General features: G+C 71.9%; 52 protein-coding genes (1 of these 52 running past the window's edge). 28 read left to right on the forward strand and 24 right to left on the reverse strand.

What is annotated here, in order from left to right; all coding sequences use genetic code 11:
* Positions 1–335: 335 nt before the first annotated feature.
* Positions 336–1,634: a peptidoglycan DD-metalloendopeptidase family protein gene (locus ACIHAD_RS43740; protein ID WP_397360750.1), complete on the reverse strand. Its 1,299-nt coding sequence runs from the start codon at positions 1,632–1,634 to the stop codon at positions 336–338.
* 438 nt (positions 1,635–2,072) lie between these two features.
* A complete protein-coding gene (locus ACIHAD_RS43745) occupies positions 2,073–3,401 on the reverse strand; it encodes an MFS transporter (RefSeq protein WP_397360751.1) in 1,329 nt (442 codons plus the stop codon).
* Positions 3,402–3,715: 314 nt separating this feature from the next.
* On the opposite strand from ACIHAD_RS43745, the gene ACIHAD_RS43750 reads away from it, so the two are divergent.
* The 6 genes from ACIHAD_RS43750 to ACIHAD_RS43775 all read left to right on the forward strand — a co-directional run bounded on the left by ACIHAD_RS43750 (position 3,716) and on the right by ACIHAD_RS43775 (position 9,488).
* On the forward strand, positions 3,716–4,330 hold the full coding sequence (locus tag ACIHAD_RS43750; protein WP_397360752.1) for an ArsR/SmtB family transcription factor: 615 nt from the start codon (positions 3,716–3,718) through the stop codon (positions 4,328–4,330).
* Between the two features lie 242 nt (positions 4,331–4,572).
* On the forward strand, positions 4,573–5,520 hold the full coding sequence (gene rpsB, locus ACIHAD_RS43755; RefSeq protein ID WP_397360753.1) for a 30S ribosomal protein S2: 948 nt from the start codon (positions 4,573–4,575) through the stop codon (positions 5,518–5,520).
* 792 nt (positions 5,521–6,312) lie between these two features.
* Positions 6,313–7,146, forward strand: a complete 834-nt coding sequence (gene tsf, locus ACIHAD_RS43760) for a translation elongation factor Ts (protein WP_397360754.1) — start codon at positions 6,313–6,315, stop codon at positions 7,144–7,146.
* A gap of 145 nt (positions 7,147–7,291) precedes the next feature.
* Complete coding sequence (gene pyrH / locus ACIHAD_RS43765; protein WP_357707145.1) at positions 7,292–7,990, forward strand: UMP kinase; 699 nt, start codon at positions 7,292–7,294, stop codon at positions 7,988–7,990.
* Between the two features lie 43 nt (positions 7,991–8,033).
* Positions 8,034–8,591 (forward strand): ribosome recycling factor, encoded by a 558-nt coding sequence (gene frr / locus ACIHAD_RS43770; RefSeq protein ID WP_352323801.1) that lies wholly within the window; start codon positions 8,034–8,036, stop codon positions 8,589–8,591.
* A 57-nt stretch (positions 8,592–8,648) separates the two neighbouring features.
* Complete coding sequence (locus ACIHAD_RS43775) at positions 8,649–9,488, forward strand: phosphatidate cytidylyltransferase (protein ID WP_397360755.1); 840 nt, start codon at positions 8,649–8,651, stop codon at positions 9,486–9,488.
* Here ACIHAD_RS43775 and ACIHAD_RS43780 read toward each other — a convergent pair.
* Positions 9,468–10,490 carry a suppressor of fused domain protein gene (locus ACIHAD_RS43780; protein ID WP_397360756.1) on the reverse strand — a complete coding sequence of 341 codons (1,023 nt, stop codon included), beginning with the start codon at positions 10,488–10,490 and terminating at the stop codon, positions 9,468–9,470. The genes ACIHAD_RS43775 and ACIHAD_RS43780 overlap by 21 nt on opposite strands.
* A gap of 132 nt (positions 10,491–10,622) precedes the next feature.
* On the opposite strand from ACIHAD_RS43780, the gene rlmN reads away from it, so the two are divergent.
* Entirely contained in the window at positions 10,623–11,723 is a 1,101-nt protein-coding gene (rlmN, locus tag ACIHAD_RS43785; RefSeq protein WP_397360757.1) for a 23S rRNA (adenine(2503)-C(2))-methyltransferase RlmN, read from the forward strand.
* Positions 11,724–11,768: 45 nt separating this feature from the next.
* Here the strand turns inward: rlmN and ACIHAD_RS43790 are convergent, their stop codons facing one another.
* Genes ACIHAD_RS43790 through ACIHAD_RS43800 form a run of 3 tightly spaced genes read right to left on the reverse strand, consistent with a single transcriptional unit; the run spans position 11,769 to position 13,943 of the window.
* Complete coding sequence (locus ACIHAD_RS43790; protein ID WP_397360758.1) at positions 11,769–12,476, reverse strand: SGNH/GDSL hydrolase family protein; 708 nt, start codon at positions 12,474–12,476, stop codon at positions 11,769–11,771.
* Between the two features lie 31 nt (positions 12,477–12,507).
* Complete coding sequence (locus ACIHAD_RS43795) at positions 12,508–13,179, reverse strand: hypothetical protein (protein WP_397360759.1); 672 nt, start codon at positions 13,177–13,179, stop codon at positions 12,508–12,510.
* Positions 13,176–13,943: an ATP-binding cassette domain-containing protein gene (locus ACIHAD_RS43800; RefSeq protein ID WP_397360760.1), complete on the reverse strand. Its 768-nt coding sequence runs from the start codon at positions 13,941–13,943 to the stop codon at positions 13,176–13,178. The genes ACIHAD_RS43795 and ACIHAD_RS43800 overlap by 4 nt, the downstream gene beginning before the upstream one ends.
* 137 nt (positions 13,944–14,080) lie before the next feature.
* Here ACIHAD_RS43800 and ACIHAD_RS43805 point away from each other — a divergent pair, with 137 nt between their 5' ends.
* Entirely contained in the window at positions 14,081–14,581 is a 501-nt protein-coding gene (locus tag ACIHAD_RS43805) for a DivIVA domain-containing protein (protein WP_397360761.1), read from the forward strand.
* Here ACIHAD_RS43805 and ACIHAD_RS43810 read toward each other — a convergent pair.
* Complete coding sequence (locus ACIHAD_RS43810; RefSeq protein WP_397360762.1) at positions 14,578–15,225, reverse strand: HAD-IA family hydrolase; 648 nt, start codon at positions 15,223–15,225, stop codon at positions 14,578–14,580. The two genes, ACIHAD_RS43805 and ACIHAD_RS43810, sit on opposite strands and share 4 nt — an antisense overlap.
* A gap of 17 nt (positions 15,226–15,242) precedes the next feature.
* Entirely contained in the window at positions 15,243–16,781 is a 1,539-nt protein-coding gene (locus tag ACIHAD_RS43815; RefSeq protein ID WP_397360763.1) for an FAD-dependent monooxygenase, read from the reverse strand.
* 96 nt (positions 16,782–16,877) lie between these two features.
* Here ACIHAD_RS43815 and ACIHAD_RS43820 point away from each other — a divergent pair, with 96 nt between their 5' ends.
* Positions 16,878–17,474, forward strand: a complete 597-nt coding sequence (locus ACIHAD_RS43820) for a PadR family transcriptional regulator (RefSeq protein WP_397360764.1) — start codon at positions 16,878–16,880, stop codon at positions 17,472–17,474.
* On the opposite strand, the gene ACIHAD_RS43825 is transcribed toward ACIHAD_RS43820, so the two are convergent.
* The 5 genes from ACIHAD_RS43825 to iolC all read right to left on the reverse strand — a co-directional run bounded on the left by ACIHAD_RS43825 (position 17,455) and on the right by iolC (position 23,029).
* Positions 17,455–18,459 carry an AI-2E family transporter gene (locus ACIHAD_RS43825; protein ID WP_397360765.1) on the reverse strand — a complete coding sequence of 335 codons (1,005 nt, stop codon included), beginning with the start codon at positions 18,457–18,459 and terminating at the stop codon, positions 17,455–17,457. The genes ACIHAD_RS43820 and ACIHAD_RS43825 overlap by 20 nt on opposite strands.
* A gap of 61 nt (positions 18,460–18,520) precedes the next feature.
* Positions 18,521–20,356, reverse strand: a complete 1,836-nt coding sequence (iolD, locus tag ACIHAD_RS43830; RefSeq protein WP_397360766.1) for a 3D-(3,5/4)-trihydroxycyclohexane-1,2-dione acylhydrolase (decyclizing) — start codon at positions 20,354–20,356, stop codon at positions 18,521–18,523.
* On the reverse strand, positions 20,353–21,192 hold the full coding sequence (iolB, locus tag ACIHAD_RS43835) for a 5-deoxy-glucuronate isomerase (RefSeq protein ID WP_397360767.1): 840 nt from the start codon (positions 21,190–21,192) through the stop codon (positions 20,353–20,355). The genes iolD and iolB overlap by 4 nt, the downstream gene beginning before the upstream one ends.
* Entirely contained in the window at positions 21,189–22,094 is a 906-nt protein-coding gene (locus ACIHAD_RS43840) for a deoxyribose-phosphate aldolase (protein ID WP_397360768.1), read from the reverse strand. The genes iolB and ACIHAD_RS43840 overlap by 4 nt, the downstream gene beginning before the upstream one ends.
* A complete protein-coding gene (iolC, locus tag ACIHAD_RS43845; RefSeq protein WP_397360769.1) occupies positions 22,091–23,029 on the reverse strand; it encodes a 5-dehydro-2-deoxygluconokinase in 939 nt (312 codons plus the stop codon). The genes ACIHAD_RS43840 and iolC overlap by 4 nt, the downstream gene beginning before the upstream one ends.
* Before the next feature lie 225 nt (positions 23,030–23,254).
* Here iolC and ACIHAD_RS43850 point away from each other — a divergent pair, with 225 nt between their 5' ends.
* The 6 genes from ACIHAD_RS43850 to ACIHAD_RS43875 all read left to right on the forward strand — a co-directional run bounded on the left by ACIHAD_RS43850 (position 23,255) and on the right by ACIHAD_RS43875 (position 30,022).
* A complete protein-coding gene (locus ACIHAD_RS43850; protein WP_397360770.1) occupies positions 23,255–24,433 on the forward strand; it encodes a CehA/McbA family metallohydrolase in 1,179 nt (392 codons plus the stop codon).
* Positions 24,424–25,323 carry a TIM barrel protein gene (locus ACIHAD_RS43855; protein WP_397360771.1) on the forward strand — a complete coding sequence of 300 codons (900 nt, stop codon included), beginning with the start codon at positions 24,424–24,426 and terminating at the stop codon, positions 25,321–25,323. The genes ACIHAD_RS43850 and ACIHAD_RS43855 overlap by 10 nt, the downstream gene beginning before the upstream one ends.
* Positions 25,320–26,408, forward strand: coding sequence for a Gfo/Idh/MocA family protein (locus ACIHAD_RS43860; protein ID WP_397360772.1), 1,089 nt, complete (start codon positions 25,320–25,322; stop codon positions 26,406–26,408). Before ACIHAD_RS43855 ends, ACIHAD_RS43860 begins: the two co-directional genes overlap by 4 nt.
* Positions 26,399–29,122: an alpha-mannosidase gene (locus ACIHAD_RS43865; RefSeq protein WP_397360773.1), complete on the forward strand. Its 2,724-nt coding sequence runs from the start codon at positions 26,399–26,401 to the stop codon at positions 29,120–29,122. The genes ACIHAD_RS43860 and ACIHAD_RS43865 overlap by 10 nt, the downstream gene beginning before the upstream one ends.
* A 112-nt stretch (positions 29,123–29,234) precedes the next feature.
* Complete coding sequence (locus tag ACIHAD_RS43870; RefSeq protein ID WP_397360774.1) at positions 29,235–29,366, forward strand: hypothetical protein; 132 nt, start codon at positions 29,235–29,237, stop codon at positions 29,364–29,366.
* Positions 29,366–30,022, forward strand: coding sequence for a cyclase family protein (locus tag ACIHAD_RS43875; RefSeq protein ID WP_397360816.1), 657 nt, complete (start codon positions 29,366–29,368; stop codon positions 30,020–30,022). The genes ACIHAD_RS43870 and ACIHAD_RS43875 overlap by 1 nt, the downstream gene beginning before the upstream one ends.
* Here the strand turns inward: ACIHAD_RS43875 and ACIHAD_RS43880 are convergent.
* The gene (locus tag ACIHAD_RS43880) at positions 30,019–30,510 is read right to left on the reverse strand and encodes an Lrp/AsnC family transcriptional regulator (protein ID WP_352322709.1); all 492 of its coding nucleotides are present in this window, start codon (positions 30,508–30,510) and stop codon (positions 30,019–30,021) included. The two genes, ACIHAD_RS43875 and ACIHAD_RS43880, sit on opposite strands and share 4 nt — an antisense overlap.
* 203 nt (positions 30,511–30,713) lie before the next feature.
* On the opposite strand from ACIHAD_RS43880, the gene ACIHAD_RS43885 reads away from it, so the two are divergent.
* The 9 genes from ACIHAD_RS43885 to ACIHAD_RS43925 all read left to right on the forward strand — a co-directional run bounded on the left by ACIHAD_RS43885 (position 30,714) and on the right by ACIHAD_RS43925 (position 41,285).
* Positions 30,714–32,147 carry a gamma-aminobutyraldehyde dehydrogenase gene (locus ACIHAD_RS43885; RefSeq protein WP_397360775.1) on the forward strand — a complete coding sequence of 478 codons (1,434 nt, stop codon included), beginning with the start codon at positions 30,714–30,716 and terminating at the stop codon, positions 32,145–32,147.
* Between the two features lie 15 nt (positions 32,148–32,162).
* Complete coding sequence (locus ACIHAD_RS43890) at positions 32,163–33,230, forward strand: ABC transporter ATP-binding protein (protein ID WP_397360776.1); 1,068 nt, start codon at positions 32,163–32,165, stop codon at positions 33,228–33,230.
* 9 nt (positions 33,231–33,239) lie between these two features.
* Positions 33,240–34,472: a spermidine/putrescine ABC transporter substrate-binding protein gene (locus ACIHAD_RS43895; RefSeq protein WP_397360777.1), complete on the forward strand. Its 1,233-nt coding sequence runs from the start codon at positions 33,240–33,242 to the stop codon at positions 34,470–34,472.
* A 2-nt stretch (positions 34,473–34,474) separates the two neighbouring features.
* Positions 34,475–35,326 (forward strand): ABC transporter permease, encoded by an 852-nt coding sequence (locus tag ACIHAD_RS43900; protein ID WP_397360778.1) that lies wholly within the window; start codon positions 34,475–34,477, stop codon positions 35,324–35,326.
* A 17-nt stretch (positions 35,327–35,343) separates the two neighbouring features.
* Complete coding sequence (locus ACIHAD_RS43905; protein WP_397360779.1) at positions 35,344–36,138, forward strand: ABC transporter permease; 795 nt, start codon at positions 35,344–35,346, stop codon at positions 36,136–36,138.
* Between the two features lie 176 nt (positions 36,139–36,314).
* Entirely contained in the window at positions 36,315–37,709 is a 1,395-nt protein-coding gene (locus ACIHAD_RS43910; protein WP_397360780.1) for an NAD(P)/FAD-dependent oxidoreductase, read from the forward strand.
* 59 nt (positions 37,710–37,768) lie between these two features.
* On the forward strand, positions 37,769–38,662 hold the full coding sequence (locus ACIHAD_RS43915) for an alpha/beta hydrolase (protein ID WP_397360781.1): 894 nt from the start codon (positions 37,769–37,771) through the stop codon (positions 38,660–38,662).
* A gap of 38 nt (positions 38,663–38,700) precedes the next feature.
* Entirely contained in the window at positions 38,701–39,645 is a 945-nt protein-coding gene (locus tag ACIHAD_RS43920) for a zinc-binding alcohol dehydrogenase family protein (protein WP_397360782.1), read from the forward strand.
* A 401-nt stretch (positions 39,646–40,046) separates the two neighbouring features.
* A complete protein-coding gene (locus ACIHAD_RS43925; RefSeq protein ID WP_397360783.1) occupies positions 40,047–41,285 on the forward strand; it encodes an MFS transporter in 1,239 nt (412 codons plus the stop codon).
* Here ACIHAD_RS43925 and ACIHAD_RS43930 read toward each other — a convergent pair.
* The 8 genes from ACIHAD_RS43930 to ACIHAD_RS43965 all read right to left on the reverse strand — a co-directional run bounded on the left by ACIHAD_RS43930 (position 41,254) and on the right by ACIHAD_RS43965 (position 50,654).
* The gene (locus ACIHAD_RS43930; RefSeq protein ID WP_397360784.1) at positions 41,254–42,759 is read right to left on the reverse strand and encodes an MFS transporter; all 1,506 of its coding nucleotides are present in this window, start codon (positions 42,757–42,759) and stop codon (positions 41,254–41,256) included. The genes ACIHAD_RS43925 and ACIHAD_RS43930 overlap by 32 nt on opposite strands.
* A 35-nt stretch (positions 42,760–42,794) precedes the next feature.
* The gene (locus tag ACIHAD_RS43935; protein ID WP_397360785.1) at positions 42,795–45,659 is read right to left on the reverse strand and encodes an AfsR/SARP family transcriptional regulator; all 2,865 of its coding nucleotides are present in this window, start codon (positions 45,657–45,659) and stop codon (positions 42,795–42,797) included.
* Positions 45,660–45,666: 7 nt separating this feature from the next.
* Entirely contained in the window at positions 45,667–46,413 is a 747-nt protein-coding gene (locus tag ACIHAD_RS43940; protein ID WP_397360786.1) for an isocitrate lyase/phosphoenolpyruvate mutase family protein, read from the reverse strand.
* A complete protein-coding gene (locus ACIHAD_RS43945; RefSeq protein ID WP_397360787.1) occupies positions 46,410–47,165 on the reverse strand; it encodes a cytochrome P450 in 756 nt (251 codons plus the stop codon). Before ACIHAD_RS43945 ends, ACIHAD_RS43940 begins: the two co-directional genes overlap by 4 nt.
* A gap of 58 nt (positions 47,166–47,223) precedes the next feature.
* Positions 47,224–47,898 (reverse strand): DUF998 domain-containing protein, encoded by a 675-nt coding sequence (locus ACIHAD_RS43950; RefSeq protein ID WP_397360788.1) that lies wholly within the window; start codon positions 47,896–47,898, stop codon positions 47,224–47,226.
* Positions 47,895–49,106, reverse strand: coding sequence for a glycosyltransferase (locus tag ACIHAD_RS43955; RefSeq protein WP_397360789.1), 1,212 nt, complete (start codon positions 49,104–49,106; stop codon positions 47,895–47,897). Before ACIHAD_RS43955 ends, ACIHAD_RS43950 begins: the two co-directional genes overlap by 4 nt.
* 81 nt (positions 49,107–49,187) lie before the next feature.
* The gene (locus ACIHAD_RS43960; protein WP_397360790.1) at positions 49,188–50,000 is read right to left on the reverse strand and encodes a DMT family transporter; all 813 of its coding nucleotides are present in this window, start codon (positions 49,998–50,000) and stop codon (positions 49,188–49,190) included.
* A gap of 36 nt (positions 50,001–50,036) precedes the next feature.
* Positions 50,037–50,654 carry a DedA family protein gene (locus ACIHAD_RS43965; protein WP_397360791.1) on the reverse strand — a complete coding sequence of 206 codons (618 nt, stop codon included), beginning with the start codon at positions 50,652–50,654 and terminating at the stop codon, positions 50,037–50,039.
* A gap of 392 nt (positions 50,655–51,046) precedes the next feature.
* Between ACIHAD_RS43965 and ACIHAD_RS43970 the strand changes: the two genes are divergently transcribed.
* Positions 51,047–52,222 carry a sensor histidine kinase gene (locus ACIHAD_RS43970; RefSeq protein ID WP_397360792.1) on the forward strand — a complete coding sequence of 392 codons (1,176 nt, stop codon included), beginning with the start codon at positions 51,047–51,049 and terminating at the stop codon, positions 52,220–52,222.
* 16 nt (positions 52,223–52,238) lie between these two features.
* Positions 52,239–53,207 carry a hypothetical protein gene (locus ACIHAD_RS43975; RefSeq protein WP_397360793.1) on the forward strand — a complete coding sequence of 323 codons (969 nt, stop codon included), beginning with the start codon at positions 52,239–52,241 and terminating at the stop codon, positions 53,205–53,207.
* On the opposite strand, the gene ACIHAD_RS43980 is transcribed toward ACIHAD_RS43975, so the two are convergent.
* Both ACIHAD_RS43980 and leuE read right to left on the reverse strand, forming a co-directional pair.
* Positions 53,115–53,756: a VC0807 family protein gene (locus tag ACIHAD_RS43980; RefSeq protein ID WP_397360794.1), complete on the reverse strand. Its 642-nt coding sequence runs from the start codon at positions 53,754–53,756 to the stop codon at positions 53,115–53,117. The genes ACIHAD_RS43975 and ACIHAD_RS43980 overlap by 93 nt on opposite strands.
* A 202-nt stretch (positions 53,757–53,958) precedes the next feature.
* A complete protein-coding gene (gene leuE / locus ACIHAD_RS43985) occupies positions 53,959–54,612 on the reverse strand; it encodes a leucine efflux protein LeuE (protein WP_397360795.1) in 654 nt (217 codons plus the stop codon).
* Between the two features lie 106 nt (positions 54,613–54,718).
* On the opposite strand from leuE, the gene ACIHAD_RS43990 reads away from it, so the two are divergent.
* Complete coding sequence (locus ACIHAD_RS43990; protein WP_397360796.1) at positions 54,719–56,110, forward strand: selenium-binding protein SBP56-related protein; 1,392 nt, start codon at positions 54,719–54,721, stop codon at positions 56,108–56,110.
* 50 nt (positions 56,111–56,160) lie between these two features.
* A protein-coding gene (locus ACIHAD_RS43995; protein ID WP_397360797.1) for a hypothetical protein crosses the window boundary here: on the forward strand, positions 56,161–56,225 show its 5' portion. It continues 535 nt past the right edge of the window; only the first 65 of its 600 coding nucleotides appear in the window; it begins with the start codon at positions 56,161–56,163; its stop codon lies off the right edge, out of view.

The raw sequence follows: 56,225 nt of genomic DNA on the forward strand, positions 1-56,225 counted from the left end.
TTGCTACGAAGGATCACGCGATGGCCGTACTCATTTCACGGCGCCACACCTGTTGACCAGGTCAAACTCGTACACCACTTCCGTGGACGCAACCAAGGAAGCCGCCCGAGAGGTACGGGACTTTGTCTGGTTCAGAGGCTCAAGCGTGCCTCGATGAGGGCTTGCGGGTCGAGTTCGTCGATCCGGGACGAAGCAGCATCTTGGCCGCTCGAGAGGAACCTCTGGGGTTTCTCAGGGTGACTGCTGTGGGCTCTCGTCGTGAGCTTGGGGCTGCATACGGCGCGGCGAGCGTTGCAGCGTTGATGGACCAGCTTCTCTGGTCGGTTTCCGGGATTTCAGGAGGAGCGTTGTGAGGGGGAGCCGGGGCGTCTGTGTGCTCCTTCCGATCTCGGTGGTTTGCGGTGTTGGCCGGTTCTTGGGCTGTGTTGCTTCTTGTGGGGGCGTCGGCGGCGTCGTAGGGCCGTGATGAGGAGGGCGACTCCAAGGAGAGTGCCCAGTCCGATTGCGGGGGCTGCGGGCATGGAAGCCGCATGTGCGAGGAGTTGGACGACGGGTTTGCGGGGTGTGGCCGGGCGTTCGGACGGGTCATGCCGCTGCTCGGGAGTTCTGACCGATTGGGTGCGGATGGGGAGGTTGCTGGAGCGTGTCTCGGGGGGAGAGGGGGTGGCTTCAGGGGTGGTGATCAGGGGCTTGGTATCCGGTATCGCGATGGGGGCAAGCGCCTGTAGGGCCGTGGGGTTGGGGGATGGGAGCGCATTCTGCGCTTTGAAGGGGGAGTCATGGTGCCCGAGAACTGTGAGCAGGGGCGGATGTAGGGGGATGAAGGGCTGGGGCAGGGGCGGGGACGCGCTGGTGGGCAGGTGCAGGGCTGGCGGAGCAGGCAGGTTCGGGCTTGTGAAGGCGGACGGGTTCGGGTGGTAGAGGGCGGCGGACAGGTTGGGTAGCGGGGGAGCGGTGAGTGGGGTTGTGGTGCTGGCTGCAGACCTTTCGGAGGGGGCGAAGGGGAGAGTAAGGGGCGCCTCGGAGAGCGCCTTGGGGGTGAGAGGCAGCAGGGGTGGGGTGATTGGGGGCGTGGTGGTTTCCGGCCAGATGGGGAGGAGGCGGATGGGGGCGTGGCCCAGTAGGAGCAGGGGGTCCAGGTAGCGGGAGTCTTCGATCAGGCCCCAGTGCAGGCATGACTCCTGGCAGTGGCCCTGTGTGGCTTGTACGACTCCCAGACGGGCGCCCATCGTGATCGGCTCGCCTTGCTTCACCGATGCGGTGATCGGCAGGTACGTCGTTCGGAGGCCGCCGGGGTGGTCGACGGTGACGACTCCTCTTCCCCCTACTGAGCCCGCGTAGTGGACGGTGCCTGTGCCCGCGGCCAGGACAGGGGTGTCGGCGGGGGCGGCCAGGTCTATGCCTCGGTGTCCGGCCAGCCATGGGGCGGAGGGTGGGGCGAAGCGGCGCAGGACGCGGGGGCTGCCGTCAAGGGGCCAGCGCCAGGCGGGTGGGGTGGCCCTCGCCAGAGGAACCGGGGTGGTGACGGCCGTGATGGTGATCACCGTTGTGAGCATGGCCAAGGAGGTCAGGGCCTGGCGTGCCTTGCTCTGGAGGCAGGGCCTCGGCGGTGGGGGTGCTGGGTGAGGGGACATGGCGAGGAGTCTTGCCGGGGGCGGCCTCCGAAGGTCGAGGCGAGCGGGGTTCTGTGGATGGAGGGGGCGGTGATGAGTCTCCTGTGGACGGCGGTAGGCGGCCAGTAAGGGTGGCGGCAAGGGAGGGGAGGGGCGAGGCGGAGGACGTTGTGGGGTTGGTGGGAGAGGGCGCACAGGTCGTGGCCCTGGGGCGAAGGCCGCAGGCCACGGGCCGTCAGGGCAGAGGGCACAAATCGCCAGGGGTGGGCCGTGAAGGAGGAGAGCCGCAGGCCGTCAGGGGCGGAGGGCTGTAGGGACGAAGGGCCGCGGGCAGCCAGGGCAGAGGGCCGTGGGAGGAAGGGGGCGGGCCGTCGTGGTGGGGTGTCGAGGCGTTTTGGGCCAGGGTGGGCGGAATGTAGGTCTTGTGTGGGCTGTGGGGGGAATCAGGGGGATCAGGGGCTAGATGAGGGAGTGGCGCTTGGATTCGATGAGGTGGGTCAGTGCGTGGGGGAGGGAGCTCTGAGCGGGCGGGGGCGGGGTGTGGTGGCGCTGCTTGTGAGGGGCGTTGGGGCGTAGGGGGGAGAGCCAGATCCACAGGGTGCTCAGAGCGATGCCCGCCGCGCTGATGAGGATGACCGGGCGCAGGCCGACGAATTCGGCCAGCAGGCCGCCGGTCAGGCCGCCGAGGGCCAGGACGCCCTGCACGGCGAAGGTCATGGTGGCGTTCACGCGGCCCCGGAGGGCGGTGGGAGTGTCGCGGAGGGTGATCACGCCCATGCAGGTGGAGAAGGCGACCACGATGACGCCGGTCAGGACGCCGGTCAGGCCGAGGACGGTGAGCTTCACCCAGAGGGGGCCGGTCACGAGGCCGACGGCGAGGATGTCCAGCGGGAAGAACAGGACCGCGACGAGCAGGATGCGGTTCTCGCCGTAGCGCTTGGCCAGGCGGGAGGTGAGCCAGGCGCCCAGGAGACCGCCCAGGCCGCTCAGGGCCGTGAGGAAGCCGATCAGTCCCTTGGGGATGCCGAGCGTGTTGACCATGTAGAGCATGTGGACGGCGATGTACGCCATGGCGAAGAAGTTGATCGTCACGCCGGCGCCAAGGACGGCTCGGAGCGTGGGGTTGGTGAGGCTGGTTCGCAGGCCCTCGACGATGTCGTGCCACATGCTGGACGAGCGGGTGGGCTCGTTGTGCTCCGGGGTGCGGATCGAGCGGAGCAGGAGGGCGGAGGCGAGGAAGGACAGCGCCTCCGCCAGTACGGCGAACGGCGCGGTGAGCGTCTGGACCAGGATGCCGGCCAGGCCGGGGCCGCTCACGGAGGCCACCGAGTACGAGGCTTGGAAGCCGGCCATCGCCTCGGTGCGCTGCGACGGGCCTACGACCGCGGCTATGTAGGGGAAGTTGGCGGATTTGAACATGACGCCGGCCGTCCCGATGACCAGGGCCATGATGACCAGCCAAGGCACGGTGAGGACGCCGAACAGCCAGGCCAGCGGGACGGTGGCGGCGGCGACGCAGGAGACGAGCTCACAGGCGATCATCAGCGGGCGGTGCCGGGCCAGGCGGTCGGAGATGGCGCCCGACTGGAGGCCGAACAGCAGGGCGGGCAGCGGCGCGGCGGCGGTGAGCAGCCCCATTTCGGCGGGGGAGGCGGTCAGCAGCGTGATGGCGGTCAGGGGGACGGCCAGCTTGGAGACCTCCGAGCCGGTGATCGAGATCGTGCGGGCGCTCCACAGCAGGCGGTAGTCGCGCTGCTTGCGAAGGGGGAGTGGGGCCGTCGTGTCCATGCTCAGGGTCTCCGGGGTGGCGAGTTCGGGCTGGGGGTGGGGTGCAGGCGGGGGTGGTGATGCGGCGACGGGAGCGGGGCCGTGGCGCGGGATGAGGCGGGTGCGGTCTGGGGTGAGGCGGGCCCTGGCGCGGGACGAGGCGGTGCGGTCCGGGGGCGAGGCGGCGGGTGCGGCTCTGCGGCGGGATGGCGACGGGGACGGGGACGAGGACCGGGGGGCGGGTAGATATGAAAGGAAGTCTTCATAAGTATGAAGGGATCCCTTCAGAGTTGTAAAGGGAATGCTTCATATCTCTCTGCGGGTACCTTTGGCGCATGACGCAGGACATGGAGGGGCTCAGCGACCCGAAGATGATGCGGGCGCTGGCTCACCCGGCGAGGCTGATGATCCTCAACCGGCTTGGCGTGGAGGGCAGTGCCACTGCGACCGAGGTGGCGGAGATCGCGGGGATCACACCCAGCGCCGCCAGCTATCACCTGCGCATGCTGGCCAAGTACGGGTTCGTCGAGGACGCCCCGCCCAGAGGTGACGGACGCGAACGGCTGTGGAGATCGACGCACAAGCCGTTCAGTGTGGGCGTGCTGCCGGACGACCAGCCGGAGGTCCGTGACGCCAAGACCTTGTTGATCAAGGCATTCCGCAAGGAGGCCGGCGACGAGGCCGACCGGGCCCTGGCCAGGATCGAGCACGAGACGGACGAGTGGCGCGACGCGACCCGCTTCAGCCGCACCCGCATCAGGGTCGATGCGAGCGAACTTGGACGGCTGAGCGAGGAGATCGAGAAGCTGCTGGAGCCGTACATCGCTCATCGGCGCAGCCCGGAGGACGCGCCGAGCGAGGCCAGGGTCGCCGAGGCGCAGATCAACCTCTTCCCGGTCGCCCCGAGGACGTGGCCGGGGTTGCCCACGGAGGATCACGATGCGGGGTGAGCCGTACCCGGAATGTCGGTTTGACCTCAGACGGTCAGCCTGGGGCGGTGTGGGAGGTAGACTTTTCGATGGCCTGTGGCAACAGGCCGACTTCGCATGCCCCGTTGCGGACCGCACCCTCGGTCCGGGCCCCGGCCCGGCTGGAGCGGTTTTGGGGCATCAGGGCGGTAGACAACGCGCTGCCGCGGCACAACCGAGAACTGCGCCCATCCGCAGGGCGCCCAGACCTGGAGGACCATCACATGGCCCCCGTCGTCACCATGCGACAGCTGCTCGAGAGCGGCGTTCACTTCGGCCACCAGACCCGCCGGTGGAACCCGAAGATGAAGCGCTTCATCTTCACCGAGCGCAACGGCATCTACATCATCGACTTGCAGAAGTCGCTGTCGTACATCGACCGTGCCTACGACTTCGTCAAGGAGACCGTCGCCCACGGCGGCACGATCCTGTTCATCGGCACCAAGAAGCAGGCTCAGGAGGCCATCTCCGAGCAGGCCGCGCGGGTCGGCATGCCGTACGTGAACCAGCGCTGGCTGGGCGGCATGCTCACCAACTTCTCCACCGTGCACAAGAGGCTTCAGCGTCTGAAGGAGCTCGAGGAGCTCGACTTCGACAACGTCGCCGGCTCGGGGCTCACCAAGAAGGAGCTCCTCATGCGCCGTCGCGAGAAGGACAAGCTCGAGCGCACGCTCGGCGGCATCCGTGACATGGGCCGCGTGCCCAGCGCGGTGTGGATCGTGGACACGAAGAAGGAACACATCGCGATCAGCGAGGCCAAGAAGCTTGGCATCCCGGTCGTCGCGATCCTCGACACCAACTGCGACCCCGACGAGGTCGACTACCCGATCCCGGGCAACGACGACGCCATCCGCGCCGTCGGCCTGCTCACCAGGGTCGTCGCCGACGGTGTCGCCGCCGGTCTGATGGCTCGCTCCGGCGCCGCCCGCGGCGACGAGAAGCCGGCCGCAGCCGAGCCGCTGGCCGAGTGGGAGCGCGAGCTCATCGAGCAGGGTCAGGGTCAGGCCGCCGCTGAGGAGGCCGCTCCTGAGGCCGAGGCCGCCGCCGAAGAGGCTCCCGCCGCTGAGGCCCCGGCCGCTGAGGCTCCGGCCGAGGAGGCCCCCGCTGCCGAGGCTCCGGCCGAGGCCGCTCCGGCCGCCGACGCGACCCCCGAGTCCGAGCCGCAGGCCTGAGACACGGCCACCGGGCCCGGGCGTGAGGCCGGGCACGGTACAGGCGCCGGCTCCGCGCCGCAGGTCGTCATCGACCGCGGTGCGGGGCGGGCACTTGGCTGAGCGAGGGTGAGCGGAACCAAGGTCCTGCGAGGGCTGGGGCTCTGAAAGGGCCTCGGGCCTGTGAGGGCTGAGGCTTGGAAGGCAAGGTACGCGTCTCGACTGGGCAAACGGCCGAGCCGGGACGGCAAGCCGGACAGGACGGCACCACGCCGAAGCGGTAGCCAAGGCAGGGTGGCCATCAGGCCGGGCGGTAAGCCAGGGCCGGGGTGGTCGTCGGGAACCGAGGCGGTAAGCCGAGGCGGGATGACCATCGGTCCGGAGCGATAAGCCGAGCCTCGCTGGGCAGTATGCAGCGAGGCGGAGCAGAGCTCCACCGGCGGAGCCCGTCCTGCTGAGCGGAGACCGGGCGGCAGCCAGGCAGACCGGGTGAAAGCCGGGCCGGCCAGGCGGAAGCCGGACCGATCGGGGCGGGTTGGGTGGGAGTTCGGCGCTTGGGCGCAACCCGGCACGACCGTCCGAGCGCAACCGGCATGACCGTCCGACCGTAACCGGGCAGCAACGTCCCAGACCGTAACCGAGCAGCACCGCCCGAGACCGCGCAAGACCGAGGCAGAACGCACCACCCGCGCACGACCCGTGCACGACAAGGCCCTGGTACGGCACGCGCCTGCCGTACCGACCAGGGGAGGGCGCCCCGGGCGTCCACCCCGATCCCACGACGACGACGAAATCCCACAAGGAATAAGAGCAATGGCTTCCGTGAACATGGCCGACGTCAAGCGGCTTCGCGAGATCACCGCTGCCGGCATGATGGACTGCAAGAAGGCGCTTGAGGAGTCCGATGGCGACTTCGACCGCGCCATCGAGCTCCTGCGCCTCAAGGGCGCCAAGGACGTGGGCAAGCGCGAGGCCCGTACGGCCTCCAACGGCCTCGTCGCGCTGCAGCAGGACGGTGACTCCTCCGCCGCCCTGCTCGAGCTCAACTGCGAGACCGACTTCGTGGCCAAGGGCGAGCGCTTCCAGGAGCTGGCCGCCGGTGTGGTCGCGCACATCCTGGAGAGCAAGCCCGCCGACGTGGCGACGCTGCTCGACTCCTCCTTCGACGGCAAGTCCGTCAAGGAGCACCTGGACGAGGCCAACGCCGCGCTGGGCGAGAAGATCGAGATCCGCCGCTTCGCCGTGCTCGAGGGCGGCTACATCGGCGCGTACATGCACAAGACCGACCCGGCGCTGCCGCCGGCGGTCGGTGTGCTCGTGCAGCTCGACAAGCCGAACGCCGAGGTCGCCAAGGACATCGCCCAGCACGCCGCGGCGATGGCCCCGCAGTACCTCAAGGCCGAGTCCGTCCCCGCCGAGGTCGTCGAGAAGGAGCGCAAGCTCTTCGAGGAGATGACCCGCGAGGAGGGCAAGCCCGAGGCCGCCATCGGCAAGATCGTCGAGGGTCGCGTCAACGGCTGGTACAAGGACTTCACCCTGGTCCAGCAGGCCTTCGTGAAGGACAACAAGAAGAGCGTGGGCAAGTACGCCGAGGAGAACGGCGTCGAGGTGCTCGCCTTCGTCCGATTCAAGGTCGGCCAGGCTTAGGCTTGAGCGAACTGCCTGCCCAGAGTTCCACCCAATGAAGGAGGCCGCCGCCGTGCAGGACCACCGGGAGTCAGCCCACGAATCCACACGGACGGCGGCTTCCTCATCACCCAGCCCGCAGAGTCCACTGAGGTGGAAGCGGGTGATGTTGAAGCTGTCAGGCGAGGCGTTCGCCGGAGACGACCCGCTGGGCATCGCCCCGGCCGTCGTCGACCACCTGGCCGACTCGATCACCGAGGCCGTGCGCGAAGGCGTGCAGGTCGCGGTCGTCGTCGGCGGGGGGAACATGTTCCGCGGCGCCACCCTGTCCCAGGGCGGCATCGACCGCGCCAGGGCCGACTACATGGGCATGCTCGGCACGGTGATCAACTGCCTGGCGTTGCAGGACTTCCTGGAGAGGCGGGGCGTCGAGACCCGCGTCCAGACCGCCATCACCATGCAGCAGGTCGCCGAGCCCTTCCTGCCGCGCCGTGCGATCAGGCACCTTGAGAAGGGGCGCGTGGTCATCTTCGGAGCGGGTCTCGGCTCGCCGTACTTCTCCACCGACACCGCGGCGTCCCAGCGGGCCCTGGAGATCGGCGCCGAGGCGCTGCTCAAGGGCACGCAGGTCGACGGGATCTACGACTCCGACCCGCGCAAGAACCCCGACGCGGTCCGGTTCGACCACCTTGACTACGGCGAGGTGCTGCTCCGCGACCTCGCGGTCATGGACGCGACCGCGATCAGCCTGTGCAAGGACAACGATCTGCCGATCGTGGTCTTCGACCTGATGGGCGAGGGCAACATCCTGCGAGCGGTACGCGGTGAGAAAATCGGCACGCTGGTGAGTCCCGCAGGCAAATGAGGGAGCTAGCCCGACACCGCCAGCTAGTAGACAGGGAGCCGCTGTGATCGACGAAACCCTCCTCGAAGCCGAGGAAAAGATGGACAAGGCCGTCTCGGTCGCGAAGGAAGACTTCGCGACCATCCGGACCGGCCGGGTCACCCCCGCGATGTTCAACAAGATCAATGCGGAGTACTACGGCACTCCGACACCGGTCCAGCAGTTGGCCTCGTTCCACCTGCCCGAGGCGCGCATGGTCATCATCCAGCCCTTCGACAAGAGCGCGATGGGCGCGATCGAGAAGGCCATCCGCGATTCCGACCTCGGCGTCAACCCGACCAACACCGGCGACGTGATCCGCGTGACGTTCCCGGAGCTGTCCGAGGAGCGCCGCAAGGAGTACATCAAGGTCGCCAAGAACAAGGGTGAGCACGCCAAGGTGTCGATCCGCAACATCCGTCGTACGGCCAAGGAGGCCCTCGACAAGATGATCAAGGACGGCGACGCGGGCGAGGACGAGGTCCGCCGCGCGGAGAAGGAACTCGACGACCTCACCCAGAAGCACGTCGCCAAGATCGACGAGCTGCTCAAGCACAAGGAAGCCGAGCTGCTCGAAGTCTGAGCGGCACGCCTCGCGGCCCTCGCCGGAAGGCGGGGGCCGTGGCTATGGAGAGTGTCTGTGGAAGAACGTACGGCCGGCACCGGTCCGAACGGCGGCAGCCGTACCGGAAGGAACCTGCCGGCCGCGATCGCGGTGGGTGTGGGGCTGGGGGCGCTGGTCCTCGGTACCCTCTACACGATCAAGGAGCTCTTCCTCCTGGTGATCGTGGTGTGCGTCGGCGTGGGCGTGCTGGAGCTGACCAAGGCGTTCGCCACGCGCGGGATCAAGGTCCCGGCCGTCCCGGTGCTCGCGGGCCTGGTGGCGATGCAGGCGGGGGCGTACTGGGGCGGCCCCTTCTGGCTGCTGGGGACGTTCGCGGTGTTCGCGTTCGTACTGCTGGTGTGGCGGATGTTCAGCGACGGCACCGACGGTTACGTGCGCGACGGCACGGCCTCGGTGTTCACGCTGTTCTACCCGGCGATGCTGGCGGCGTTCGCGGCGTTGCTGCTCGCGCCGCACGACGGCCGCGACCGGGTGCTGATCTTCATCGCGGTGACCGTGGCCAGCGACATCGGCGGCTACGTCGCGGGTGTGCTGTTCGGCAGGCACAAGATGACGGTCATCAGCCCGAAGAAGACCTGGGAGGGTTTCGCCGGGTCGATGATCGCCTGCACGCTGGTCGGCGGCTGGCTGGTGACCTGGCTGCTGGACGGCCCGCTCTGGCTGGGCGCGCTGATCGGGGCGCTGGCGGCGCTGCTGGCGACCGTGGGCGACCTCATCGAGTCGATGATCAAGCGGGACCTCGGCATCAAGGACCTCGGCACGATCCTGCCGGGGCACGGCGGCCTGATGGACCGCCTCGACTCGCTGGTGACCACGCTGGTGCCGGTCTGGCTGCTACTGACGCTGTTCCTCTAACGCCTCCGTCGTCACAGGGGTGAGCCACAACCACCGTACGGCCTCCCCACCGAACGCGAACCCCGACATGTCCGGCATGTCGGGAGGGTCGGCCCGCATGAGGACCCCCGAGTACCGCGACCCCAGCGGGAACGTCGACGGCTCGTGGTACCACTTGGCCGTGTGCCCGTGGCCGAGCCAGGTCACCGAGTGCCACGGGTACTGGGCCAGCCACACCAGCAGCAGCGCCGCGTCCCTGGGGTCGTCGCGGGTGGCCACGGCCAGTTCGATCCGGGCGTAGGCGTCGGGCCGGTCGATCCACTGCTCGACCGTGGGCATGCGCTGGCAGCTCATGCCCACCGTGGACAGCACGGTCAGCTCGCGGCCCTCGTGCGGGGGCCGTTCGGTGATGCCGACGGTCGGCAGGCGCTCGCCGCTGGCGTCCCAGTAGCGGCCCGCCGGGCCCAGCACCCGGTCGAGATGGCCCATGACGAACTGCTGGAACGACGGCCACGACCCCTCGCCGTGCCGCCAGCGCCAGTAGGACGTGGCGTTGGAGATGCGCGGCCGCAGCCCCTCCAACGCCTCCGACAGCGCCCACGCGAACGGCGACTCGCCCACGGCGTCGCGGGCGTACCCGGGCATGCCCCTGTTCATGTCGGCCCAGCCGGGGATGACGGCGAGCAGGTCGTCGTCCTCGTAGAGGGCGACGCCGTCGCCCTCCTCGAACCACAGGGCGGACAGCTGCCCGAGCGGCCTGCGCCCCTCGGGATGCGTCGTGTTGCCCCTGGGCATCAGCGGGGGCAGGCCGGAGTTGATCCGGGCCAGATCGACCACGGCCGGGGCCGGCCGGTGGTTGGCCAGCCAGACCGCTCCATGGACGGCGCCCTCGGGCGAGCACAGGTAAGCTACCGAGGAGTCCTCGTCCCGCTCGACCACGAGCGTGCGGCTGCCGTAGGGGTTACCGGCGGCGAGGACGACCTCGGTCCCACCCTCGCCAGAGGCCGACCGGAAAATCGCCATACGAGATGACTGTAGATCGGGCGGTGACCCTGACGCGAGCCGTACTGTGATCAGGAATTCCGCCCGCGCGGCCGGCGTTCACTAACCTGGCCGGTGAGAAGTCCCGGTAGTCCCCCGAGCAAAGGCAGAAACGTGTCCCAGCAGCCAGGCCAGCTCACCTTCGTCGCGCCGCGACGGGCCAAGCCCGCGCGGCACCTGGCGGACCTGTCGATGGCCGAGCGCCGGGCCGCGGTCACCGAGCTGGGGGAGAAGGCCTTCCGCGCCGACCAGCTCTCGCGCCACTACTTCGAGCGCCACACCACCGACGTCGCCGCGATGACCGACCTGTCCGCGGCGGCCCGCGACAAGCTGTCGGCGCTGCTGCCGACGCTGCTCACGCCGGTCAAGGAGCTGACCACCGACGGCGGCACGACCCGCAAGACACTGTGGCGGCTGTTCGACGGCGCGCTGGTCGAGTCGGTGCTCATGCGCTATCCCGAGCGGGTCACCATGTGCGTGTCCTCGCAGGCCGGCTGCGGCATGAACTGCCCGTTCTGCGCCACCGGCCAGGCGGGCCTGACCCGCAACATGTCCACCGCCGAGATCGTCGAGCAGGTGGTCGCCGGCGCCCGCGCGCTGGCGGCGGGCGAGGTGCCGGGCGGGCCCGGCCGGGTGAGCAACGTCGTCTTCATGGGCATGGGCGAGCCGCTGGCCAACTACAAGCAGGTGATCGGCGCCGTGCGCCGCATGGTCGAGCCCGCGCCGCACGGCCTCGGCATCTCCGCCCGCGGCGTCACGGTCTCGACCGTGGGGCTGGTGCCCGCCATCGGCAAGCTGGCCGAGGAGGGGCTGCCGGTCACGCTCGCGCTGTCCCTGCACGCGCCCGACGACGAGCTGCGTGACACGCTCGTGCCGATCAACACGCGCTGGAAGGTGGCCGAGGTCCTCGACGCGGCCTGGTCGTACGCGGCCAGGACCAAGCGCCGCATCTCCATCGAGTACGCCCTGATCAAGGACGTCAACGACCAGGAGTGGCGGGCCGACCTGCTCGGCAAGCTGGTCAGGAACAAGCTCGTGCACGTCAACCTGATCCCGCTCAACCCCACGCCGGGCTCCAAGTGGACGGCCTCCCGCCCGGAGGACGAGCGGGCGTTCGTGCGCCGGCTGGAGTTCCACGGGGTGCCGGTGACCGTGCGCGACACCCGGGGCCGCGAGATCGACGGCGCCTGCGGGCAGCTCGCCGCCGCCGAATAGAACCGCCCTGCCCGGCGGCCGATCGAGCAGGGCAGGGCGCCCGGCCTACGTCGCGGCGGTCGAGCGGGCCGCGAAGCTCTCGACCAGGTCGGCGATCATGGCGGCGCCCCGGCTGTTGAGGTGCACGGTGTCGGTGGTGAGCCGCAGGCCGCGGCTGGTGGAGATGGCGTCCAGGCTGCGGCCGAGCAGGAAGTGCTGCATCGCGGCGGTCCGCGCCTGATTGCTCTCCGGACGGTAGTGGGTGCGGGGCGAGGTGCCCTCCAGGGCGGCGGTCATGCGCTCGTTGAGCGGCAGGTAGGTCACGCCCTGCTCGGCGGCGACCGTCCTGACGATCTCGGCGAACTCCTGGGTGCGGCGTACCGGGACCGAGTCCAGGTCCTCGCCGATGACCGGTGGGGAGATCAGCGCCACGCGGGCCATGGTCTCGTTCTGCAGGCGGGCGGCGATGGCCGTCAGGTTGGCGGCGTACGCGGCGGGCGTGGGGGTTTCGGCGAGCTTCCAGCGCTTGCGCAGGGCCCTGGCCCGCTTCTCGCTCAGAGTGGCGTTGGCGTCGTTGGTGCCGATGAGCACGGTGACCACGTCCGGATCCTGCCGTACGACGTCGTCGAGACGTTTGAGCAGCTCGGACGACGGCTCGTAGTTGACCCCCGCGTTGATCACCGTCTCGCCGGGCAGCCGGTCCCGCAGCATGGCCACATAGTCGACGCTCACCTGTCCGCGAGTGATGCTGTCACCCAGGCAGATCACCTTCACCGTTGCCTCCTCAGGGGTGAGTGAACGCTTACTAACCTACCCTACGGCGCCTCCAGGCATACAGGGCGAGTCCCGCCAGGCACCACATCAGGGAGATCACCGACAGTTGGGGCAGCCGGTCGAGCAGTTCGCCGGCGGCGGCCGTCCGCATCCAGACCACCAGCGGAACCGTCAGCCAGTACGCCGGGGACGCGCTGAGCAGCAGCATCACCAGGTAGCCGAGCACCAGCGACATGATCGAGACCGCGGGGGAGCGCAGCACGGCCCGGCTGGTCAGCGCCCCGAGCCCGGTCCCGGCGAGCACGGCCAGGACGTGCAGGACGACGGCCGCGCCGAGCACGTCCCCGCCCGGGCGCTCGCTCAGGCCGAGCAGGACGGCCCAGCCGAGCGCGATCGCGGCCAGTCCGGCGCAGGCGGCCAGGCTCGCCACGAGCCCCGCCGCCACCTCCCTGCCGCGCCCGCCCACGGTGATCGCCGACAGCTCGCGCTGCCGGTCGGGCTCGGTGTCCAGGAGGCTTCGCGTGGCCCAGGCCAGGATGGGGATGATCAGCACGGCGCCGTCGGCCAGCACGGCCGCCTCCGTGCCCCTGGGCGCCCGGCTGCCGTAGACGATCGCGAGCATGGCGAGGGTGAGCAGCAGCGCCTGGTGGACGCGGTGCGAACGCACGTACGCGGCCAGGCGGAAGACGGCCAGAGCGATCACCGGGGCTCCTCGGCGGGGTGGGGGAGGGCTTGGGCGTCCTCGATCTCGCGGGTCCGGTAGCCCTTGTCGCGCATCCTGGTGAGGAAGAGCGGCAGCTCGTCGGCGGGCAGGGTGACCGCCACGGTGGCCCGCGGGCGTCGCGGGTCGCGCTCGTGGCCGGTGGCCGCGGGGGCGCCCTCCTTGAGGCGGCCGTCCACGACCGACCAGGAGCGCAGCCCGGGAAGGCCGCGCAGGCCGCCCTGGTGGTCGCTGGCGATGACGATGCCCCCGCGCCCGGCGACCTCGGTGGCGATGGCGGGCAGCGTCTCGCGGGCGTCGGCGTCCAGGCCGGCGAAGGGCTCGTCCAGGATCAGCAGGCCGGGGTCCGGCATCAGGGCCTGGACCAGGCCGACTTTGTGCGCACTGCCCTTCGACAGCTCGCCGAGCGGCAGGCCGAGGAGGTGGCCCATGCCGAGGCGTTCGGCCCAGGGCCGCCACCGCGCGCCGCCGCGTACGGAGGCCATGTGGTTCAGGTAGGCGGTGACCGTGAACGGCTGGGCCGTCGGGAAGCGGTCGGGGGCGAAGCCCACGACGCCGGGACGATCGGTGATGCGGCCCCGCGTCGGCCGGGTGAGCCCCGAGAGGAGCCGCAGCAGGGTGGACTTGCCCGCTCCGTTGACCCCGGTCAGCTCGATCACGTCGCCCGGCGCGAGCTGCGCGTCGGCCTCTTCGAGGACGAAAGGCTGACGTCTTCGGTAGCGGAAAGAGACCTGTAACAGTCGCATGGTGCTGTAACGGTATATGTCAGGGCGCAGGGTGGTGATAAAGGCCCTCACAATGGAGATACCCCCGGCACATCTCAGGAGGAGTGGGCTTGAACCGCTTTCCGCGCGTCATGGGTATGCGTTCAGGCTATGACCCCGTGGAAGTCGACGCCCTGATCGCGCGCATCGAGTCGACGCTGGGCAGGGGCCCGCACACGGTCGAGCCCGTCACCGCGGACGAGGTCCGCGCCGCGACCTTCCGCGCCAAGCGCGGCGGCTACCACGAGACCGCGGTGGACTTCGCGCTGGAGGCGTTCGTCGTGGCGCTGGAGACCCAGGCCAAGCGCCCGGTACGGCTCGCCATGGCCGAGCCGACCGGGGAACTGCTGCGCGAGGAGTGGTTCGAGACCCAGGCCGCCCGCGTCGAACGTGTGGCCTTCCGCCCCGGCCGCATGGGCACCGGCTACAACGAGGACGAGGTCGACGCCTTCCTCGACCGCATCGTCGCCACCCTGCGCGGCACGACCGAGTTCGCGGTGACCGCCAAGGAGGTGCGCGAGGCCCGGTTCTCGACCGTGCTCCTCCGCGCCGGCTACCTGATCGCCGACGTCGACTCCTTCCTCGAAGGCGTCGCCGAGGTCCTGGACAAACCCCGCTAGGCGCGTTCGACGGCGGCGAGCAGGCCGCGGAGGTCGGGCAGGACCACCCGGACGACCTCCGGGTCGGCGGGCCGCTCGCCGTGCCGGTTGATCCACACCCGGCGGATGCCGAGGCGCTGGGCCGGGACCATGTCGTGGAAGTGGCTCTGCGCCACGTGCACCCACTCCGCCGGCTCGTACGTCCGCCTGAAGTGCTCGAAGTGCGCCTCGTCCGGCTTGTAGGCCCCGACGTCCTCGGCGGTCACCACCGCGTCGAACGGCACGGGCAGCCGCCGCAGCGTCTGGGCGATCAGGTCGCGGTCGCAGTTGGTCAGCAGCGCCAGCCGCCGGCCCGCCGCGCGCAGGGCCGACAGCTCCGCCCCGACCTCGCCGAACACCGGCCAGTAGGGCAGTGTGGCGGCCAGCACCCAGGCGTCGTCGTCGTTCGGCGGGACCTCGGCGCCGGCGCAGGCGCGGCGCAGTGCCTCGGCCATGACGTCGCGGTAGCGCGCCCGCGGCGTCTCGGTCTCGACCGCGCTCTCGTGCCGCAGGTACGCCTCCAGCAGTTCCTCCCCCCTGCCGGGCGCGATCAGCTCAAGGCTGGTGCCGATGCCGTGCCGCCAGTCGACGAGGGTGCCGAAACAGTCGAACGTGATCCATCGCATGACTCACCATATGACGGTCATGCGCCGGAGCCGAGCACCTGGGCGAGCACCCGGCCGACCTCGCCCTCGACCGCCGGTCCGCCGGTCCGCCAGGCCACGTAGCCGTCCGGGCGGACGAGGACGGCGGTGGCGTCGCCGTAGCGCCCGGCCCAGGCGTCCTCGACGTCGAGCACGTCACCGCCCACCTGGTGGACCCGTACGCCGGGTCCCGCGGCGCGTGCCCAGTCCGCGCCGTCCGGGCCGCACAGCAGGACGAAGGCGTCGTGGAACAGGTCGTGGACGCCGATGCGCACGCCGTCCCGGTCGAGCCAGAGGTGCGGGGCGCGGGTGCCGGGACGGGCGCCCTGGGCCACCGAGTCGCCGAACACCGTCTCGTGCACGGCCCCGACCATGGCCGACGACCGGTAGCGCTGCCCGAGGATCGCCAGGACGTGGTCCAGCGGGTCGTCGTCGGGGTCAGGGCCGAACCTGGCCGCCTGGCTGCGTACGGTCAGGTCGGCCAGCTCCAGGGCCACCGGGCGGCGTTCGGCCTCGTAGGTGTCGAGCAGCGCGTCGGAGGCCCGGCCGTCGAGCACGGCGGCCAGCTTCCAGGCCAGGTTGTGCGTGTCCTGGACGGCCGAGTTGGCGCCCAGCCCACCGGCCGGCGGCCAGACGTGCGCCGCGTCGCCGACCAGGAAGACCCGCCCCTCGCGGTAGCGCGTGGCGACGCCCACCGCCTCCTCCCACCCGGCCCTGCTGACGATCTCCACGGGCAGGTCGCGGCCGATCAGCTCCTTGGCCGAGGCGATCAGCCGCTCGTCGGTGAAGTCGGCCGGCGACTCGGAGGCGGGGTCGTACGTCAGGGCCATGCCCCAATGGCCGGGCAGCGCGTGGGAGACCATCGCGCCCGAGGCCGTCCCGCCGGGCGCGCCGAGGATCCAGAACAGCGCCCGCTTGGTCACCAGCTCCGACAGGTCGGCCCTGAAGACGAAGGACAGGTAGCTGCGCAGGACGCCGAGCCCTTCGCGGGCGATGCCCAGGTGCTCCCTGATCATGCCGCGGTAGCCGTCGGCGGCGATCAGGTAGCGGGCGCGCAGGGTCCGGCGCTCGCCGGTGCGGGCGTCCTCGGTCACCACCGTGACGCCCTCCGCGTCGGGCTCGATCGACCTGCACGTGGTGTCGAAGCGCAGGTCGGCGCCCCGCGCGCGGGCGGCCTCGGCGAGGATCGGCTCGACCGTGCTCTGGTCGGCCATGCCGTACTCGGCCGCGGTCAGCTCGGGCATCGCCCGGGAGGAGCCGGCCTCGAAGATCCACTGCCATTCGTCGGCCAGCGTCGCGCAGCGGGCCACGCCCCCCTCCTCGTCGAAGGGCCGCCCGGCCTCCTTGACGGCCTGCTCCAGGCCGAGCGGCCGGTAGATCTCCATCGTGCGCGGGGTGATGCCGCGCGCCCTGCCCAGGAGCGACACGCCGGGGTGGCGGTCGACGAGCACGCAGGGCACCCCGTGGTGCGACAGGAACAGGGCGGAGGTGAGCCCGGCGTAGCCGCCGCCGACGATCAGCACGGGAATCTCGGTCATGACGCCCACTGGGCGGTCTGCTGTGGTCATGGGCTCAATAGTTGCATTGCAACTAGTCTCAAGTCAACTAGTTGTCGTGAGGGTACGATGAGGGCCATGGCTCTCGACCGCGGCTCGCCGCTCGCCCTGACCGTGCTGGCCCTGCTGCGGTCCCGGCCCCTGCACGCGTACGGCATGCAGCGCCTGCTCAAGCAGTGGGGCAAGGATCAGGTGGTCAACGTGGGCCAGCGGGCCGGGCTCTACCGCACGATCGACCGGCTGGGCGAGGCCGGGCTGCTCAGGGTCCGGGAGACCGAGCGCGACCAGCAGTACCCGGAGCGCACGGTCTACGAGCTCACCGACGCCGGCCGCGAACGGCTGGTCGAATGGCTGGACGACATGCTCAGCCGTCCCAAGCAGGAGTTCCCCCAGTTCCCCGCCGCGCTGTCCAACGCGATGCTGCTCCCGCCCGGCGTGCTGGCCGACGCGCTGGAACGGCGGGCGGCGGCCGTGGAGCGCACGCTCGCCGAGCTGGAGTCGAGCCTGTCGGCCGAGGAGGACCTGCCGCGCATCACGATGCTGGAGTCCGAATACCTGCGCGAGGTCACGGCGGCCGAGGCCCGCTGGCTCCGCGCCGTCATCGCCGACCTGCGGGACGGCCGGATCGAGTGGTCGCGCGAACAGCTCGAGGAGGTCAGCGCGGCCCGGGAGTGATCAGATGGGCCGTGGGCCGCCGCAGCAGCGCGACGAGCACCGAGGTCACCGGGGCCGCCAGGAACGCCCCGGTGATGCCCGCGATCACGCTGCCCACCGTGATCGCGACCAGGATGACCGCCCCCGGCAGGTCGAGCGCCTTGCCGTAGATCTGCGGCGCCAGCACGTGCCCTTCGAGCTGCTGCACCGCCACGGTCACCGCGACCACGATCAGCGCCACCAGCCACCCCTTGGCCACGAGCGCCACCACCGCCGCCAGCAGCCCGGCCATGAACGCCCCCACCACCGGCAGGAACGCCCCCACGAACGTCAGCACGGCCAGCGGCAGCGCGATGGGCACGCCGAGGATCCACAGTGCGAGCCCGATGAAGAACCCGTCGACCACGCCCACGATCGCCACCCCGCGGATGTAGCGCCCGATCACGCTGAAGATCAGCACGCCGGTGTCGCGGCAGCGCGCCTTGGCCCCGTCGGGCACGAGATCGACGATCCAGGCGAACAGCCGCTCGCCGCCGTGCACGAAGTACACCGACAGGATGACCGCGAGCACCGCGCCGACGACGATCTCGCCGGCCGTCCTGACCCCGGCGAGGGCGCCGCTGGTGATCTGTTTGCCCTGCTTGGACACGTAGTCCCTGGCCTGGGCGAGGAGCCGCTGGTCGTCGAGCCCGAACCGGGCGGCCAGGCCGTGCAGGTCGTCGAGCGCCTTGCCCAGGCTGGTGCGCATCTCGCTCAGGCTGTCGACCGTGGGCGGCACCAGCAGCGCGATCAGCGCGCCGGCCAGCACCAGGCCGCCGACGAAGACGACCGTGGTGGCCAGCGCCGGGCCGAGCCCGCGGGAGGTGAGCCAGCGGGCCGGCGGGTGCAGCAGCGCCGTGAGGAAGACGCCGATGATGACGGACATGACCACCGTGCGCAGGTGATAGAGGCAGAACAAGGCCACCGCGATGATCGCGATCCACCCCAGCGCCCGCCACGGCCTCATGCCCAACCCCCGATCGTGCCTGGTCAGAGCCTTTCCCGGAGGTGATCGAGGGCAACCCTGGTCAGGACGGCGGGCTCAGGTGCGGACGTTGCGACCGCTTGGCCTCCTCGTACGCCGCCCGCTCGGCCGCCGCGCCCACCGCGGCCACGGGCACGTCCCACCACGCCTGCGAGGAGGGGGCGTCGTCGGCCATGGGGTCGGTGCGCACGTACACGACGGTCGTCTCGGTGGACGAGCGGGCCGCCTCCAGGGCCTTGCGCAGGTCGGCCGGCGACTCCGGACGCAGCACGGCCGCGCCCAGGCTGGCGGCGTTGGCGGCCAGGTCGACCGGCAGCGGGCCGCCCGTACGGGAGCGGTAGGACGTGCCCAGTCGGCGCGCGCCGACGCTCTCCGACAGCCGCCCGATGGAGGCGAAGCCCGAGTTGTCCACCAGGACGACGACCAGCTTCACGCCCTCGGCGACCGCGGTCACCAGCTCCTGCGCCATCATCAGGTACGACCCGTCGCCCACCAGGACGAACACCTCGCGCTCCGGCGCGGCCATCTTGACCCCCACGCCACCCGCGATCTCGTAGCCCATGCAGGAGTTGCCGTACTCGACGTGGTAGCCGCCGGGGCCGCTCGGCCGCCACAGCTTGTGCAGGTCGCCCGGCATGGACCCGGCCGCGCACACCACGACGCCGTCCGCGCCCGCCGCCGCGTTCACCGCGCCGATGATCGCCGCCTGCGACAGCGGGGAGCTGTCCAGCGCGTACGCGCGGTCCACGCTCGCGTCCCAGTCGCGGGACAGCTCGGCGGCCCTGGCCCTGTAGGCGTCGTCGGAGCGGCGTCCGGCGCAGGCCGCGGCCAGGTCGGTCAGGCACTCCCGGGCGTCGGCGACCAGGTGCAGCCCCGACAGCTTGGCGGCGTCGAAGGCGGTGATGTTGACGTTCACGAATTTGGCGTCCGCCGCGAAGAGCGATCTGGAGGCCGTGGTGAAGTCGCTGTAGCGGGTGCCGATCCCGATGATCACGTCGGCCTCGCGGGCCAGCGCGTTGGCGGCGGTGGTGCCGGTCGCGCCCACCGCGCCCATCGCCAGCGGATGGCCGTGCGGCAGCGACCCCTTGCCCGCCTGGGTCTCGGCGACCGGGATGCCGTGCGCCTCGGCGAAGGCGGCCAGCTCGGCGGTGGCCTCGCTGTAGATCGTCCCACCGCCCGCGATGATCAGCGGGCGCGCCGCCGACCTGATCAGCTCGGCCGCCCTGGCCAGCGCCGCGCGTTCCGGCCTCGGGCGTGGCACGTGCCACACCCGGCGGGCGAACAGCTCCTCGGGCCAGTCGTACGCCTCGGCCTGCACGTCCTGCGGCAGCGCCAGCGTCACCGCGCCGGTCTCCACCGGGTCCGTGAGCACCCGCACGGCCGCCGTCAGCGCGGACGGAAGCTGTTCAGGACGGTTGATCCGGTCCCAGTACCGGGAGACCGGCCTGAAGCAGTCGTTGACCGAGACGTCGTACGAACGCGGGTCCTCCAGCTCCTGGAGCACCGGGTTGGCGGCGCGGGTGGAGAAGACGTCGCCGGGCAGCAGCAGCACGGGCAGCCGGTTGACGGTCGCGCCGGCCGCTCCCGTGATCATGTTCGTCGCGCCGGGGCCGATCGAGGTCGTGCAGGCCAGCGTGGCCAGCCGGTTGGCGGTACGGGCGTAGGCGGCGGCGGTGTGCACCATGGCCTGTTCGTTGCGGGCCAGGTAGTAGGGCAGGTCGTCGCCGCCGGTGGCCAGCGCCTGGCCGAGCCCGGCGACGTTGCCGTGGCCGAAGATGCCGAAGCAGCCGCCGAAGAAGCGGCGCTCCACGCCGTCCCGCTCGCTCCACTGGGCGGCCAGGAAGCGTACGACGGCCTGCGCGACGGTCAACCGGGTCATGCCCGCCCCCCGAACGGCAGTCTCGGGTCGATGTCCTGGCCCGTCCAGGACGAGCGGATCCAGGCGTGGCGGGGATCGTCGCAGAACGCCATCGAACGCTCCTCCGCCGGGCCCGCCAGCACGTTGAGGTAGTACAGGTCGTAGCCGGGGGCGGCCATGGAGGGCCCGTGGTAGCCGTAGGGGACCAGGACGACGTCGCCGGAGGAGACCTCGGCCAGCGTGTCGACGTGCCCCCGCTCGGAGGAGTAGACGCGCTGGTAGCCGGGTCCGTCGCCGGCGACCTCGAAGTAGTAGACCTCCTCCAGCACGGCCTCGCCGGGGTTGGGGGTGTCGTGCTTGTGCGGGGGATAGGACGACCAGTTGCCGCCCGGCGTCAGCACCTCGACGGCCATGAGCTTGTCGCAGTCGAACACGCCGGGCGCGCAGAAGTTGTTCACCTGCCGGCTGGCCTGCCCCGCGCCCCTGATCTCCACCGGCACCCGGGAGGCGGGCACGTGGCGCGGCGGCAGCGCCCTGGTCGCGCGGGCCGACGGCAGCGCGACGCGTCCCGCGCCGCTCAACGTGGCCCGGACGCCGATCGGCAGGTACGCGAAGTCGCTCGGCCCCTCGAACACCGATCCGCGCCCGGCCAGCACGAACGTCTCCCCGGCGACCTCGACCGTGCACGACCCCGCCAGCGGGAGGACGATCATCTCCTCCGCGCCGGTGTCGAACGCCAGCGGCGGGCCGGTCAGGTCCACCACACGCAGCCCGGAGTAGGTCCAGCCGGCCAGCGACGGGGTGATCTCCACCGACCAGGGGCCGCTCGCGGCCTTGCCGTAGGGCAGATACGTCATGCGTGTGCCTCTCGTACCAGGGCGGCGGCGCCGTCCACCGCCGTCGCCACGTCGTCGTCCGATGGGTAGAGCAGGGCGCGGCCGACGACCAGGCCGCGCACGCCGGGCAGGGCCAGCGCGCGGTGCCAGTCGGCGTAGGCCGTGCCGATGTCGGGCGGGTCACCGCCGAGGAGCAGGGTGGGCAGCGTGGTCGCGGCCATCACCCGGTCCATCTCGGCCACCACGGGGATCTTCAGCCAGGTGTGGGCCGAGGTGGCGCCGAGCGCCTGGGCGACGCTGATCGAGCGGATCACGGCGTCGGGGGACAGGTCGTTGCGCAGCACGCCGGACTCCGAGCGGGCCGCCCAGAACGGCTCCACCATGGCCACCAGCCGCCTGCGGGCCAGCCCGGTCACCGCGTGCGCGCACGACTCCAGGGTGGCGGCCGTCGCGTGGTCGCCGGGGTCGATGCGGCACAACATCTTGCCGCCGTCGAGGCGCATCGCCTCGACGGCCTCGGGGTCGAAGCCGGTGAAGCGGTCGTCCAGCTCGAACACCGAGCCCTGCAGGCCGCCCCGGTTCATCGAGCCGAAGGCCAGCCTGCCCTCCAGCGCGCCCAGCAGGAGCAGGTCCTCCAGGACGTCGGGGGAGGCGAGGATGCCGTCCACCCCCGGCCGGGCCAGGGCCGTCTGGAGCCGGTCGAGCAGGTCGTGGCGGCTGCCCATGGCCATCGGGCGGTCGCGCACGGCCAGGGCGCCCCTGGCCGGATGGTCGGCGGCGATGATCAGCAGCCGCTCGTCCGCCTCGGGCATCCTGCGGCGCCGCCGGCGGGCGGCGGCCTCGGCGATCTCCTCGGGACGGGTCGCGCGGATCCGCGTCAGCCATTCGTAGCGGGTGGTCCTGGGCAGCGTGAGGTCGCTCACGTGGGCACCTCGTTCAGCAGTTCGTGCACCTCGTCGGTGGTGGGCATGGCGTCGGCGCAGGCCAGGCGGGCGGCCACGAAGGCCCCGGCGGCGCCCGCGAAGCGGATCGTGCGCTCCAGCGGCCAGCCACGCAGCAGCCCGAGGCAGACCGCGCCGCCGAACGCGTCCCCGGCCCCGATGCCGTTGACCACCTTCACCTCGACCGGCTCGGCCACGACGGTCTCGGTGGCCGTGCGGGCGAAGACCCCGGCCGGGCCCATCTTGACGATCGCCACCTCGACCCCGGCGTCGAGCAGCGCCCGCGCCGCCGCCTCGGGGTCGCGCACGCCCACCGCGGTCTCCACCTCGTCCAGGTTGCCGACCGCCACGTTCGCGTGCGGCAGCGCCTCGCGCACCGCCGCGCGGGCGGCCTCGCGCGACTCCCACAGCGCCGGCCGGTAGTCGAGGTCGAACACGGTCCAGCCGGCGGTGCGGGCCGACAGGGCGGCGGCGTGCGCGGCTCGGCTCGGCTCCTTGCTCAGGCCGGTGAGCGAGAACCAGAACAGGCCGGTCGCGCGGATGGCGTCGAGGTCGAGGTGGCCGGGGGTGAGGCGCAGGTCGGGCGGGTGCTCGCCGCGGTAGAAGTAGATGGGGAAGTGGTCGGGCGGGAAGATCTCGCAGAACGTGACCGGGGTGGCCGGGCCCTCGATGACGCTGACGTGGGCGTCGTCCACGCCGAAGTCGCGGATGGCCCGTCGTACGTACGCGCCGAAGGGGTCGGCGCCCACCGCGGTGATCACCGCGGAGCGCAGCCCGTGGCGTGCCGCCGCGACGGCGACGTTGGTCGGGCTGCCGCCGAGGAACTTGCCGAAGGTCTCGACGTCGGCCAGCCCGACGCCGGTCTGCAGCGGATAGACGTCGACGCCGCAGCGGCCGATCGTGATCAGGTCGTACAACGCACCTCCAGAGGACGCACCTTACCTCGACACTATGGCATATTGTCATGACATAAGGATGTCCGCTATGTTGTTGATGATCGTTCAGACCGAGCCCCCGTCACCTCACTTCTGTAGTGTCGGACGGTGAGGAGGTTCGCTCATGTTCGTCCCCAACGGCGTCCACCACGAACAGCACACCACCAAGCTCTCCTTCCGCCCCGCCTCAGGCAAGGGCGGACCGGCGTGAAAGGCCACTGGAGCCTCGACGACCGGCTGGAACGGACGTTGCGCGAGCTGCCCTTCGAGGTGCCCGCCGGGTCCGAGGCGGTCACCGTGCGGCTCGACCACGACCGCTCCCAGGGCGTGCTCGACCTCGGCTGCGGCTCGCCCGGCGGCTTCCGCGGCTGGTCGGGAGGGGCGCGCACCGAGTTCACGATCACCCGTGAATGGGCCACCCCCGGCTACCTGCCCGGCGCCCCCGAGCCGGGCACCTGGCACGTGTGGCTCGGGCTGCACCGCGTGCCGCCGCAGGGGCTCGACTTCACGCTGGAGGTCTCGGCCCTGCGCACGGCCCCGCCCGAGCCGGTCGTCGCCGAGCCGCCACCCGGCGAACGGCCGCCGCGCAGGGACGTGCCCGACGTCGGCGGGCTGCGCTGGTTCGCCGGTGACTTCCACGCGCACACCGTCCACAGCGACGGCGCGCTCACCGTCGCCGGGCTGGCCGAGCTGGCCCGCGGCCGGGGCCTGGACTTCCTGGCCGTCACCGACCACAACACCGTCAGCCACCACCCCTGGCTGCGCGCGACCGACCGCGGCGTCACGCTCATCCCCGGCCAGGAGGTCACCACCGACCGCGGCCACGCCAACGTGTTCGGCGAGGTCGGCTGGGTGGACTTCCGGCGGCCCGCCGACTTCTGGGCCGAGCACGCCGCGCGCGCGGGCGGCCTGATCTCGATCAACCATCCGCTGGGCGGCGACTGCGCCTGGCTGCTGCCGGTCGCCGAACGCCCGAGGGTGGCCGAGGTGTGGAGCTCCGGATGGTGGGACCGCCGCTGGGGCGCGCCGCTGGCCTGGGCCGAGGCCTGGCGCGACGACGTGGTGGCGATCGGCGGCAGCGACTTCCACCGCCACGGCAGCGACGGGCTCCCGGGCGCGCCGACCACGTGGGTGCTGGCCGAGGAGCCGGGCGCGGTGCTCGACGGCGTACGCGCCGGGCGCACCGCGGTCTCGGCCGGGCCGGACGCGCCGCTGCTGCTCCGGCTGGGCGACGAACTGCTCGCGCTCGACGCCGACGGCCTGGTGCTGGTCCGCCCCGGCGGCGCCCGCCAGGCCGTCCGCGGCCAGCGGGTGCTGCTGCCGGCCGCCGAGGGGCGCCACCGCCTGGAGACCTACGAGAACGAGGTGATCGCCCTATGCGAGTGAGGAGAGTCGCGAACGCGCCGGTGAGCTTCGGCGTGTTCGAGCTCAGCGACGCGCCGCCGCCCCTGGGCCCGGACGAGATGGTCCGCGCGCTGGCGGAGGCCGGTTACGAGGGCATCGACTCCGGGCCCATCGGCTTTCTCGGCACCGGCCCCGACCTGGCCGCCCGGCTGGCGGCGCACGACATGCTGCTCGCCGGCGGCTGGGTGGACCTGCGTTACGGCGACGCCGAGGCGTACCGGCGGGGGCTGCCCGCGCTGGAGGCCGCGCTCGACGTGTTCGCCGCCGCGCCCGAGGCGCCCGCGCTCTTCGCGCCCCGGCCCACGCTGGCCTGCTCGGGCTCGCCCGAGAGGTTCGCCAGGCCGGGCGGGAGCGTCCCCGGGCTGCCGGCCTCCGACTGGCCCGGGTACGCCGCCCGCGTCCAGGAGGCCGCCGACCGCTGCCGCGAACGCGGCCTGGAACCCGCCTTCCACCACCACCTCGGCACCTACGTCGAGACCCCCGGCGACGTCGAGCGCCTCCTGGAGCTGACCGACGTCCAGCTCTGCCTGGACACCGGGCACCTGCTGCTGGCCGGCGGGGACCCGGTGGCGGCGCTGCGCGCCTGGGCCGGCCGGATCGGGCACGTGCACGTCAAGGACGGCGACACCGAGATCCTCGCCCAGGCTCTCGACGACGGCGCCGACCTGCGCGAGCTGATGGGCAGGGGCGGCTTCACCCGCCTGGGCGCGGGCGGGCTCGACCTGCCCGCGGTCGTGGCGGCGCTCGACGCCATCGGCTACGAGGGCTGGATCGTGGTCGAGCAGGACACGATGCCGGGCCGCCGTCCGGTCGGGCGGAACGTCGCCGACCAGGCGGCCAACCGCGAGCGGCTGAGGGAGCTGGGCCTGTGAGGATCGCGCTGGTCGGGTGCGGGGCCGTCACCCAGGCGGTCTACGTGCCGCTGCTGTCCAGGCGGCGGGACCTGTTCGAGGTGAGCGCCGTCTGCGACCTGTCGCGCACGCTGGCCGGCGTCGTCGGCGACCGGCTGGGCGTGGCCCGGCGGCACACCGACCTGGCGGAGATGTTGTCCGGCGGCGGTTTCGAGGCCGTGGTCGTGCTGGCCTCCGGCTCCCACGGCGAGACCGTGCGCCGGGCGCTGGCCGCCGGGTACGCCGTGCTGTGCGAGAAGCCGCTCGCGCTGACCAGGGCCGAGGTGGCGGCGCTGCCCGAGGGGCGGCTGATGGTCGGCTACATGAAGCAGTACGACCCGGCCGTACGCCGGGCCGTCGCGCTGCTGGACGAGCTGGGCGGGCCGGCGGCCGTCCGGTCGGTCGAGGTGACCGTGCTGCATCCGAGCGGGGAGTCGCAGCTCGCGTTCGCGAACCTGACGCGGGCCGGCGACGTCGATCCCGGCGTGCTGGGCTCGTTGCGCGATGCCGAGGACGCGCTCGTCTCGCGGGCGCTGGGCCAGGCCGCCCCGGAGTCGCTGCGCAACGTGTACGCGGTCTCCCTGGGGTCGATCTGCCACGACCTGTCGCTGCTCAGGTGCTTCACCGGGTCGCCCGAGGAGATCTCGTACGTGGAGAGCTGGGGGCCGGCGCCCGGTTCCGTGGAGATCTCCGGGCCGCTGCCCGTGGCGGGCCGGTTCCACATCCGCTGGCACTACCTGGACGGCTACCCCGCCTACCGCGAGACCGTCGCGATCCACCACGACGGGGGCACTCTGGAGCTGGTCTTCCCCACGCCCTACCTGATGAACGCGCCCACCACCCTCGCCGTGGTCTCCGGGGCCGAGACCCGCGCCGAACACCGTCAGGTGACCGAGGCGTTCGAGGTACAACTGACGGCCTTCCATGCTTATGTGAACGATGGCAGCCCGCCGATCACCGACGCGGGCGGCGCACTGGAGGACATCGTGACGGCTCAGCGGATCGCCGCCCGCTACGCCGTCCAGCATCGGCTGCCCATCGGAGGGGAGGCGGCGGCATGGACATAGTGGTCGTTCCGCACACGCACTGGGACAGAGAGTGGTACGAGCCCTTCCAGCGCTTCAGGCTGCGGCTGGTGGACCTGCTCGACGAGGTGCTCGACACCATGGAGAGCGAGCCCGCCTACCACTTCACCCTCGACGGCCAGCTCGCCTGCGTGGACGACTACCTGGAGGTCCGCCCGGAGAACCGGGACCGCGTCGCCGCGCTCGTCGCGTCCGGGCGGCTGGCGGTGGGGCCGTGGCAGATCCTGCTGGACGAGTTCCTGTGCTCGGGCGAGAACATCGTCCGCAACCTCGAACTCGGGCTGGCCGGGGCGGACGAGCTCGGCGGCGCGATGCGGGTGGGCTACCTGCCGGACATGTTCGGTCATACCGCCCAGATGCCGCAGATCCTGCGGCGGGCCGGGCTGGAGCACGCCTGCGTCTACCGCGGGGTGCCGTCGTCGGTGACGACCGACGCCTTCGCCTGGGTGGCCCCCGACGGCACGGCGATCCGCACCCAGTACCTGCCCGAGGGCGGCTACGGCAACGGCGCCCACATGTTCGCCGACGTCAAGGGGCTGGAGGAGCGGGCGGCGGAGTTCGTCGCGTCGATGCGGGCCTGGCACGGCCCCGAGGGCGAGCTGCTGGCCATGTACGGCACCGACCATTCGGCCCCCGTGCGCGGGCTGCCGGAGATGGTGGCGGCCATCGGCGCCCGCATGGACACCTTGTCCGGCTATATCGGGAAATTCTCGGGTGACACCGCGGGGCTGCCCCGGGTCACCGGCGAGCTGCGCTCGCACGCCCGCGCCAACATCCTGCCCGGCGTCATCTCCGTCCGGGCCGCCGTCAAGCAGGCCATGGGCCGGGCCGAGCGCATGGTCGAGCGCTACGCCGAGCCCCTGGCCACGCTCTGGGGCGGCCCGTGGCCCGGCCGGTTCCTCGACATGGCCTGGCGGCGGCTGGTGGAGGCCAGTGGCCACGACTCGGTCACCGGCTGCGGCGTGGACGAGACCGCCCAGCAGGTCGCCGCCCGCATCGCCGAGGCCGAGCAGCTCGGGCAGGCCGTCCGCGACATGGTGACCGCCCGGCTGGCGGCGGCGGTGCCGGCCGACGGCGTGCTCGTCGTCAACCCGACGCCGACCGCCCGCGGCGGCGTGGTGATCGTCGACGTGCCCGGCCTGGAGGTGCTGGTGGACCCCTCCGGCCTCCCGGTGCCCGCCCACACCATGCGGTACGCGCCGACGCTCCTGCTGGACGAGAAGATCGACCCGGCCACCGTGCTGACCTACGTGCACGGCACCGAGCTGTACGGCCAGCACATCGTCGCCTGGCAGGTCCAGGACGACACGCTCGTCCTCACCGTGGCCCGCGAGCCGCGCGGTCCGTTCGACCAGGCCGAGCTGCGCGGCGTGCTCGACGGCGTGTGCTACGTCCGCGTCGAGGCCGAGCCCCGGCGCACGGTCGCGGCCTTCGTCGAGGTGCCCGCCCTGGGCCATACGAACCTGCGGTCCGGCCCGGTCGGCGCCACGTACCCCTCTCCGCCGGTGAAATTCCGCAAGGCCCTCCGACACCAGGACTGCTGGTTCTGCTCCGACACCGGGGTCCTGCCCGTCAAGGCCGACACCAAAGTGCTGGACAACGGGCTGCTGCGGGTCGAGATCGAGCCGGACGGCACCATCGGCATGTTCGGCAAGGACGGCCGGACGATCACCGGCGTGGGCCGCATCGAGGACGGCGGCGACGCCGGCGACACCTACAACCACGCGCCCCCCGCGGACGACCTGGTCGTGTCCGAGCCGATCTCGATCGACACGGAGCTCATCAGCACGGGCCCGCTCGTGGGCATCGTGGAGGTGACCCGGCTCTACCTGTGGCCGGCGACAGGGGAGAACGTCGCGCACACGCCGGAGCTCCCGCCGCCCGCGCGTACCGGCACGACCGAGGACGTCATGGTCACCATGCGGGTCGAGCTGCGGGCGGGCGAGCCGTTCGTACGGCTGCGGGTGTCGTTCGACAACCGGTGCGAGGACCATCGGGTGCGGCTGCACGTGCCGCTGCCGAGGCAGGCCGACCATTCGCTGGCCGAGGGGCAGTTCGCGGTGGTGAGACGGGGGCTGGAGAGCGAGGGCGGCTGCGGCGAGACCCCGCTGCCGACCTTCCCCGCCTCCGGCTGGGTGGCCGCCGGCGGCGTGGCCGCGCTGCTGGAGCACGTCACCGAGTACGAGCTGCTGGACGACGGCTACGAGCTGGCGCTCACGCTGCTCCGCTCGGTCGGCTACCTGTCGCGCAACCACAACGCGTTGCGCCCCGAGCCGGCCGGTCCGCAGCTCCCGACCCCGGCCGCGCAGTCACGCGGGCCGTACACCGTGTCGCTGGCGCTGATGCCGTACATGGACTGGCGGGAGGTGCCGCCGGAGGCGGAGAGGTTCCGGCACGACCTGCTGGTCGTGCCCGGCACGGGTGATCGCGACCTGCCGCAGCCCCCGGCGGAGGCCGGGCTGTCGGTGTCCGGCCAGGGCGTGACGATGACCTCGCTGCGCCGCCGCGACGACTGGCACGAGCTGCGCCTGGTGGCGCTCACCGCGTCGGACACCGAGGCCGTGGTGCGGGGTGCCTTCACCAGGGCCAGGCGGGCCGGGCTGACCGGCAGCCCCGGCGAGCCGCTGGAGACGGAGGAGGGCACGCTCAGGCTGCCGCTGAAGGCATGGGAGATCGCCACCGTCCAGCTCCGCTGAACCGGGGGCTCAGCACAGGCCGAGCCGGCGGGCGGCCCGCACGGCCAGCCAGACCTCAGCGAACGCCGCGCTGGACGACATCTCGCTGCCGCTGGGCCTCGCGGTCGCCGCCGTGCTGTACCTGACGCTGCTCGCGCTCTTCCCCGAACCGCGCGAGGTGTACGGCCCGCGGGGCCCGCGCCTGGTGCGCTCGGCCGACACGCCGATCCTGCCCATCGTGGACGCGGCAGAATCGATGGCGTGATGGAACTCGTCGACCTGTCGGTGCCCGTCGAGACCGGGATGCCCGTCTACCCGGGCGATCCCGAGGTCTCGGCCGCCCCCGCGCTCACCGTCGCCCGCGACGGCGTCAACGTGCTGGGCCTGCACCTCGGCTCACAGTCGGGCACCCACGTCGACGCGCCCTTCCACATCGACGACGCGCTGCCGGCGCTCGGCGAGCTGCCGCTGTCCCGCTTCGCCGGGCCCGCCGTGGTGGCGGACGCCAGGGGGCTCGCGCCCCGGTCCCCGATCGGGGCCGGGCTCCTCGACGGCCTGGCCTGGCCCCCCGGCGGGGACGCGCCGATCGTGCTGGTCGCCACCGGCTGGTCGGCCCACTGGGGCAGCGAGTCCTACCTGGGCCACCCCTACCTCACCGAGGAGGCCGCCGCGCTGCTGGCCGGGCGGGGCGTGCGCACGGTCGGCATCGACGCGCTGAGCGTCGACCCGACGCCGGCCGACGACTTCCCCGCCCACCGCGTCCTGTGCGGGGCGCACGCCGTGATCGCGGAGAACCTGACCGGCCTCGACCGGCTGCTCGACGCCCAGGCCGGGGGAAGGCCGATCGAGGTCTGGATGATGCCGCTGCGCCTCGACGGCGCCGACGGCGCGCCCGTACGGGCCGTGGCGCGGATCGGTTAGCGCGTGCCCCAGGAGTACGACTGCTTGCGCAGCTTCAGGTACACGAACGACTCCGTGGCCCGGACGGCGGGGATGGCGCGGATCTTGCTGAGGATCTCCAGCAGGTGCCCGTCGCCCTCGCAGACCACCTCGACGATCACATCGAAGGAGCCCGCCGTGAGCACCACGTAGTCGATCTCCTCGATGGCCGACAGCTCGTCGGCCACCGACTCCAGGTCGCCCTCGCAGTTGACGCCGATCATCGCCTGGCGGGGGAACCCGAGGGTGAGGGGGTCGGTGACCGCGACGATCTGCATCACCCCGGCGTCCTGCAACCGCTGGACGCGCTGACGGACCGCGGCCTCGGAGAGCCCGACGGCCTTGCCGATCGCGGCGTACGGCATGCGCCCGTCGGACTGGAGCTGCTCGATGATCTGCTTGGAGAGATCGTCGAGCACGACGGGCCCGGAACTGGCGTTGTTTCGTCGTACGCGGGGCGGCGTCGTCATGTCAGAGGAATCCTCCTAGCGGTCCGGCGTTACGGGGGCGTTCCCGCTCGATTGCCGTCCTGGTGCGACATGTTGTCAGTTCTTGGCGGTGTGTCAAGCGAATTCGTAGCAATTTGATATCTTCACCACGAAATCCCTTGTCCAGATGCATCTGCTCTGTAAGAGTCGCGGCATCTCAGCCACCTCAACGAGGAGGTCGTGCATTGACCACCCGTCTGCAGAACTTCATCAACGGTGAGTTCGTGGACGCCCAGAGCGGCCGGTTCTCCGACATCATCGACCCGTGCACGGGAGAGGCCTACCTCCAGGCCCCTGTCTCCGGCGTCGAGGACGTCGACGCGGCGTACGCCGCGGCGGCCGCCGCGTTCGAGTCCTGGGGTCGGACCACCCCCGGTGAGCGGGCGAACCTGCTGCTCAAGGTCGCCGACGCGATCGACGCGCGGGCCGACGAGATCAACGAGGCCGAGTGCCTCAACACCGGCAAGCCGCGCGCCCGCATGGCCGAGGACGAGACTCCGGTCGCCTCGGACCACTTCCGCTTCTTCGCCGGCGCCGCGCGCACGCTGGAGGGGCCCACGGCCGGGGAGTTCCTCGCCGAGCACACCAGCGTCATCAGGCACGAGCCCATCGGCGTCGTCGGCCAGGTCACCCCCTGGAACTACCCGATGATGATGGCCGTGTGGAAGATCGCCCCGGCGCTGGCCGCCGGGAACACGATCGTGCTCAAGCCGTCGGACACCACCCCGGCCTCCACGCTCAAGCTGGCCGAGATCGTCGGCTCGGTGCTGCCGCCCGGCGTCTTCAACGTCGTCACCGGCGACCGCGAGACCGGCGCCCTCGTCGTGGGCCACCCGACCGCCGCCATGGTGGCGATCACCGGGTCGGTCGGCGCGGGCATGGCGGTGGCCAAGAGCGCCGCCGACGACCTCAAGCGGGTGCACCTGGAGCTCGGCGGCAAGGCGCCGGTCGTGGTCTTCGAGGACGTCAAGGACCTCGCCAAGGCCGCCGCCGACATCGCCACCGCCGGTCTCTACAACGCCGGCCAGGACTGCACCGCGGCCTGCCGCGTGCTCGTCCAGGAGAGCGTGCACGACGAGTTCGTGGCCGCGCTGAGCGAGGCCGCCGCCGCCACCGTGACCGGCGACCTGGCCAACGAGGAAGCGCTCTACGGCCCGCTCAACAACGAGAACCAGCTCGCCAGGGTCCAGGGCTTCATGGACCGGGTCCCCGGCCACGCCAAGGTGCTCACCGGCGGTCACCGTGTCGGCGACAAGGGGTACTTCTTCGCCCCGACCGTCGTGGACGGCCTGCGCCAGGACGACGAGATGGTGCAGAACGAGGTCTTCGGCCCCGTCATCACCGTCCAGACGTTCACCGACGAGGCCGACGCGCTGGCCAAGGCCAACGACGTCAGATACGGCCTGTCCAGCTCGGTGTGGACCTCCGACCACGGCCGCGCCATGCGCATGTCGAACCGCCTCGACTTCGGCGTGGTCTGGGTCAACACGCACATCCCGTTCGTCTCGGAGATGCCGCACGGCGGCTTCAAGCACTCCGGGTACGGCAAGGACCTGTCGGTGTTCGGTCTGCACGACTACACCAGGGTCAAGCACGTCATGCACTACATCGGCGAATAAGGACGAGCCCTGGACATGACCGAGCTATCCGCGATTCAGCTTGAGGACGTCGTCAAGGAGTACCTCTCGCACGGCGAGGTCGTCCAGGCGGTCAAAGGTGTGTCGCTGGACATCGCCGAGGGGGAGTTCTTCTCCCTCCTCGGCCCGTCCGGATGCGGCAAGACCACGACCATGAGGATGATCGCCGGCTTCGAGGAGCCCACCAAAGGGCTCGTGAGGCTGCACGGCAAGGACGTCACGAACGTCCCGCCGAACAAGCGCGACGTCAACATGGTCTTCCAGTCCTACGCCCTGTTCCCGCACATGAGCGTGTGGGACAACGTGGCGTTCGGCCTGAAGCAGCGCAAGACGCCGCAGGAGGAGATCCGGCGCCGGGTCGGCGAGATGCTGGAGATCGTCGACCTGGCGGGCCGGGAGAAGCGCCGGCCGCGGGAGATGTCCGGCGGCCAGCAGCAGCGGGTGGCGCTGGCCCGCGCGCTGGTCAACCGGCCGCGGGCGCTCCTGCTCGACGAGCCGCTGGGCGCGCTCGACCTCAAGCTGCGCCAGGCCATGCAGATCGAGCTCAAGCGCATCCAGCGCGAGGTCGGCATCACGTTCGTGTACGTGACGCACGACCAGAACGAGGCGCTGACCATGAGCGACAGGATCGCCGTGATGAACGACGGGCTGGTCGAGCAGCTCGCGAGCCCGCGGGAGATCTACGAACGGCCGGGCACCGCGTTCGTGGCGGGGTTCATCGGCACCTCCAACCTGATCACCGGGACGGTGACCGGCGGGGTGCTGGAGATCGGCGGCGGCCGGGTGCTGGTGCCGGGACGCGAGGGCGACGTGACGGTGACCGTCCGCCCCGAGAAGATCACGATCTGCGCGGACGAGCCGGGGCGCGGGCTGAGCGCCGTCCCCGGGACCGTCACGGAGATGGTCTACCTGGGCACCTCCAACAGCTACGCGGTGCAGCTCGCCGACGGGGCCGAGATGACCGTATTTGAGCAGAACGCGCATGACGCGACGGCGACCGCGGAGCGGGGCGACTCCGTGTGGCTGTCGTGGGAGGCGCAGCACTCTTACGTGATTGGAAGTTGATAGCACCCCATGAACCCCCCCCAGATCACCCCCGCCCTCCTCAGGGGCATGACCCAGCCCCGCACCCGCCGAGACTTCTTCCGCGTCACCGGCCTGTCCGCCGCCGGCCTCGCGCTCGCCGCCTGTGGCGTCCAGGGCAAGAAGGCCGCCCCTCCGAAGGCCGACGCCGTCCAGGACTACTGGTCCAAGCAGAGCAAGCACGGCAAGCTCGTCTTCGCCAACTGGCCCGAGTACATGCCCGAGGACCAGGCCCCGCTGAAGAAGTTCACCCAGACCACCGGGATCTCCGTGGAGTACAAGGAGGTCATCCAGGAGAACGCGGAGTTCTTCGGCAAGGCCGACCCCGTGCTCCGCGCCGGCCAGCCGCTCGGTTACGACATCATCGTGATGACCAACGGCGTCCAGCTCCAGCACATGGTCGAGCTCGGCTACATCGTCCCGCTCGACCACAGCCGGATGCCGAACTTCCTGGCCAACGCCGGTGACAAGTACAAGGAACGCGCCTACGACCAGGGCAACCAGTACACGATGCCCTACTCCTCGGGCGTGACCGGCATCGCGTACAACACCAAGTACGTCAAGGACGACATCACCAGCATCGAGGCCCTGTTCGACCCCAAGTACAAGGGGCGGGTCGGGATGATGGCCGACGCGCAGGAGATCGGCAACTTCGGCATGTTCGCGCTGGGCGTCGATCCGGAGAAGTCGACCGAGGCCGACTGGAAGAAGGCCGGGGAGAAGCTCAAGCAGCAGCGCGACGCGGGAATCGTCCGGAAATATTACGACCAGAGCTACATCGACGCGGTCTCCAAGGGCGACGTGTGGCTGACCATGGCGTGGTCGGGCGACATCTTCCAGCGGCAGCTCGCCGGCGAGCCGGTCAAGTTCGTGGTGCCCGAGGAGGGTGGCACGATCTGGACCGACAACATGCTCATCCCCAAGGGCGCGGCCAACCCCGTGGACGCCCTCACGCTCATGGACTACCTGTACCAGCCCGCGGTGGCCGCCGAACTGGATGAGTTCATCCAGTTCGTCACCCCGGTCCCGGCCGTCCAGGACCTGCTGCGCGAGAAGGCCGCGACGGCCAAGGGCGAGGACAAGAAGGCCCTGGAGGACATGGTGGACAGCCCGCTCATGTTCCCCTCGGCGGCCGACTACGCCAAGCTGCGCACGTACACCACCCTGACCACGCAGCAGGAGCAGGTGTTCAACTCCATCTTCCAGTCGATCACCCAGGCATAGCCATGAAACGGCTCACCCCCTACCTGCTCGCCCTGCCGAGCTGGCTGTGGCTGGCGATCTTCCTGGTCGTGCCCATGGTGGCGATGGCGTCGGTCTCGCTCCAGACGGGCAATGCCATCGACGGCTATGCGATGACGTTCAGCTTCTCCAACTACGGCGACGCGCTCGGCAGGTACAGCGACCAGTTGCTGCGCTCGCTCCTGTACGGCGGCCTGGCCACCGTGGCGATGCTGGTGATCGGCTACCCGGTGGCGTACTGGATCGCCTTCAGAGGCGGCAGCCGCAAGTCGGTGTACCTCTTCCTGCTGCTGCTGCCCTTCTTCGTGTCGTTCGTGCTGCGGACGATCTCGTGGAACTTCCTGCTCGCCGACAACGGCATCCTGTTCGGGACGCTGAAGGGCTGGGGGGTGCTGCCCGAGGGCTTCCACGTGCTGGCCACGACCGTGGCCGTGGTGGGCGGGCTCACGTACAACTTCCTGCCGTTCATGATCCTGCCGATCTACGTGGCCCTGGAACGGGTCGATCCGCGGGTGGTCGAGGCGGCCCAGGACCTGTACGCCACCCGCGCCGGGGCCTTCCGCCGGGTGGTGCTGCCGCTGTCGCTGCCGGGCGTCTTCGCCGGGGTGCTGATGACGTTCGTGCCCGCGACGGCCGACCCGGTCAACGCGCAGATCCTCGGCGGCACGGCCAACACCATGATCGGCAACATCATCCAGACCGAGTACCTGACCAACCTCGACTACCCGACCGCCTCGGCGCTGTCGTTCACGCTGATGGCGATCCTGCTGGTGGGCATCTTCATCTACGCCCGCGCGCTCGGCACCGAGAACGTCCTTGAGGCGGCGGCCCGATGAGCAGCGGTGAGCGAGCGATGAACAGGGGCGCGCGGGGCAGGTTCGGCGACCGCCTGCTGCACGTCTACACCTGGCTCGTCATCCTGTGGCTGTCGTCGCCGATCGCCGTCATGATCCTGTTCGGCTTCAACGACAAGAAGAGCAAGTCGAACACGAGCTGGCAGGGCTTCACCCTCAAGTGGTACGGCGAGCTCTTCGAGATCTCCGACCTGACCACGGCGCTGCGCAACTCGATCGTGATCGCGCTGGTCAGCACCGTGATCACGGTAGTCATCGGGACGATGCTGGGCCTGGCCGTCGGCCGCCACCGCTTCCGCGGCCTCGGCGCCACGAACTTCCTGGTCTTCGCCGCCATCTCCACGCCGGAGCTGGTGATGGGGGCCTCGCTGCTGTCGCTGTTCGTCTCGGGCAACGTGCCGCGCGACGGCAACACGATCATCGTCGCGCACGTGCTGTTCTCGCTCTCCTTCGTGGTGGTGACGGTCAGGGCGCGGGTCATCACGCTCGACCCGTCGCTGGAGGAGGCGGCCAAGGACCTCGGCGCGACCGCCTGGGGCACGTTCCGGCAGGTGACCCTGCCCTCGATCATGCCGGGCGTGCTCGCGGGCGCGATGCTCTCCTTCGCGCTGTCGATCGACGACTACGTGGTGACGAGCTTCGTCAACGGCTCGACCGTCACGTTCCCGCTGTGGATCGTGGGCGCGGTGAAGACCGGCATTCCGCCGCAGGTCAACGTGATGGGTACGCTCATCTTCGGGATCGGTGTCCTGATCGCCGTGGCGAACGCGGTGGCCGCCAGACGCCGCGCCTAGGATCTGCTCCAACAGGCTCTCCCCCCGCGATCCGGCGGGGGGATCGGTGTATTCCGACCAAGAACAGGGAGGCGAGATCGGATTTCGGCGGGGGGAACCCGCGCGTGATCACATCATGCTTTTGGATCCCGCAATCATCAAAGAACATCTAAGACTTTCGTAGGGAAGTGGGATTTGTGGATCCGCTGAAGGCGCTGGCTGACGCGGAGCGCAAGCCGTACTGGCTGGACAGCCCGGCCAGACCCGAGCCGCGCGCGCGGCTCATCGGAAACACCGACGCCGACCTGGTCGTCGTCGGCGGAGGCTTCTCGGGGCTGTGGACGGCCCTGATGGCCAAGGAACGTGACCCTTCGCTGGACGTGGTCCTGCTCGAAGGGCGCAGGATCGGCTGGGCGGCGACCGGCCGCAACGGCGGGTTCTGCATGGCGACGCTCACCCATGGCCTGGCCAACGGCCTGGAACGGTGGCCGGAGGACATCGGCCGCCTCGAACGCATGGGCGTGGACAACCTCGACGAGATCGAGCGCACGCTGGAGCGGCACGGCATCGACTGCTCCTTCGAGCGCACCGGCGAGCTGCACGTGGCCACCGAGCCGTGGCAGCTCGACTCGCTGAGCGAACACCTGGACCTGATCTCCGAACTTGGGCTCGACTACGTGCCGATGGACGAGCGGCAGGTGCGGGCCGAGGTCAACTCGCCGACCTACCTGGGCGGCCTCTGGGAACGCAGCGGCTGCGCCATGCTGGACCCGGCGCGGCTGGCCTGGGGGTTGCGCGAGGCGTGCCTGCGGCTCGGCGTACGGGTCTTCGAGCGCAGCCCGGTGCGTTCGCTGCGCGACGACGGCACGACGATCACCCTGCGGACCCCGTACGGGTCGGTGACGGGGCGCCGGGTGGCGCTGGGCACGGGGGTCTTCCCGCCCCTGCTGCGCAGGCTCAAGCACTTCGTCGTCCCGGTGTACGACTACGCCCTGATGACCGAGCCGCTGACCGCGGCCCAGCTCGCCGAGGTGGGCTGGCACAACCGGCAGGGCGTCGGCGACTCGGGCAACCAGTTCCACTACTACCGGCTGACGGACGACAACCGCATCCTGTGGGGCGGCTACGACGCGGTCTACTACAACGGCGGCCTGGTCAAGCCGGAGTACGAGCAGCGCGACGAGACCTTCGTCAAGCTCGCCGAGCACTTCGCCACCACCTTCCCGCAGCTCTCCCAGGTGCGCTTCACGCACCGCTGGGGCGGCGTGATCGACACCTGCAGCCGCTTCAGCGCCTTCTACGGCACGGCGCACGGCGGCCGGCTGGCCTACGCCGTGGGCTACACCGGCATGGGCGTCGGGGCCACCAGGTTCGGCGCGAACGTGATGCTGGACCTGCTGTCGGGAGAGGCCACCGAGCGGACCGAGCTGCGGATGGTCAAGGAGAAGCCGATGCCGTTCCCGCCCGAGCCGGTCCGGTCGGGGGTGATCCAGTTCACCCGGTGGTCGATCGCGCAGGCCGACCAGCATCAGGGCAGGCGCAACCTGTGGCTGCGCACGCTCGACAGGATGGGCCTCGGGTTCGACTCCTGATCCGGTGTTCCGAGGGGCGCCGGGCCCGCCTGCCGCGGGCCTGGCGCACACTTGTGACCATGAGGATCGAGTTCGCCGCCGACGGCGTTCCCCTGGCCGGTGACCTGCGGCTGCCCGAGGGCACGGGCCCCTGGCCGGGGCTGGTGCTCACCGGGCCGTTCACCGGGGTGCGCGACCAGGTCACGGGCCTGTACGCCGAGCGCCTGACCCGGCGCGGCTACGTGACGCTGGCCTTCGACCACCGCAACTGGGGCGAGTCCGGCGGCGAGCCGCGCGGCCACGAGGATCCGCAGGCCAAGCTGCACGACCTGCGGGCGGCGGTGTCGCTGCTGCGCACGCGCCCCGAGGTGGACGGCGACCTGATCGGGGCGGTCGGCATCTGCCTGGGCGCCGGGTACGCGTTGAGGTTCGCCGCCTTCGACCCGCGCGTACGGGTGTTCGCGGGCATCGCCGGGGCGTACAACAACCCGTACACGATGCGGTCGGGCATGGACTACCAGGAGGCGCTGGCCGGGTTCGCCGCCGTGCTGGAACGGCAGGACCGCGGCGGCCCGGTCGAATACCTGCCCGCCGTGGCCGAGGACGGCGAGGCCGCGATGCCGGGCGACGAGCCGTACGCCTACTACGGCACCGAGCGCGGGGCCGCCTCCTCCTGGCGGAACGCGGTGACCCGGGCGGGGCTGCGCGAGCTGATCACCATGGACAACATGATGGGCGCCGACTTCCTGTCGCCGAAGCCCGCCCTGATCGTGCACGGCGTGATCGACCGGTTCTGCCCGCCGGAAGGGGCCGAGGAGGCGTTCAAGCGGCTCGACCAGCCCAAGAAGCTCGTCTGGGTGGACGCCAAGCAGCACATCGACCTCTACGACCGCGAGCCGTACGTGTCGCAGGCCGTGGACGCGGCCGCGGACTTCCTCGCCGAGCACCTCCGGCCGGGCGGCCCCGGCGCCTGACGTTACGCTGGGTGGTATCGCAGGGAATGGGGGAATTCATGCGTGCCATCCAGTTCGCCCGCTACGGCGGGCCCGAGGTGCTCGAAGAGGCCGAGGTGCCCGACCCGGTCGTGGGGCCGGGCCAGGTGCTGGTCGACGTCGAGGCGTCGGGGCTGAACTTCGCCGACGTGCGGCAGATCTCCGGCCACTACTCCACCCCGGACCGCCTGCCGCACATCCCCGGCAGCGAGGTCGTCGGGCGCGACCCCCGGGGGCGGCGGGTGATGGGCTTCACCGCCAACGGCTACGCCTCCAAGGCCGTCCTGGACGAGGGCGACGTCGTGGTCGTGCCCGACTCGCTGCGGGCCGGTGAGGCGCTGGCGCTGCTCGTCCAGGGGCTCACCGCCTGGCACCTGCTGCGCTCGTCGGCGCGGCTCAGGGAGGGCGAGAGCGTGGTCGTCCACTCCGGCGCGGGCGGCGTGGGCAGCCTGGCCGTGCAGCTCGCCAAGGTGTTCGGCGCCGGACGCGTGATCGCCACCGCCTCCAGCCAGGACAAGCGGTCGCTCGCCCTCGACCTGGGCGCGGACGCCGCCGTGGACGGCGCGGCCGACGGCTACGCCGAGCGCGTCATCGAGGCCAACGGCGACCGGCCGGTGGACGTCGTGCTCGACGCCGTCGGCGGGGCGGTCTTCGACGCGGCGCTGACCGTCCTGGCCCCCTTCGGGCGGCTGGTGAGCTACGGGTCGTCGTCGGGCGAGCAGCCCCGGCCGGTCGATCCCGGACGGCTGACCGCGGGCAACCTCGCCGTCCTCGGGTTCTGGCTGCGTCCGCTGCGGGGGCGGCGGGAGATGGTCGGGCCCCCGCTGGGCGAGCTGCTCGCGCTGACCGCGGCCGGCCGCCTCCGGCCGCTGGTGGGTGGCGAGTACCCGCTGGCGGAGGCGGGCCGGGCGGTGGCCGACCTGGCCGGACGGCGAACTGTCGGAAAAGTGGTGCTCCTGCCCTGACGGGCAGGGTGTGACCAATGCCGCCGCTGGGCAGAAGGTGATCAAAACCCCAGAGACGTGACGATCACAGGGGTTTGGCACGTGTGGTGAGGATGCCGAGGTTGGCGGCCTTGCCACCCACCAGCGCGAGCATCGAGCCGTCGATGTCAGGAAATTTCAGGATCGCCCACATGTCACTGCCTCCAGGCTTCCGACGGTAAATCTCAACGCCGTTGAAGTCAACGACAAATGAATTAAGTCGCCTGATTCCTGCAATAGGATCGGCTCTCGTCGCGTTTGACTGATGTGAACTGATTGACCGCTCGGCGGCCGGCGCACGCCGGTATCTACCCCGGTCGAAGCCCACCTCCGACGGTGTGCTCCCCCGGGGGAGGGCTCCGTCATGATCTGGACGGAGACCCTTGAAGTCCTATCTCGACGTGCTGGCCACCCCCGGAGCCTGGCGGTTCCTGGTGCCCGCGCTGCTGGCCCGCGTGCCGTTCGCGATGACCCAGATGGGCATCCTGCTGCTGGTCCAGTGGTCCACCGGCTCCTACGGCGCGGCCGGGATCGCCTCGGCCGCCGCCGCCGTCCTCCAGGCCCTCATCGGCCCCCAGACGGGCCGCCTGGCCGACCGGTACGGCCAGGCCCGGGTGCTTCTGCCGCAGGTGGCGCTGCACGCCCTGGCCATGGGCGGCCTGCTGGCCCTGGCCGCCGCGCACGCCCACCTCGCGCTGCTGGTCGCCGTGGCGGCCGCCGTCGGCGCGTCCGGACCGCAGGTCGGCTCGATGGTCCGGGCCCGCTGGGCGCACCGGCTGGGCGGCACCGGCAGGCTGAACACGGCGTTCGCGGTCGAGTCGATCACCGACGAGCTGACGTTCACGCTGGCCCCGGTGCTGCTGGTGGGGCTGTCCACGGCGTACTCGCCGGTGGTCGCGCTGCTCGGCGGGCTCGTGCTGATCCTGGTCGGCACGGTGGTCTTCGCCGCCGTCCGGACGGGCGCGCCCGAGCCGGTGCCGGTCAGGATCGCCGCCTCCAAGGGCGTGCTGCGGGGGCGCGGCGTGGCGCTGCTCGCGACCGCCTTCCTGGCCATGGGGTCGGTCTTCGGCAGCCTCCAGGTCGGCGTCACCTCGCTCACCAGCGCCCTGCACGCGCCCGCGTCCGCCGGTCCCGTCTACGGCGTCTTCTCCGCCGCCAGCATGCTCGGCGGCCTGCTGTACGGCGCGGTCCGCTGGCGGCTGCCGGCCCGCGTCCGGCTGGTCGCCGGGCTGGCCCTGCTCGCGGTCGCGACCAGCGCGTTCACGCTCGCCGGCGCGGTCCCCCACCTGTACGTCGCCGCCGCCCTGGCCGGCCTGGTGATCGCCCCCGTGGTGATCACCGGCTACACCCTGGTCGAGGGCCTGGTCGCGGCGGAGGTCCGCACCGAGGCGTTCACCTGGCTGAACGGCGGCATCGCCCTCGGCATCGCGGCCGGGTCGTCGGTCGCCGGACAGCTCGTGGACCACTTCGGCGCCTCCCTGGCGTTCGTGGTCGCGCCGGTGGCCACCGGGGTGGCCGCGCTGCTCGTGCTGGCCCGGGCCGGCAGCCTGCGCCCGCTTCCCGGCGGGCCCGCGGCGGAAGTCCCCGCGCTCAGTGAGGGACCGGCGACTCTTCCTGGATGACCTTCGGCACACCGCGCAGCCCGGTCAACGCGAGCACCGCGACCACGGCCAGCAGGACCGCCGTGACCAGCGTCGTCACCTGCATCCCGGCCACGAACGCCGTCCGCGCCGCGCGCATCAGTTCCCCGGCCGCCTGCGGGGGGAGGGCCGCGGCCGTGGCGGTGGCCCCGGCGATCGACTCCCGCGCCGCCTCGCCGGGCACCCCGGCGGGCAACAGCAGGTTCGCGCGGTAGACGCTGTTGAGCACGGTGCCGAGGACCGCGATGCCCAGCGCGCCGCCCAGCTCGAACGCCGTCTCCGACACCGCGGCCGCCGCCCCCGCCCGCTCCTTGGGGGCCGTGGCCAGGATGTTGTCGTTGTTCACGGTGAACGTGAGCCCGACCCCCAGCCCGCCGATCATCATCACGGGCAGCAGGGTGAGATAGTCCACCTCGGTGCCGAGCATGCCGTACCGGACGAACGCGCCGGCGTTCAGCGCCAGGCCGAGCGCGACCACGCCGTTCCTGCCGAGCCGGCCGATCAGGCGGGCCGCGAGCACCCCGCCCACCGCGCCGCTCAGCCCGCCGGGGATCTGCGCCAGCCCGGCCTGCAGCGGTGACCAGCCCAGGACGAGCTGCAGGTACCAGGCGAACAGCAGGCTCATGGCCGACAACGCGAAGATGGCCAGCAGGTTCGTGCCCACGGACGCGCTGAACGCCCGACGCCGGAACAGTCGTACGTCGATCAGCGGCGTGGTCAGCGTCTTCTGCCGCCGTACGAACAGCACCAGGCACACCGCGCCCGCCACGGCCGCCCCCAGGACGTCGGCGTGCGCCAGGCCCTGGTGGGCGGCCTCCTTGACCGCGTAGACGGCCGTCACGACACCGGCGAACGACAGCGCCACGCTGAGCCCGTCGATCCGTCCGGCGGCGGGGTTGCGCGACTCCGGCAGCAGCAGGAAGCCGCAGACCAGCACCAGCACCATGATCGGCACGTTGAGCAGGAACACCGACCCCCACCAGAAGTGGTCCAGCAGCACGCCCCCGACGACCGGCCCCAGCGCGAACCCGGCCGCGCTCATCCCGCTCCAGATCCCGATGGCCGCGGTCCGCTCGCGCGGGTCGGCGAAGACGTTCCTGACGATCGAGAGCGTGGACGGCATGATCATCGCGCCCGCCACGCCCAGCAGCGTCCTGGCGGCGATCAGCAGCTCGGGGTTCGGGGCGTAGGCGGTCACCATCGAGGCCGCGCCGAACCCGGCCACGCCGATCAGCAGCAGCCGCTTGCGGCCCACGCGGTCGCCGAGGTTGCCCATGGTGACGAGGAGGCCGGCCAGGGCGAAGCCGTAGATGTCGCCGATCCAGAGCAGTTGCGTCGAGCTCGCGCCGAGGTCGGCGACCAGCCGGGGGAGCGCCAGGTGCAGCACGGTGAGATCGACCGAGAGCAGCAGTGTCGCCAGGCAGGCTATGGCCAGGCAGGCCCATTTGCGCGTCATGCCGTCCACGGTGGCCGGGGCGGCTGACGGCCCGCCTACCGTCCGCTGACCGCCCTGTCGAGGGCGGCGTCGATGCGGTTGCGGATCTCCTCGGTGCTGTACCAGTCGTCGGGGCACTCCGCGCGGGCCTGGGCCAGCAGGGACAGCGCGAGGCCACGCTCGCCGGCGGACAGCGCCACCTCGGCCAGCCCGAGGTCCGCCCAGGCCAGCACGTCCATGGAACCCACCCGGCGGGCCAGCTCGGCCGCCTCCTCGTAGTCGGCCCGCCCGCCCAGCGGCTCGCCCATGCCGAGCAGCGCGTCGCCGCGCCGGCACAGGGCCTCGGCCATCTCCGCCCGCGCGTCGAGCTCGCGGGCCAGCGTCAGCGCCTCGTCCGACAGCGCGTACGAGGCCGCGTAGTCCCCCTGCTCGGAGGCCAGCGCGCCGAGCCCCGACAGCACCAGGACCGTCCCCCAGCGCTCGCCGATAGCGCGGAAGGCGGCCAGGGCGCGCCGGAAGGCGGCCAGCGACTCCTCGGCCCGGCCCAGGATCTGTAGCACGAACCCCGAGCCGCTGAACGACAACGCCCGCTGCCAGGGCGGCAGGCCCTCGGTGAAGGCCAGCAGTTCGTGGTAGATCTCCTCGACGTCGCCCGGCGGCCCGGTGAACATCGACCGCATCATCATCAGGAACTCCACCCGCTCCGGCAGGTGGGTGATCGGCAGCAGCTCGCGCACCTCGGCCAGCCGCTCGCGCAGGTCGTCGTCGGCCACGCCCGTCCAGGCCGTGACGAGCACGCACATGACGTACTCCTCCTCCATGCCGGCGGGGCGGGCGTCGCCGATCGCGGCCAGCAGCCCGGCGGCCAGCCCGGCGATGGCGCCGCGGTGGCCGCGCATCCACCAGTAGCAGGCGCTGTGCGCCAGCAGCCGCAGGCCGGTCTCCAGCTGTCCGGACTCGGTCGCCCAGCGCACGGCGGCTTCGAGGTCGTCGCCCTCCTCGTCCAGGCGGGCCAGCCAGTCGAGCTGGTCGGCGGTGCGCAGCAGCGGGTCGGCGGTCAGGACCAGGTCGAGGTAGTAGGCGGTGTGGGCGTCCCTGATCGCGGCGGTCTCGCCGGACTCGGCCAGGCGTTCGGCGCAGAACGCCCTGATCGTGTCGAGCATGCGGTAACGGCCGCCGACGTAGGCCACCAGCGACTTCTCCGCCAGCGAGAACAGCACCTCCTCCGGCAGCCCGCACACCCGCTCGGCGGCCTCGGGCGTGGCGCCGCCCACGAACACGCTCAGGCGGCCGGCCAGGCGCTGTTCGGCGTCGTCCAGCAGGTCCCAGCTCCACGCGACGACCGCGCGGAGCGTCTGGTGCCGGGGCAGCGCCGTACGGCTGCCGCGGGTCAGCAGCCGGAACCGGTCGTCCAGGCGGGCCGCCACGTCGGCGACCGGCAGCGTGCGGAGGCGGGCCGCGGCCAGCTCGATGGCCAGCGGCAGCCCGTCGAGCGCCCGGCAGATGCGCACCACGTCCGCGGCGTTGCCGGCGTCCACGGCGAACCCGGGGCGCACGGCGGCGGCGCGGTCGGCGAACAGCCGGACGGCGGCGTACTCCAGCGGGTCGTCCGGCTCGGGCGGCGGCAGGCGCAGGGGGGACACCGGCACGATCGACTCCCCGGTGATGCCCAGAGCCTCGCGGCTGGTGGTCAGCACCCGCAGCCCGGGGCAGGAGGCCAGCAGCCCGTCGGCGAGCTCGGCCACGGCGGCGACCAGATGCTCGCAGTTGTCCAGGACGAGCAGCAGGTCGCGCTCGGCCAGCGCGGTGATCAGCCGGGTGACGGGGTCGAGCGCGGGACGCTGGGGCGTGTGCAGCAGGGCGTCGCGGATGTCGAGCGCGACCAGCACCGCGCCGGGCACGCCGGTCGCGCCGGCCACGTGGGCGAGGGGCACGAAGCACACGTCGCCCGGCTCCTGGGCGGACGCCTCCTGGGCGAGCCTGGTCTTGCCCGCGCCGCCGGGGCCGATCAGCGTGACCAGCCTGTTGTCCCGCAGCCGCGCGCCCACCTGCGCCAGCTCCTCCGCCCGCCCCACGAAACTGGTGAGCTGCGCCCGCAACCCCCGCTTGAGCCCGCCGGCCGGCGTCGCGGACGCGCCGTCCCCGCCGGAGGCCGCCGGGCCGGTCCGGCCGACGGGCGGGACCGCGGGGGCGAGGGACGGGTCGGCGCGGAGGACGGCCAGATGGGCGGCGGTCAGGTCGGCGCCCGGCTCGATGCCCAGCTCCCGGTCGAGCAGCAGCCGCGCCTCGTCGTAGACGGCCAGCGCCTCGGCCTGGCGGCCGCTGCCGTACAGGGCGCGCATGAGCTGGGCGCGCAGGCGCTCGCGCAGCGGATGGGCGGCGGTGAGCCGGCGCAGCTCGGCGACCAGGTCCCGGTGCCGCCCGAGCTCCAGGTCGGCCTGGAGGCGGTCCTCGGTGGCCGCCAGCCGCAGCTCCTCCAGCCCGGCCGCGGCCGACACGGCGTGCGGCGCGTCGGCGAGCGGCACGCCCCGCCACAACTCCAGCGCCTCGCTCAGCAGCGCCGCCGCCCGCCGGGCGTCCCCGGCCGCCAGTGCCCGCCGCCCGTCCCCGGCCAGGAGCTCGAAGCGGCGCGCGTCCACGTCCTGGGGGTCGGCGACCAGCCGGTAGCCCGCCGGGTGGAACTCGACCAGGTCCCGGCCGAGCGCCCGGCGCAGCCTGGACACCTGGGACTGCAGCGCGTTGGCCACGCCGTCCGGCGGGCGGGGGCCGTACAGGCCGTCCACGAGCTGGCCGGCGCCGACGACGCGGCCGGCGTTGAGCGCCAGCAGGGTGAGCAGGGCGCGCACCCGCGGCCCGCCGAGCGCCACAGGCGCGCCGTCCTCGTCCAGCACGCTGGTGGGTCCGAGGATCTCGAAGCGCATGCCCCGATTATCGGGTCTTCGGGAGGAGCGCGGCGATTTCTCCGTACGTCGGCAGCGCCGGGGCGTCCTTGCCCTGCGCCCCCAGCACGGCGGCGAGAGCGCCCTGGAGCGCGGCCCGGTAGAGCAGCGAGCCGGTGCTCACCCGCGCCACCCCCGCCTCGGCGAGCCGGTCGAGCGTGGGCCCGCCCGGCTGGTAGAGCACGTTGAGCGGCAGCCGCGTACGCGCGACGACCTCGGCGATCTCCGCCAGGTCGGACAGTCCGGGGACGAAGATGCCGTCGGCGTGCTCGTAGGCGTCCACCCGCTCGCGCCAGTCGCCGGTGCCGAGCCAGTGGGTGTCGGTACGGGCGTTGACGAACACGCCGTGGCCCTTGGCGGCCTCGATGATCCGCCGGTGCAGCTCGACCGGGCGCAGTGTGCCGTCGGGACGGCCGTCCTCCAGGTTCACGCCCGCCACCCCGAGCGCGGCCAGGCTCGCGACCAGGGCCGACACCTCGTCCGGGTCGTCGCTGAACCCGCCCTCGATGTCCACCGTGACCAGCACGCCCAGATCCTTGACCGTCTCGGCCAGCTCGATCGTCTCGGCCCTGGTCGCGCCGGCGGCGTCCGGCTTGCCGTGCACGGCGGACACGCCGAGGCTGGTCGTGCCGATCGCGGGGAAGCCGTGCGCGGCGAGGATCGCGGCCGAGCCGTAGTCCCACGCGTTGGGCAGCAGCAGCGGGTCGCCCGGCCGGTGCAGGTCGTGGAAGTTCATCGGGCGGTCCCTTCGAGGAGCGCGTCGAGCACGCCGGCGGCCAGCGCGAGGGCGTGGGCGGGAGCGGGGCACGGGCGCAGGCCGTCCCCGAACGTCAGGTGGGGGGCGGGGCCCCGGGAGGCGTCGAAACGGCCGGGGTCGGCGAACACCTCGGGATCGCGGTTGGCCGCGACCAGGTCGATCGTGACCTCCTCGCCGGTGCGGGTGTCGAGCCGGCGGCTCGCCTTCAGCGGCGGGTCCTGCCTGAGCGTCTCGTGCAGCACCGCCTCGGGGTCGTCGCCCGGCGCGGCGTGGGTGAGGGCGTTCTCGATGAGCGCCTCGGTGGCGGCGTGGCCCTGGAGCAGCAGGGTGACGGCCGGCAGGCCGGCCAGTCCGAGCAGTTCGGCGACGGCGGCGTCGGCCCGCGGGCTTCCCTCGCCCGACAGGTAACCGCTCGCGGCCGCGGGCACGGCCGAGGTGTCCGGGACGCCGAGCGCGGCCCCCAGCACGGCCGTCGGCACGCCGCGCCAGTCGCCGCCGCGTTCCTCGGTCGCGGCCCTGGCAGCCGTCCTCAGCGCGGCCGGGTCCAGGGCGGACAGGCGCTCGACGACCAGACGGCGGCGTCCGGCGTGCGTCTCGCCGGTGCTGAAGCGCGACACGTGGGCCCGCAGCCAGGCGAGCGTCCCCGGCTCGCCGTCCTGCGGGACGGGCGGTGGCACGTACCGGCTGTCGGAGAGCACCGCACGGGCTTCGGCGTGGTGGGTGATGAGCATGGATTCACGCTAGGGCGCGGATCGTTCGACGGGGGACGAAGTGTGGTCGTGTCCCCGGTCACGCCGCCAGCCGCTGCCGGCTCTCGGGCTGCGCGGGCGCCCCGGTGGCCCGCGCCCCCTCGGCCCGTACGGCCGCGCGCCCCGGTGCGCAGGCCAGCGCCATGGCCAGGACGAGCACGATCTCGGCCAGCACCACACCCCGTTCGAGCAGCCCGTAGTAGGCGCCGCCGCCGATCAGCGAGGAGGTGAAGGCGGCCGGGTGCGCCGCCAGGTACGCGCCCAGCGTCAGCCCCGAGGTCACGCTCAGGGCCTTGACCGCGCTCCAGCGCACGGCCGCCGCCCGCCCCCTGGCCAGCGACCAGCCGGCGACCGGCAGCGCGGTGAAGACGACGGCCGCCGACCAGCGGTGGATCTCGCCGGTGAGGGTGCTGATGTCCGACATTCCGGGATCGGTGGGGAAGATCGCGCTCAGCATCAGCCCGGCCGTTCCCGCCAGCAGCAGCACGCGGGTGGCGGCGGTCCGCCCGGGCTCCCGGGCGGCCAGCCCGTACGCCAGCGACAGGCACGCCGCGGCCAGCGCGAGCGTCCCGACCAGCACGGGCAGCATGCCACCTGGGACGAGCGCGTAGTCGCTGATCAACGGCTGTGCGGGCAGGGCGGCCTGGGCGTAGCCGAGTGCGGCCACCGCCGTCACGGCCCCGGCCACGGGAGCGAGCACGGTGCGCCAGGTCATCGGGTCACCTCGTCGTAGATCTGCTCGAAGCGGGCCAGCGACGTCTGGTCGTCGTGGGTGAGCGCCAGCGCCCGGCTGGCGTTGCCCAGGCGGGCGCGCAGGTCGTCGTCGGTGAGGACGGCGGTCAGGTGCCTGGCCAGCGAGACCACGTCGCCCGGCTGGTAGAGGTAGCCGTTGCCGTTCACCAGGTGCGGCAGCGCCATCGCGTCGGCGGCCACGACGGGCAGGCCGGACGCCATGGCCTCCAGCGTGGCGATGCTCTGCAACTCGGCGACGCCCGGCATGCCGAACACGTCGGCGGCGGCGAACGCCTGCGGCATGCTCTCGTCGGGCACGAACCCGACGAAGAACACCCGGTCGCCCACCCCGATGCGCTTGGCCAGCTTCTCCAGCTCCATCCGCTGGTTGCCGCGGCCCACGAACGCCACCTGCGCGTCGGTCTCGTTGAGCACGAGGGGCAGCGCGCGGATCAGCTCGTCGAGGTGCTTCTCCTCGTCCAGGCGGCCCACGAACAGGACGGTCGGCCGGTCGGGCAGCGCGAACCGCCGGCGCGCCCACGACTTGGGCTCGGCGTGCGGGTGGAACCTGGCCAGGTCGATGCCGCAGGAGACGGCCTCGACGTCGCGGGAGAAGCCCTGGTCGGCCAGGAGCTCGGCGGCCAGCGGGGTCGGCGTGGTGATGTGGTCGGCCCGCTTGAAGATCCGGCTGAAGTCGCGCCAGGCCAGCCGGCCCGCCCTGGTCCGCAGCGCCTCGGGGATGTGCCCGAACTGGAAGAGGTTGTCGGGCATGAAGTGGTTCGTGGCCACGACCGGCACGCCGCGGCGGCGGGCGGCGGCGATGGCGGCCCGGCCGACCACGAAGTGGCCCTGGGTGTGCAGCACGTCCGGGTCGATGTCGGCGACCAGCCGGTCGAGCCTGGTCGGCACGGTGACCCGCATGGTCGGGTGCACCAGCAGCGGGGCCGAGCGCAGCCGGTGGACGACCACGCTGTCCACCACGTCGGCGCTGGCCGGGCCGGCCTCCGACTGGCACACCACGTGCACCTCGTTGCCGCGCGCGGCCAGGCCGGTGGCCAGGCGGTGGGTGAAGTAGGCGGCGCCGTTCACGTCGGGGGGATAGGTGTCGGTCGAGATCAGGACGCGGCGGGGGCGTTCGGGGGCGGGGGCGAGCTGGGCGTGGTCGGTGACGTTGTGCAGGGGCATGGCCATGACGGTGACTCCGCTTTCACAAGGGGGGACGGCTGGGGGAGGGCCGAAGGACGAACAGGGGGTATCGGTCAGGGGAGGGGGTCAGGCGACGTCGTTGCGCGCCTCCAGCGGAGTCGTCCGGGCCAGGGCCACCGTGCCGGCCGCGGTCAGGGCGGCGGCCGCGATCGGCGCGAGGCCGGACGGCAGAGGCTCGCCGAGCAGCAGCGCCCCGAACGCCACCGCCGTGAGCGGGTCGGCGATCTGCAGCGAGGCGAAGGAGACGCCGAAGTGCCCGACGGCGTAGGCGCGTTGCAGCATCATGAGGGCCAGCAGCAGCGGGACCGGCAGGGCCAGCAGGTACCACCAGTTCCAGCCGCCGTCCACGAGCACGCGCATGAGGGTGGCGGTGGCGCCATACAGGACGCCGGAGCCCGTGGCGAGCAGCGCGGCGCGGCCGGCGGGGGAGGCCGCCTTCGAGCCCGCCCACAGCAGCACCGCGGCGACGCCGGCCACGGCGAGCAGGGTGAGCACGCCCGCGGGCGCCAGGTACGTCGGCCCGTCGGACTCGGGCACCAGCAGCACCAGGCCGATCAGCCCGGCCGCGACCACGCCCGCCGCGGCCAGTTCCTTGCCGGACGGCTTGCGCCCGTGCAGCGCGGCGGCGATGGGCAGCGCGAACAGCAGGCTGGCCACCCCCATCGGCTGCACCACGGTCAGCGGGCCGAGGCCGAGCGCGACGATGTGCAGGCCGCCGCCCGTCACGATGGAGACGCCGCCGAGCAGCCAGCGCGGCCTGCGCAGCAGGGTCAGCAGAGCGGGCTTCGCCGAGCCCGCCGCCTCGAACTGCTGCAGCGCGGCCCCGAGCGCGAAGAACAGCGAACCGACCAGCGCGATCGCCGCGGCCAGCACACTCATGCTCACTCCTTTCAGACGGATGGTTGCCGGACAGGGTCAAACGGACGTGTCCACCGGAAGACGTTCCGGGGAAGGCTGGGTGGCGCGCCGCTTCCTGGCCCACCGCACCAGCTCGACGAGCCCGGTGATCGACAGCGCGATCCCGAGGCCCAGCAGCAGGCCCTTGATCGGGTCGTTCTCGAAGGCCATGCCGCCGAAGAAGCCGATCAGCCCGGAGTACACCGCCCACGAGCAGGCCGCGATGGCGTCGAAGAACGTGAACGAGCGCAGCGGATGCCCCACGGCGCCCATGGTCAGCGTCGTCGCGGTCCGCCCGCCGGGGATGTACCTGGCCACGATCAGCACCGTTCCGCCCCGCTCGGCCAGCGCGCCGCGCGCCCAGACGAACGCCTTCTTGTCCCGCAGCCGCCTGGCCGACTTGTTGCCGATCAGGTACGACACGTGGTCGCCCACGAACGCGCCGAGCGCCGCGACCAGGATCACCAGGGCCAGGTTGGTCTGCCCGGAGGCGGCGAACACCGCCGCGGTGATGACCGACGTCTCGGCGGGCACGACGGGGAAGAAGCCGTCGAGCAGCGCGAGGGCGAACAGCGCCACGTACAGCCATGGCGATGACATCACCTGCTGGACGAGGTCGAGAATGGCGTGCGACATATGCGTGGACTCCGATCGTCAGGGCACTCACAAAGCCTGTCGGTGTGAGCGGACCGGGAACATCGGGGATGCCCCCGGTCGAACGCGGGCCCTTCCCCTAGGAGGGTCAGGGCCGCCTACCCCATGAAGGTAGAAATTCCGCAGGTCGTGGCACATCGGACCATCGGCACGCCTCACCCCCTACTTTCGTCAGGGGCGGCCCTGCGACTTCCGCGTGACACCCACGATCAAACCGGTTGCACGCTCCGGAAACAGGAGAGGAGGTATCCGCCTTTCAGGTGGAGCTAGCCCCACCGCGACCGGTGCACCAGGCCCCACCCTGACTTTCGTCAGGGATGCCGCATGACCTTCGGGCGGGACGGGCCCCGCCCGGCGGCGGATACCGTCGGTGCGTGAACCGTCTGCGCCGCGAGAACCGCCGTCAGGTCGTCTACGATCTGCTGCTCTGGGTCGTGCTGAGCATCTTCGTGACCGCCATGGGCCCCGACCCGTTCGTCGAGCCGGCCGCGTTCGCGATGGTGACGCTGCCCAGGGTGGGGCTCGCCGCGCTGGCCGTGCTCGTGGGCCGGCCCTGGCCGCTGGCGGCGCTGGTGCTGCTGCTGCCGCTCGGCCCGTGGCGCTTCACCGACGGTTTCGCGACCGTGGACCTGACGTGGCTGCTGCCCCGGCGCGACGTGAAGATCCTCCCGCTGCTCGCGACCTCGCCGTTCATCATCTGGTACGCCTACCTCACCGGCCGGCGCCTGACCCGGCTGTGGCCCGCGGGGGCCGTGTTCTGCCTGATCACGGCCGTCGGGTGCGGGGTCGTGTCGGCCCAGGGCGGCGACCTGGCGCTGTGGGTGTCGATGGGCACCGCGCTCGTCGGCACGTACGCGGTGCCGTACCTGCTGGGGCTGCTCCGGCGCGGCCTGCTCCAGCAGCGGCGGCAGGCCCGGCTGTCGGTCGAGGCGCAGGCGCGGCTGCGCGAGCGGGCCAGGATCGCCCGCGAGATGCACGACTCGCTCGGCCACGACCTGGCGCTGATCGCGGTCCGCGCCGGCGGGCTCGAAGTCGCCCCCGGCCTCGGCCCGGCCCAGGTCAAGGCGGCCGGCGAGCTGCGCGTGGCGGCGGCCGACGCGACCGAGCGGTTGCGCCAGATCATCGGCCTGCTGCGCGAGGAGGCCGAGGCGGCCCCGCTGTCCCCGGTGGACGAGGACGTCGCCGACCTGGTCGGCCGGGCCAGGGACTCCGGCATGTCGATCACCCTCGACCTGGCGCCCGGGGCGCCGTCCGAGCTGGCGCACGCCGTCGTCCAGGAAGGGCTCACGAACGCGGCCAAGCACGCGCCCGGGGCGGCGGTCGCCGTGTCGGTCGCGCCGCACCGGGTCGTGGTGCGCAACGGCCCGCCGAGCTCGCGTCCCAGCGCCCGGCCCGGCGGGCTGGGCCTGGCGGGGCTGCGCGAGCGCGTCCGGCTGGCCGGCGCCACGCTGACCGCGGGCCCCGACGGCGACGGCTTCCGCCTGGCCGTCGAACTCCCCCGCGAGGGGGAGGCGGATCCCCGCCGCTCGGGAGGGGACGGGCCCGCCTGAGCAGCACGATCGGAGCATGACAGAACAGCGAGCGGGCATCGGCCGGCTCACCGCGGCCATCGTGGCGGTCGCCGCCACCCTGCCCTATCTCACGATCAAGACGCTCTGGCTGACCGGCGCCCCCGTCGGCGTCTCCGACCCCGCGCTCATGGCCAGCGGGCAGATGCTGGGGATGAACGCGCTGACCTTCGCCATGGAGGCCGCCGGCCTGCTGCTGGCGGTGGCCTTCACCATGCGCTGGGGCATGCGGCTGCCCGCCTGGCTGGTGCTGCTGCCGCTCTGGGTGGGCACCGGCCTGCTGTCGGTGCTGGTTGTCACGACCCCGCTGATCGTGCTGGTCGGCGGCCTGGAGATCTTCAGCGGCGGCCCGATCCAGACCTGGGTCTACCTGGTCGTCTACGGCGGCTTCATCACCCTCGGCGTCGCCCTCATGACGGCCTTCGTCCTCTACGCCCGCGACCGCTGGCCGGCCGTCTTCGCCACCCCGGCCCGGCTGCCCTTCCCGAGCGCGACCCGGTCGTTCCAGGAGGTGGTGGCGTGGGGGGCGCTCCTGGTGGCGGCCGCCGTCGCGGTGCTGCGCGTCGTCCTGGCGTTGGACGGGACCGTCCAGGCGGTCCAGAACGGGCTGAAGGCCGTGCTCGCGGTCGGCGGGGCCGCCGCGCTCGTGACCCTGGTCAGGCGGCGCGGGAACGGTCCGTTCTGGAAGCTGCTGGTGCCGGCCTGGCTGGGGTCGGGCTCGCTGTTCGGCTGGGGGCTGTTCTCGATGATCGTCAGGGCCACGGGCGGCCCGCTGGCCTACGGCGGAACGGGCGTCGCGGACTTCGCCGAGCTGTTCGGCATGCTGACCGGGCTGGTCATGGGGATGTGCGGCGCGTTCCTGCTGGCCGAACGGTCAGGCGTGGGCCACGTGCAGCCGGGCCAGGACGCGCTTGAAGGCGAGGATCGAGAACGTGATCGCCAGGCCGCTGATCACGGCAACCGCTGAGGTGCGCAGCACCATGAACGCGCCCAGCGAGCCTTCCAGCTTCTCGTAGACGGCCAGGAAGATGCTCAGCGTCGAGTTGGCCAGCAGCACGAACGCCCACAGCAGCGTGATCCTGGCGAAGAACCTGCGCACCCGCTCGTGCTTGAGCACGGCCGACGGCAGATGGATGTAGTCGAGGGTGAGCTTCTGCACCAGCGGCCGGTTGAGCCGGACGGAGGCCAGGAACACCATGCTGATGCAGATCGTGCCCAGCTCCGGCTGGATGAAGAACCACATCCAGGTGCCCGTCCAGAACGACACCAGGGCCCGTACCGTGATCGCGAACGCGGCCAGGAACATGGTGGCGGGCACCTTGACCCCTCTGACCAGCCGCCAGGCCACACCGAGGTACACCCAGGAGACCGTGGCCACCAGGGCCCACTTGAAGCCCAGCACGACCATGGCGAGATAGAACACCAGCAGGGGGGCGACCACGCCTTCGAGCAGGCGGGGGGCCGCCTGACGGGCGAGCGCGGTCAGACGGGGGAGTGCGACCGGGTGGGGGTTCAAGGCTGCTCCGCAGATAGGCCGACGATCAGCGTCTACCCGGGCTTCGGGGGTCCAGGCTTTCCGGATGGACCAGTCGTCGTCACCGTCGAGTGCGACTCCGAAGGCCGGTGGCCTACCGTACCGGAGCCCGGCGAGTGGGACTGCCGCTTTTGACGCGTTCCATCTGTTCCATACGAAACCAGCCCACCCTTGAACCCGGCTTTCAGCCGAGTGACGCGGTGGCGAGCTTGGCGCCGAATCCGAGGAACAGCGCGCCGACGCCCGAGGTCAGGCCCGCGCTGAGCTTCTTGTGCCGGCGGAACTGGCCGGCCAGGAACGTTCCGGAGAAGATCAGCGTGGTGAGGTAGAGCACGCTGAAGACCTGGATCACCGCGCCCAGGATGAGGAACGACAACCAGGGGGCGCTGTACCCGGGGTCCACGAACGGGATGAAGAACGACAGGAAGAACAGGATCGCCTTCGGGTTCAGCAGGCTGATCGTCAGGGCCTTGCGGAACGGCCGCGCCTGCCGTACGGGGGCCGCCACGGCGTCGGCCGCCGCCGCCGGACCGGCCCGCCAGGCCCGTACCGCGCCGCGGATCATCTGGAAGCCGAGCCAGGCCAGGTAGGCGGCGCCCGCGTACTTGACGACGGTGAACAGCACGGGCGTCGCGCGCAGCAGGGACGCGGCCCCGGCGGCGGCGAGCACCATCAGGACGGTGTCGCCGAGGAACACGCCCGTCGCGGCCCGGTAACCCTGCCGGACGCCGTGCTGGGCGGCGAAGCTGAGGACGTACAGGGAGTTCGGGCCGGGGAGCAGCACGATGAAGAAGGCGCCGACGACGTAGGTCCAGAAGTCCGTGATACCGAAGAACACGCTTAACGGTATCGCGTGATATATGCCGATTCAGTCGGTCGGTGGTTGCGCATTGCGGCGTCGATGCCTATTGACCGAGTAGGGATACCCGTGAATATCTGGAGTCATGGCTCTCTGGACCCCCGACCCCACGTTCTACCCCTCCCCGCGCGACGCCGTCGAGGCCCCCGTGGAGAAGCTGGCCTACGTCGCCGCCTTCGACAGGTCGGCCCAGCGTCCGGACGCGCTGGCCGTGCTCGACACCGACCCCGCCTCCCCGGCCTACGGCACGGTCATCGGCTGGACCGACCTGCCCGGCACCGGCGACGAGCTGCACCACTTCGGCTGGAACGCCTGCAGCAGCGCCCTGTGCCCGAACGCGCCGCACCCGCACGTCGAGCGGCGCTACCTGGTCGTCCCCGGCCTGCGCTCCTCGCGCATCCACATCTACGACACCAAGGACCGGGTCAGCCCCGAGCTGGTCAAAGTGATCGACGCCGAGTCGCTGGCCAGGCGGGCGGGCTACTCCCGCCCGCACACCGTCCACTGCGGCCCCGAGGGCCTGTACGTCTCGGCGCTCGGCGGCGCGGACGGCGCCGAGGGCCCCGGCGGGATCGCCGTGCTCGACCACACCTCCTTCGAGGTCCTCGGCCGGTGGGAGCTGGACCGGGGGCCGCAGTACCTGGCCTACGACTTCTGGTGGCACATCAACCACGACGTGCTGATCACCTCCGAGTGGGGCACGCCGTCCATGATCGAGGACGGCGTCGTCGGGGAGCTGCTGCTCGGCCGCAAGTACGGCCACAAACTGCACTTCTGGGACCTGCGCAAGCGCAAGCACGTCCAGGAGGTCGACCTGGGCGACCAGTACCAGATGCCGCTGGAGCTGCGCCCCGCCCACGACCCCACCCGCCTGTACGGCTTCGTCGGCGTGGTCACCAGCGTGGAGGACCTGTCGGCCTCCGTCTGGCTGTGGTTCCACGAGGACGGCCGCTGGCAGGCGCGGCAGGTCATCACCATCCCCGCCGAGCCGGCCGACCCCGCCCTGCTGCCGCCGGTCCTCCAGCCGTTCGCCGCCGTGCCGCCGCTGGTCACCGACATCGCCCTGTCCGTGGACGACCAGCGCCTCTACGTCTCGTGCTGGGGCACCGGGGAGCTGAAGCAGTACGACGTGTCGGACCCGTACAAGCCGGTCGAGCTGGGGTCGTTGCGCATCGGCGGCATCACCCGGCGCACCCCGCACCCCGCCGAGCCCGGCCTGCCGCTGCGCGGCGGCCCGCAGATGGTCGAGGTGAGCCGCGACGGCCGCCGCGTCTACCTCACCAACTCCCTGTACGGCTCCTGGGACGACCAGTTCTACCCCGAGGGCGTCGGCGCCTGGCTCGCCAAGGTGGACGCCGACTCCTTCACCTTCGACACCCGCTTCTTCCCCCACGGCGACGCCTTCCGCGGCCTGCGCCCCCACCAGGTACGCCTCCAGGGCGGCGACGCCTCCTCCGACTCCTACTGCTACCCCTGACGCCCGCCCCCGCCTGAGGTGAGGTTCTGCCGTCCGTGACCCTGCCCACCATGAGCACCGCCACCGTCCTGCTGCTCGGGGCCTTCCACGGCCTGAACCCGGCCATGGGCTGGCT

This window comes from Nonomuraea sp. NPDC052265, from assembly GCF_044547985.1.
Classification (GTDB): domain Bacteria; phylum Actinomycetota; class Actinomycetes; order Streptosporangiales; family Streptosporangiaceae; genus Nonomuraea.

Bases quoted from the DNA above. Each gene is read 5' to 3' on its own strand.
- ACIHAD_RS43740 (WP_397360750.1), bottom strand. From the start codon at position 1,634: ATGTCCCCTCACCCAGCACCCCCACCGCCGAGGCCCTGCCTCCAGAGC.
- ACIHAD_RS43745 (WP_397360751.1), bottom strand. From the start codon at position 3,401: ATGGACACGACGGCCCCACTCCCCCTTCGCAAGCAGCGCGACTACCGC.
- ACIHAD_RS43750 (WP_397360752.1), top strand. From the start codon at position 3,716: ATGACGCAGGACATGGAGGGGCTCAGCGACCCGAAGATGATGCGGGCG.
- rpsB (WP_397360753.1), top strand. From the start codon at position 4,573: ATGGCCCCCGTCGTCACCATGCGACAGCTGCTCGAGAGCGGCGTTCAC.
- tsf (WP_397360754.1), top strand. From the start codon at position 6,313: ATGGCTTCCGTGAACATGGCCGACGTCAAGCGGCTTCGCGAGATCACC.
- pyrH (WP_357707145.1), top strand. From the start codon at position 7,292: ATGTTGAAGCTGTCAGGCGAGGCGTTCGCCGGAGACGACCCGCTGGGC.
- ACIHAD_RS43780 (WP_397360756.1), bottom strand. From the start codon at position 10,490: ATGGCGATTTTCCGGTCGGCCTCTGGCGAGGGTGGGACCGAGGTCGTC.
- ACIHAD_RS43800 (WP_397360760.1), bottom strand. From the start codon at position 13,943: ATGCGACTGTTACAGGTCTCTTTCCGCTACCGAAGACGTCAGCCTTTC.
- ACIHAD_RS43810 (WP_397360762.1), bottom strand. From the start codon at position 15,225: ATGCGATGGATCACGTTCGACTGTTTCGGCACCCTCGTCGACTGGCGG.
- ACIHAD_RS43815 (WP_397360763.1), bottom strand. From the start codon at position 16,781: ATGACCGAGATTCCCGTGCTGATCGTCGGCGGCGGCTACGCCGGGCTC.
- ACIHAD_RS43820 (WP_397360764.1), top strand. From the start codon at position 16,878: ATGGCTCTCGACCGCGGCTCGCCGCTCGCCCTGACCGTGCTGGCCCTG.
- ACIHAD_RS43825 (WP_397360765.1), bottom strand. From the start codon at position 18,459: ATGAGGCCGTGGCGGGCGCTGGGGTGGATCGCGATCATCGCGGTGGCC.
- iolD (WP_397360766.1), bottom strand. From the start codon at position 20,356: ATGACCCGGTTGACCGTCGCGCAGGCCGTCGTACGCTTCCTGGCCGCC.
- iolB (WP_397360767.1), bottom strand. From the start codon at position 21,192: ATGACGTATCTGCCCTACGGCAAGGCCGCGAGCGGCCCCTGGTCGGTG.
- ACIHAD_RS43855 (WP_397360771.1), top strand. From the start codon at position 24,424: ATGCGAGTGAGGAGAGTCGCGAACGCGCCGGTGAGCTTCGGCGTGTTC.
- ACIHAD_RS43865 (WP_397360773.1), top strand. From the start codon at position 26,399: ATGGACATAGTGGTCGTTCCGCACACGCACTGGGACAGAGAGTGGTAC.
- ACIHAD_RS43875 (WP_397360816.1), top strand. From the start codon at position 29,366: ATGGAACTCGTCGACCTGTCGGTGCCCGTCGAGACCGGGATGCCCGTC.
- ACIHAD_RS43880 (WP_352322709.1), bottom strand. From the start codon at position 30,510: ATGACGACGCCGCCCCGCGTACGACGAAACAACGCCAGTTCCGGGCCC.
- ACIHAD_RS43890 (WP_397360776.1), top strand. From the start codon at position 32,163: ATGACCGAGCTATCCGCGATTCAGCTTGAGGACGTCGTCAAGGAGTAC.
- ACIHAD_RS43895 (WP_397360777.1), top strand. From the start codon at position 33,240: ATGAACCCCCCCCAGATCACCCCCGCCCTCCTCAGGGGCATGACCCAG.
- ACIHAD_RS43900 (WP_397360778.1), top strand. From the start codon at position 34,475: ATGAAACGGCTCACCCCCTACCTGCTCGCCCTGCCGAGCTGGCTGTGG.
- ACIHAD_RS43905 (WP_397360779.1), top strand. From the start codon at position 35,344: ATGAACAGGGGCGCGCGGGGCAGGTTCGGCGACCGCCTGCTGCACGTC.
- ACIHAD_RS43915 (WP_397360781.1), top strand. From the start codon at position 37,769: ATGAGGATCGAGTTCGCCGCCGACGGCGTTCCCCTGGCCGGTGACCTG.
- ACIHAD_RS43920 (WP_397360782.1), top strand. From the start codon at position 38,701: ATGCGTGCCATCCAGTTCGCCCGCTACGGCGGGCCCGAGGTGCTCGAA.
- ACIHAD_RS43930 (WP_397360784.1), bottom strand. From the start codon at position 42,759: ATGACGCGCAAATGGGCCTGCCTGGCCATAGCCTGCCTGGCGACACTG.
- ACIHAD_RS43935 (WP_397360785.1), bottom strand. From the start codon at position 45,659: ATGCGCTTCGAGATCCTCGGACCCACCAGCGTGCTGGACGAGGACGGC.
- ACIHAD_RS43940 (WP_397360786.1), bottom strand. From the start codon at position 46,413: ATGAACTTCCACGACCTGCACCGGCCGGGCGACCCGCTGCTGCTGCCC.
- ACIHAD_RS43945 (WP_397360787.1), bottom strand. From the start codon at position 47,165: ATGCTCATCACCCACCACGCCGAAGCCCGTGCGGTGCTCTCCGACAGC.
- ACIHAD_RS43950 (WP_397360788.1), bottom strand. From the start codon at position 47,898: ATGACCTGGCGCACCGTGCTCGCTCCCGTGGCCGGGGCCGTGACGGCG.
- ACIHAD_RS43955 (WP_397360789.1), bottom strand. From the start codon at position 49,106: ATGGCCATGCCCCTGCACAACGTCACCGACCACGCCCAGCTCGCCCCC.
- ACIHAD_RS43960 (WP_397360790.1), bottom strand. From the start codon at position 50,000: ATGAGTGTGCTGGCCGCGGCGATCGCGCTGGTCGGTTCGCTGTTCTTC.
- ACIHAD_RS43965 (WP_397360791.1), bottom strand. From the start codon at position 50,654: ATGTCGCACGCCATTCTCGACCTCGTCCAGCAGGTGATGTCATCGCCA.
- ACIHAD_RS43975 (WP_397360793.1), top strand. From the start codon at position 52,239: ATGACAGAACAGCGAGCGGGCATCGGCCGGCTCACCGCGGCCATCGTG.
- ACIHAD_RS43990 (WP_397360796.1), top strand. From the start codon at position 54,719: ATGGCTCTCTGGACCCCCGACCCCACGTTCTACCCCTCCCCGCGCGAC.